Origin of the sequence: Rhizobium sp. CSW-27, from assembly GCF_018760785.1 — a bacterium.
Classification (GTDB): Bacteria; Pseudomonadota; Alphaproteobacteria; order Rhizobiales; family Rhizobiaceae; genus Neorhizobium.
Genome location: NZ_JAHHZO010000003.1, coordinates 1 through 57671 on the forward strand (window position 1 = coordinate 1; position 57671 = coordinate 57671).

General features: G+C 63.4%; 44 protein-coding genes (1 of these 44 running past the window's edge). 17 read left to right on the top strand and 27 right to left on the bottom strand.

The genetic code is table 11. From position 1 onward, the window contains the following. Positions 1-1085 precede the first annotated feature (1085 nt). The 6 genes from KLP42_RS06790 to KLP42_RS06815 form a co-directional block, all read right to left on the bottom strand. Positions 1086-2519 (bottom strand): NAD(P)(+) transhydrogenase (Re/Si-specific) subunit beta, encoded by a 1434-nt coding sequence (locus tag KLP42_RS06790; protein WP_215565462.1) that lies wholly within the window; start codon positions 2517-2519, stop codon positions 1086-1088. A gap of 16 nt (positions 2520-2535) precedes the next feature. Continuing rightward, complete coding sequence (locus tag KLP42_RS06795; RefSeq protein WP_215565463.1) at positions 2536-4107, bottom strand: Re/Si-specific NAD(P)(+) transhydrogenase subunit alpha; 1572 nt, start codon at positions 4105-4107, stop codon at positions 2536-2538. Positions 4108-4352: 245 nt separating this feature from the next. Further along, positions 4353-5567 (bottom strand): plasmid replication protein RepC, encoded by a 1215-nt coding sequence (gene repC, locus KLP42_RS06800; RefSeq protein ID WP_215565464.1) that lies wholly within the window; start codon positions 5565-5567, stop codon positions 4353-4355. Between the two features lie 205 nt (positions 5568-5772). Next, positions 5773-6831 carry a plasmid partitioning protein RepB gene (gene repB / locus KLP42_RS06805; RefSeq protein WP_215565465.1) on the bottom strand — a complete coding sequence of 353 codons (1059 nt, stop codon included), beginning with the start codon at positions 6829-6831 and terminating at the stop codon, positions 5773-5775. Then, a complete protein-coding gene (gene repA / locus KLP42_RS06810; RefSeq protein WP_215565466.1) occupies positions 6828-8114 on the bottom strand; it encodes a plasmid partitioning protein RepA in 1287 nt (428 codons plus the stop codon). Before repA ends, repB begins: the two co-directional genes overlap by 4 nt. Positions 8115-8382: 268 nt before the next feature. Beyond that, entirely contained in the window at positions 8383-10596 is a 2214-nt protein-coding gene (locus KLP42_RS06815; RefSeq protein WP_215565467.1) for a SulP family inorganic anion transporter, read from the bottom strand. A gap of 428 nt (positions 10597-11024) precedes the next feature. Here KLP42_RS06815 and KLP42_RS06820 point away from each other — a divergent pair, with 428 nt between their 5' ends. From KLP42_RS06820 to KLP42_RS06840, 5 genes are all read left to right on the top strand, one after another. Further along, the gene (locus KLP42_RS06820) at positions 11025-12413 is read left to right on the top strand and encodes a tetratricopeptide repeat protein (RefSeq protein WP_215565468.1); all 1389 of its coding nucleotides are present in this window, start codon (positions 11025-11027) and stop codon (positions 12411-12413) included. Position 12414: 1 nt separating this feature from the next. Further along, on the top strand, positions 12415-14985 hold the full coding sequence (locus tag KLP42_RS06825; RefSeq protein WP_215565469.1) for a FecR domain-containing protein: 2571 nt from the start codon (positions 12415-12417) through the stop codon (positions 14983-14985). 19 nt (positions 14986-15004) lie between these two features. Further along, positions 15005-17227: a CHASE2 domain-containing protein gene (locus KLP42_RS06830; protein WP_215565470.1), complete on the top strand. Its 2223-nt coding sequence runs from the start codon at positions 15005-15007 to the stop codon at positions 17225-17227. A 193-nt stretch (positions 17228-17420) separates the two neighbouring features. Continuing rightward, positions 17421-18455, top strand: coding sequence for a helix-turn-helix domain-containing protein (locus tag KLP42_RS06835; protein WP_215565471.1), 1035 nt, complete (start codon positions 17421-17423; stop codon positions 18453-18455). Between the two features lie 187 nt (positions 18456-18642). After that, positions 18643-18903, top strand: a complete 261-nt coding sequence (locus KLP42_RS06840) for a Nif11-like leader peptide family natural product precursor (RefSeq protein ID WP_215565472.1) — start codon at positions 18643-18645, stop codon at positions 18901-18903. A 40-nt stretch (positions 18904-18943) separates the two neighbouring features. On the opposite strand, the gene KLP42_RS06845 is transcribed toward KLP42_RS06840, so the two are convergent. From KLP42_RS06845 to KLP42_RS06870, 6 genes are all read right to left on the bottom strand, one after another. Next, on the bottom strand, positions 18944-19849 hold the full coding sequence (locus KLP42_RS06845) for a sugar phosphate isomerase/epimerase family protein (RefSeq protein WP_215565473.1): 906 nt from the start codon (positions 19847-19849) through the stop codon (positions 18944-18946). Continuing rightward, positions 19846-20988, bottom strand: coding sequence for a sn-glycerol-3-phosphate import ATP-binding protein UgpC (locus KLP42_RS06850; RefSeq protein WP_215565474.1), 1143 nt, complete (start codon positions 20986-20988; stop codon positions 19846-19848). Before KLP42_RS06850 ends, KLP42_RS06845 begins: the two co-directional genes overlap by 4 nt. A gap of 37 nt (positions 20989-21025) precedes the next feature. Continuing rightward, the gene (locus KLP42_RS06855) at positions 21026-21913 is read right to left on the bottom strand and encodes an ABC transporter permease subunit (RefSeq protein WP_215565475.1); all 888 of its coding nucleotides are present in this window, start codon (positions 21911-21913) and stop codon (positions 21026-21028) included. A 7-nt stretch (positions 21914-21920) separates the two neighbouring features. Beyond that, positions 21921-22811, bottom strand: a complete 891-nt coding sequence (locus KLP42_RS06860) for a carbohydrate ABC transporter permease (protein WP_215565476.1) — start codon at positions 22809-22811, stop codon at positions 21921-21923. 93 nt (positions 22812-22904) lie between these two features. After that, positions 22905-24248 carry an extracellular solute-binding protein gene (locus KLP42_RS06865; protein ID WP_215565477.1) on the bottom strand — a complete coding sequence of 448 codons (1344 nt, stop codon included), beginning with the start codon at positions 24246-24248 and terminating at the stop codon, positions 22905-22907. Between the two features lie 211 nt (positions 24249-24459). After that, positions 24460-25587: a glycosyltransferase family 4 protein gene (locus KLP42_RS06870; RefSeq protein ID WP_215565478.1), complete on the bottom strand. Its 1128-nt coding sequence runs from the start codon at positions 25585-25587 to the stop codon at positions 24460-24462. Between KLP42_RS06870 and KLP42_RS06875 the strand changes: the two genes are divergently transcribed. Both KLP42_RS06875 and KLP42_RS06880 read left to right on the top strand, forming a co-directional pair. After that, positions 25578-27185: a glycosyltransferase gene (locus KLP42_RS06875; RefSeq protein ID WP_215565479.1), complete on the top strand. Its 1608-nt coding sequence runs from the start codon at positions 25578-25580 to the stop codon at positions 27183-27185. The two genes, KLP42_RS06870 and KLP42_RS06875, sit on opposite strands and share 10 nt — an antisense overlap. Further along, positions 27175-28035 (top strand): glycosyltransferase family 25 protein, encoded by an 861-nt coding sequence (locus KLP42_RS06880; protein WP_215565480.1) that lies wholly within the window; start codon positions 27175-27177, stop codon positions 28033-28035. The genes KLP42_RS06875 and KLP42_RS06880 overlap by 11 nt, the downstream gene beginning before the upstream one ends. On the opposite strand, the gene KLP42_RS06885 is transcribed toward KLP42_RS06880, so the two are convergent. The 3 genes from KLP42_RS06885 to KLP42_RS06895 are packed head-to-tail and all read right to left on the bottom strand — an operon-like array spanning position 28003 to position 32969. After that, positions 28003-29115, bottom strand: coding sequence for an ABC transporter permease (locus KLP42_RS06885; RefSeq protein WP_215565481.1), 1113 nt, complete (start codon positions 29113-29115; stop codon positions 28003-28005). The two genes, KLP42_RS06880 and KLP42_RS06885, sit on opposite strands and share 33 nt — an antisense overlap. Positions 29116-29118: 3 nt before the next feature. Continuing rightward, positions 29119-31905: a ribosome-associated ATPase/putative transporter RbbA gene (gene rbbA, locus KLP42_RS06890; protein ID WP_215565482.1), complete on the bottom strand. Its 2787-nt coding sequence runs from the start codon at positions 31903-31905 to the stop codon at positions 29119-29121. Beyond that, positions 31902-32969 (bottom strand): HlyD family secretion protein, encoded by a 1068-nt coding sequence (locus KLP42_RS06895; RefSeq protein ID WP_215565483.1) that lies wholly within the window; start codon positions 32967-32969, stop codon positions 31902-31904. Before KLP42_RS06895 ends, rbbA begins: the two co-directional genes overlap by 4 nt. Before the next feature lie 307 nt (positions 32970-33276). On the opposite strand from KLP42_RS06895, the gene KLP42_RS06900 reads away from it, so the two are divergent. Together KLP42_RS06900 and KLP42_RS27245 are read left to right on the top strand one after the other, a co-directional pair. After that, positions 33277-33582, top strand: coding sequence for a hypothetical protein (locus tag KLP42_RS06900; RefSeq protein WP_215565484.1), 306 nt, complete (start codon positions 33277-33279; stop codon positions 33580-33582). Beyond that, positions 33579-34316: a helix-turn-helix transcriptional regulator gene (locus KLP42_RS27245; protein WP_215565485.1), complete on the top strand. Its 738-nt coding sequence runs from the start codon at positions 33579-33581 to the stop codon at positions 34314-34316. Before KLP42_RS06900 ends, KLP42_RS27245 begins: the two co-directional genes overlap by 4 nt. A 10-nt stretch (positions 34317-34326) precedes the next feature. On the opposite strand, the gene KLP42_RS06910 is transcribed toward KLP42_RS27245, so the two are convergent. From KLP42_RS06910 to ytfQ, 5 genes are all read right to left on the bottom strand, one after another. Next, entirely contained in the window at positions 34327-35049 is a 723-nt protein-coding gene (locus KLP42_RS06910) for a FadR/GntR family transcriptional regulator (protein ID WP_215565486.1), read from the bottom strand. Then, positions 35046-36026 carry a galactofuranose ABC transporter, permease protein YjfF gene (gene yjfF, locus KLP42_RS06915; protein ID WP_215565487.1) on the bottom strand — a complete coding sequence of 327 codons (981 nt, stop codon included), beginning with the start codon at positions 36024-36026 and terminating at the stop codon, positions 35046-35048. Before yjfF ends, KLP42_RS06910 begins: the two co-directional genes overlap by 4 nt. Beyond that, positions 36026-37030, bottom strand: a complete 1005-nt coding sequence (locus tag KLP42_RS06920) for an ABC transporter permease (RefSeq protein ID WP_215565488.1) — start codon at positions 37028-37030, stop codon at positions 36026-36028. Before KLP42_RS06920 ends, yjfF begins: the two co-directional genes overlap by 1 nt. Then, complete coding sequence (locus KLP42_RS06925; RefSeq protein WP_215565489.1) at positions 37027-38547, bottom strand: sugar ABC transporter ATP-binding protein; 1521 nt, start codon at positions 38545-38547, stop codon at positions 37027-37029. The genes KLP42_RS06920 and KLP42_RS06925 overlap by 4 nt, the downstream gene beginning before the upstream one ends. A gap of 104 nt (positions 38548-38651) precedes the next feature. Beyond that, entirely contained in the window at positions 38652-39614 is a 963-nt protein-coding gene (gene ytfQ, locus KLP42_RS06930; RefSeq protein WP_215565490.1) for a galactofuranose ABC transporter, galactofuranose-binding protein YtfQ, read from the bottom strand. A gap of 240 nt (positions 39615-39854) precedes the next feature. On the opposite strand from ytfQ, the gene KLP42_RS06935 reads away from it, so the two are divergent. Continuing rightward, positions 39855-40289, top strand: coding sequence for a MarR family winged helix-turn-helix transcriptional regulator (locus tag KLP42_RS06935; protein ID WP_252192822.1), 435 nt, complete (start codon positions 39855-39857; stop codon positions 40287-40289). Positions 40290-40342: 53 nt separating this feature from the next. On the opposite strand, the gene KLP42_RS06940 is transcribed toward KLP42_RS06935, so the two are convergent. Beyond that, positions 40343-41158, bottom strand: a complete 816-nt coding sequence (locus KLP42_RS06940) for a ferredoxin--NADP reductase (RefSeq protein ID WP_252192823.1) — start codon at positions 41156-41158, stop codon at positions 40343-40345. Positions 41159-41511: 353 nt separating this feature from the next. Here KLP42_RS06940 and KLP42_RS06945 point away from each other — a divergent pair, with 353 nt between their 5' ends. From KLP42_RS06945 to KLP42_RS06960, 4 genes are all read left to right on the top strand, one after another. Then, a complete protein-coding gene (locus KLP42_RS06945; RefSeq protein ID WP_215565493.1) occupies positions 41512-42699 on the top strand; it encodes an ABC transporter substrate-binding protein in 1188 nt (395 codons plus the stop codon). A gap of 215 nt (positions 42700-42914) precedes the next feature. Further along, positions 42915-44810: an ABC transporter permease gene (locus tag KLP42_RS06950; protein ID WP_215565494.1), complete on the top strand. Its 1896-nt coding sequence runs from the start codon at positions 42915-42917 to the stop codon at positions 44808-44810. Then, a complete protein-coding gene (locus KLP42_RS06955; RefSeq protein WP_215565495.1) occupies positions 44807-45580 on the top strand; it encodes an ABC transporter ATP-binding protein in 774 nt (257 codons plus the stop codon). Before KLP42_RS06950 ends, KLP42_RS06955 begins: the two co-directional genes overlap by 4 nt. Before the next feature lie 2 nt (positions 45581-45582). Continuing rightward, the gene (locus KLP42_RS06960; protein WP_215565496.1) at positions 45583-46284 is read left to right on the top strand and encodes an ABC transporter ATP-binding protein; all 702 of its coding nucleotides are present in this window, start codon (positions 45583-45585) and stop codon (positions 46282-46284) included. An 85-nt stretch (positions 46285-46369) separates the two neighbouring features. On the opposite strand, the gene KLP42_RS06965 is transcribed toward KLP42_RS06960, so the two are convergent. From KLP42_RS06965 to KLP42_RS06990, 6 genes are read right to left on the bottom strand one after another with little or no spacing between them, the layout of a single operon-like run. Continuing rightward, entirely contained in the window at positions 46370-48139 is a 1770-nt protein-coding gene (locus KLP42_RS06965) for a hydantoinase B/oxoprolinase family protein (protein ID WP_215565497.1), read from the bottom strand. A gap of 4 nt (positions 48140-48143) precedes the next feature. Further along, complete coding sequence (locus tag KLP42_RS06970; RefSeq protein WP_215565498.1) at positions 48144-50228, bottom strand: hydantoinase/oxoprolinase family protein; 2085 nt, start codon at positions 50226-50228, stop codon at positions 48144-48146. A gap of 58 nt (positions 50229-50286) precedes the next feature. After that, the gene (locus tag KLP42_RS06975; protein ID WP_215565499.1) at positions 50287-50871 is read right to left on the bottom strand and encodes an amino acid synthesis family protein; all 585 of its coding nucleotides are present in this window, start codon (positions 50869-50871) and stop codon (positions 50287-50289) included. Further along, a complete protein-coding gene (locus KLP42_RS06980) occupies positions 50868-51452 on the bottom strand; it encodes an amino acid synthesis family protein (protein WP_215565500.1) in 585 nt (194 codons plus the stop codon). The genes KLP42_RS06975 and KLP42_RS06980 overlap by 4 nt, the downstream gene beginning before the upstream one ends. Beyond that, positions 51445-52359, bottom strand: coding sequence for a UPF0280 family protein (locus tag KLP42_RS06985; protein ID WP_215565501.1), 915 nt, complete (start codon positions 52357-52359; stop codon positions 51445-51447). The genes KLP42_RS06980 and KLP42_RS06985 overlap by 8 nt, the downstream gene beginning before the upstream one ends. A 20-nt stretch (positions 52360-52379) precedes the next feature. Continuing rightward, on the bottom strand, positions 52380-53873 hold the full coding sequence (locus KLP42_RS06990) for a 6-hydroxynicotinate reductase (protein WP_215565502.1): 1494 nt from the start codon (positions 53871-53873) through the stop codon (positions 52380-52382). Positions 53874-54082: 209 nt separating this feature from the next. On the opposite strand from KLP42_RS06990, the gene KLP42_RS06995 reads away from it, so the two are divergent. The 3 genes from KLP42_RS06995 to KLP42_RS07005 all read left to right on the top strand — a co-directional run. Then, the gene (locus tag KLP42_RS06995; RefSeq protein WP_215565855.1) at positions 54083-54547 is read left to right on the top strand and encodes a MarR family winged helix-turn-helix transcriptional regulator; all 465 of its coding nucleotides are present in this window, start codon (positions 54083-54085) and stop codon (positions 54545-54547) included. 189 nt (positions 54548-54736) lie between these two features. Continuing rightward, positions 54737-55243, top strand: a complete 507-nt coding sequence (locus KLP42_RS07000) for a (2Fe-2S)-binding protein (protein WP_215565856.1) — start codon at positions 54737-54739, stop codon at positions 55241-55243. Continuing rightward, positions 55240-57671 carry the 5' portion of a molybdopterin cofactor-binding domain-containing protein gene (locus KLP42_RS07005; RefSeq protein ID WP_215565503.1) on the top strand. Its footprint extends 1102 nt past the window's final position, so 2432 of the gene's 3534 nt are visible here — the first part of the coding sequence; its start codon is at positions 55240-55242; the stop codon falls past the right edge of the window. The genes KLP42_RS07000 and KLP42_RS07005 overlap by 4 nt, the downstream gene beginning before the upstream one ends.

Genomic DNA, 57671 nt, shown 5'->3' on the forward strand with positions numbered 1-57671 from the left:
AGGGGAGGGGAAGGGAGGGGAGGGGAGGGGGAATGAGTCCGACCAGCGACCTGGTCAACGAGCCTGCACTGTGTTCACTACAGTCCGCGGCGTGATCGGTAGCGCAGCCAAGCTCTGTTACGCCTGTTGCGTCGGAACAGGAGAACCAAAAGCGGGGGGGATCCCGCACCCCACCGACACCAGCACAAAGCCATCCAAATTGCTGTCGCAGGCCTTCCGCCGTCTCCTGGCCGGCAAACCGACTGAGCGGCCACGCGCGACGCGCAACGCGTCTGCGCACGCCGACGGCAAGCCGCATGGCAAAATCGTCTCCAGAGGCCAAGCCTGCACTTCCGCAGCTGCGCCGGAGCCGAAACCATTGCGACCGCGGCGCTCACCGTACGGTCGCCTCCGAACCGCGGGGCCCGAAACCGCACGCAGCTGTGAGCCCGTTTCCGCACACCGCCGGTCGGCCGGGGCAATGTGGCGGGCCAGAATTCATGGCCTGGTCAGGTGCGCAGAAAGCACCGTCACGGAGAAATGAGAGACGGTCGAGATACGGCCGACAGCTGTCGGGATATGAAAACGTTACGGGCATGGCGAAAGAACCAGTGCGTGCCAGCACATCACTGCTGCTATCACGTCCCCGCACGACCGCCGGACGGATCCGTCATCATCTCTCAAACCTGTCTATCCCAGCGCTGCGAACGCCGGACGAGACAGTGAACGTCTTCATCAAGCATTAACCATGCCGGCATCGCCATCGAGAGCGGGGCGCGGAACACAGCTCTCCGGGCATTCCACCGACTGGAACTGATCATGACCCGCCCGAGCGCGCAAAACAGCAACCGTCACTCCCGCAAGCAACCATTTACAGGCCACGCTTCACCGCGCGCAGGCTCACTAGGCCCATGAGCAAAGAGAATCAAATACAACGCATAGTTGCCGTTACCTTTGTCCAGAACAACATTGAAGGAACAGAATCCGGGGACGGGGAGGTTCGGATGCTCACCGCAGCGACCGGCGACGAGATACGGAAAGGCCGGAGGCAATAGTGTGCCTGCGGCCCGTCGGGAACGTGTTCTGCCAACAGAACCGATTTCGGATCAGCGGATCAGCGGCAACAGTTCGTTCACCGATTTCTTCGCATCACCATAGAACATGCGCGTGTTGTCCTTGTAGAAAAGCGGATTTTCGATGCCGGAATAGCCGGTGCCCTGACCGCGCTTCGACACAAACACCTGCTTTGCCTTCCAGACCTGGAGAACCGGCATGCCGGCGATCGGGCTGTTCGGATCCTCTTCCGCTGCAGGGTTCACGATGTCGTTCGAGCCAATGACAATGACGACGTCCGTCTGCGGAAAGTCCTCGTTGATCTCGTCCATCTCGAGGACGATGTCATAGGGAACCTTGGCTTCCGCCAGCAGCACGTTCATATGCCCCGGCAGACGTCCGGCAACAGGATGGATGGCAAAGCGCACCGTCTTGCCGGCCGCCCGCAGCTTGCGGGTCAATTCGGAAACCGCCCCTTGCGCCTGGGCCACTGCCATGCCGTAGCCCGGAACGATGATGACACTGTCGGCCTCGTTCAGCGCGCTTGCCACGCCTTCGGCATCGATGGCAATCTGCTCGCCGGTCACTTCCATCTGCGGGCCGGTCGTCGTCCCAAATCCACCGAGGATGACGGAAACGAAGGAACGATTCATCGCCTTGCACATGATGTACGAAAGGATCGCGCCGGACGAACCGACCAAGGCGCCGACAACGATCAGCAGATCGTTGGACAGCGAGAAGCCGATGGCCGCCGCCGCCCAGCCGGAATAGCTGTTCAGCATCGACACCACCACCGGCATGTCGGCGCCGCCAATGCCCATGATGAGGTGATAGCCGATGAAGAAGGCAAGAAGCATCATCAGGATCAGCGTCCAGATGCCGGCGCCGCCGACATAGAGAAACAGCAGGATCAGCGAGAGGACCGCCGCTGCCGCATTCAGCGCATGGCCGCCGGGCAGTTTATTCGCCTTGCCATCCACCTTGCCGGCCAGTTTGCCGAACGCGATGACGGAACCGGTGAAGGTGACTGCCCCGATGAAGACGCCAAGAAACACCTCGACCTTCAGGATGACCTGCTCAACCGGGCTCTTGTGGGCGAGGATGGCGGCAAATCCCTCGAGCGCCGAACGACCGGCCTCATCCATCGCCAGAACGCGCCCCAGTTCGAGATGGGCGTTGAAGCCAATGAAGACCGCGGCCAGGCCGACCAGCGAATGCATGGCCGCAACCAGTTGCGGCATCTCGGTCATCTGCACGCGCTTGGCGACGAGCCAACCGATTGCACCGCCCGCAGCAATCAGCACAACCGATAGCAGCCAATGTCCTGCGCCCGGACCATAGAGCGTTGCAAGCACGGCCAGTCCCATACCGGCAATGCCATACCACACCGCGCGCTTTGCGCTTTCCTGTCCCGACAGACCGCCGAGCGAGAGAATGAAGAGAACCGCCGCAACGACATAGGCGGCCGTGGTGAAACCGTAATCCATCTGATCTTCTCCCGCCTCAGGACTTCTGGAACATGGCGAGCATGCGTCGCGTCACGAGAAAGCCGCCGAAGATATTGATCCCGGCCATGAACACCGAAAGCGCAGCCAGCAGAATGACCAGCGCACTGCCGGAGCCGATCTGCATCAGCGCACCCAGAATGATGATCGAGGAAATTGCATTGGTCACCGCCATCAACGGTGTATGCAGCGAATGCGAGACGTTCCAGATCACCTGGAAGCCGACGAAGCAGGCCAGCACGAAGACGATGAAATGGCTCATGAAACTCGCCGGCGCGAAAAGGCCGGCCAGCAGAATGAGCCCACCGCCGCCGGCAAGCAGCGCCACCTGGCTTCTCGTCTGCGCGCGGAAGGCCGCCGCCTCCTGTGCCCGCTTTTCCTCCGGCGAAAGCTCCTTCGCCCTTTCCTTCGGCCGCGCGGCCGCAATGGCCTGAACCTTCGGCGGGGGAGGGGGGAAGGTGATGCCACCCTCAAATGCCACCGTCGCACCGCGAATGACATCATCTTCCATGTTGTGAACGATCACGCCATTCTTGCCGGGGGTCAGGTCCGTCATCATATGGCGAATGTTCGTGGCATAAAGCGTCGAAGCCTGCGTCGCCATCCGGCTGGGGAAATCCGTATAGCCGATAACGGTCACGCCATTATCAGACACGATTTTCTGGTCGGCGACGGTAAGATCGCAGTTGCCGCCGCGTTCGGCGGCAAGGTCGATGATCACTGAGCCGGGCTTCATCGCGGCCACCATATCGGCGAGCCACAGCTTCGGCGCATCACGGCCCGGAATGAGAGCCGTGGTAATGACGATATCGATCTCGGGTGCCAGTTCGCGGAACTTTGCCAGTTGCTTCTCCCGGAATTCGGGAGAGGAGGGGGCAGCATAGCCGCCGGTCGCCGCGCCATCCTGGCTGGCTTCGAATTCAAGGAAGACGAACTCCGCCCCCATGCTCTCGATCTGTTCCGCCACTTCCGGGCGCACATCAAAGGCATAGGTTATGGCTCCCAGCGACACACTGGTACCGATGGCGGCAAGCCCTGCGACACCGGCGCCGATAACCAGAACCTTGGCCGGCGGAATCTTGCCGGCCGCCGTCACCTGCCCGGTGAAAAATCGACCGAAATTGTTACCGGCCTCGATCACCGCCCGGTAACCGGCAATATTGGCCATGGAGGACAGGGCGTCCATCTTCTGGGCGCGCGAAATGCGCGGCACCATGTCCATGGCAATCACATTGGTTCCCATATCCTTCGCCTGTTCCAGCAGAGCGGAGTTCTGGGCTGGATAAAAAAACGAAATCAGAGTCTTGCCGGTGGAAAGCCTATCCATCTCCTCCGGCAGTGGCGGCCGTACCTTGGCAATCACGTCGGCCTCGGCAAACAGCGAGGCCGTGTCTTCCACGACTTTCACACCGGCCCGACGATAGGCTTCGTCAGAAAATCCCGCCGCCTGTCCGGCGCCGGCCTCCACGAGGCATTCATAACCCAGTTTCTGCAGTTGAACCGCGCTGTCGGGCGTCAAAGCCACGCGCGCTTCGCCTGCATAAATCTCTTTTGGTGTCCCGATCTTCATCCACCTCTCCCAATTTACCGGCAGGAATGTTCCAGCCGACATGCATCTCTTGCGAACATGCAGCTACATTTGCTCCATTCCCTGCCATAACCTGCGAACCATGTTGGTTCATGCGAGCCTGCGCAAGGCATCTTCTCGGAGATTCCGTTCGCAGTGTACGCTGCTGCAACAGCATGGACCGCAAAACATCAGCGCGCGCGTAAGGGGAGGGGGCTGGCACCATCAATCCCCGTTTGCCAACCGCATCACACCACAAGCCTCAGATTTTCGCCGCGCGCCCGCAACAGGGCCATCAGCATGGGCCCGATCGAGAATTCGCCGCGGCGCGCCTTGTCCGTCAGATTGCGCAGGTAACCGCCCGGCGAATTGATATGACCCGACCGCTCAAGGATGCAGGCCAGCAGCGATGCAGCGTTTTCCGCCCCAAGGATCTCGCAGGCATCCTGATAGGCCGACGGACTGATGCCAAGCATCGAGCGCACCACGACGGCCGCAGCCATCAGGTCACGCCAGCTGCCAATGCTTCCATCGGGTCCGTAATTGATCACTTCGGGGCAGGCCTTCAGCACCAACCCAAGCGGAAAGACACGTTCGCCTCCAGCATTGGCGCTTCTGGAATCCGCCGGCTTGGCCTCATGCTTCTTTTCGAAGCGTGGTTCAAGTTCATTGATGGTTTGTGGTTTTGAATTATGTATATGCTGCTCATTTTGAGCAGCACTGCTGCCTGTATTTGATGAATTTTTCCAATTTTTCAGTGCGTTGAGGACCGACGCGCGCAGCGCCTCCATTTCCGCCAGCAGGCCGGTCAGATCGGAAAGCTTCGGCGCACGCGGCAACCTGGCCACCAGCCCCACATAGGCATCCTCCATTGCGATCCAGTCGCCTGGAGCCCCCTCCTCCATCGCGGCGGAAATCAACTTGCGAATATCGCGGCGGCAGATGGTAAGGCTTTCCTTCGCCTGACGAAAAGCGGCGCGCGTGGCTGCGACCTGCTGCGCAAGCGAAGCCAGTTCCTCGGCCCGCATCAGCAGCGGAGAAAGATCGAAACCGAACGCCGTCTCGATGTCGCCGCTTCTGTCCTTGCGCGCATAGCGCTTGCCATTGGCGCTGTCGCGGCGAACGATCAGACCCGCATCGACGAGGAAGGCAAGATGACGCCGAAGCGTCGCCCCCGCCATACCATGCGCACGCAAGGCCAACTGTGCGTTGGAGGGAAAGACGATCAACTGGCCATCCTGGCGCAGTTCGTTTTCCGGATGGAAGGTCAAGAGAGCGTCCAGAACCGCAACACCGCGATCCTGCAGGCCAAGCAGTTCCCGCGCCTCCGCCACATCGCGAAAGACCTTCCATTTTTCAACGGCTTTACCCGGCCGGATCTCCCCCATGTCCAGCTGTCGCTGCACAAGGGCAAGGGTCATCGGCCGCCGCCCGAAGGGCGTCGTCACATGTCCACCTGGCATATCTTTTCACCTATCAAGAGGCAAAAGAAGACCGTCCACCCGAAAAGGTGCCAAAGCGACTTGACTATGATTCGTGGAAATGCGAGTCTTGAGGTGCTAAATCAGAGAGGCTTCCACGACGGCAACGTTTTGGGGGCCTTTTTTCTTTTGCTGCGCTTCCTTTCCTGTTGTCTGTTGATGAACCTGCTCGCGCTCGAAGGCGCGATCAGGGTTTGTGCGCGTTTCGCGCCTCGGTGAACCGCGCCACGAGTGACGGCAGTTCCTGTTCGACGAAACGAATGAAATCCTTGCCCAATCGACCTTCCGCAGACAGGCGCATTTCCTTCGGCGACACAAGGCACGCCGCCAGCCGTTGTCCCTCGGCATCATCGATCGGCATGATCTGTTGCGCGCGGCCATCCGCTGCCGGCTTGACCGCTGCCAGAACCCGTTGGAAGCGTTGATCGGAAGCCTGAACTTCGCCTGCCATGCGAGACAACGCCGCGCGCGCCGCATCCAGCGCGCCCGGCTCCGCCTGCAATGTCTTGGCAAGATCCAGCCAGCGCGGCCGGCCGATCTTCGGCGCCCGGCCGATCGCCTCGATCATGTCGAGCGGCACCGAGCGGTAGACACTGCGCATGCGCGCCAGTTCCGCATCCTCGATGGAAAGTGCGGCATAGATGTCGCGCGGGCGAACGCCGGCCTCATCCATGCGCAGCGCAAAAAGCGCGCGCTCGATCCAGGTCAGGTCCTGGCGGCTGGCATTCTCGATGCCCTGTGCCACGACCAGATCGACATCGGAGAGCTCCACTTCCAGCGCGCGCACGGGGCGCTGCAACTCCAGTGCAGCTCGCCAGCGCCGATGACCATAAACGATCTGATAGCGCCCCGGAGCCGAAGGATGGCGGCGAACCTGAATCGGGACCTTCTGGCCCTCGCTCTGGATCGACCGCTTGAAGAGATCAAAATCGCCGCCATCGTCATCCGGAAGGCGATCAGGATAGGGAGACGGATCGATGATCTTCGGGTCGAGTTCGAGGATGGCACCGCCGCCAGCTTCGACGATGGCACGCAGACGATCCCGCTCGGCGCGAATGTCGTCAATGGCACGATGCGCAGCGCCGATCACGCCTGCGCCAACTCGTGGCGCAGGCGCAGGCGCGGGTGCGGCGGCCTGCGCGGGCGCCGGCGTTGCCGCCGGGCTCGCGGCCGATGGCTCGCTTTCGAGTTCTGCCGACAGAAGGCCAAAGCTCGCGACGATCGATTTCCGGGGCGACTTCGTCATCCTCTCCCCCAACTTGCATTGATGAGGCGCTCGATCGCCTCGTTGACCGCATCCACGGCCTCGCGGGCACGGCGATGGGTATCGCGGCCGATCTGTCCCACTTCCAGTTCGTAGACGGAGCATTTCGCAAGACCTGCGGCCTCGACTGCCGTGCTTTCGATGGCTGTCGGCAGCAGGACGTCAGTGCCGAACAGGTGACGCAGCATCGCCACCACCTGCGACTGCGGCGCATCATTGGGATCGTGGCGCGTCACCAGATAGCGGATGAAATCCTGGTCCAGCTGTGCGCCGCTCTCGTTGAGCACGCTGATGAGGTCGCTCATCATCAGCAGGAACTGGCTCATGGAAGCCACATCCAGCATGGCGGGATGAACCGTGATGATCAGACTGGTGGCCGCATAGATGGCACTCAGCGTCAGGAAGCCGAGCGACGGCGGCGTGTCGAGGATCACCACGTCATAGTCGGCTTCCACCTCCGCCAGAGCAAGCTTCAGCCGCTCGAAGAAGATCGCGCCGAAGCTTTCCTTGTTGGCCAGCACGCGCGGCGTTTCATGCTCGTATTCCATCACCTCGAGATTGCCGGGTATGAGATCCACGCCCTCGAAATAGGTCTTGCGAATGATGTCACGGATCGGCCGACGTTCCGCATCGTCATAACGAAGCGTCGCATAGATTGTCTCGTTCGCTCCGACATCCACCTCCGGCTGTGCGCCGAACATGGCCGAAAGCGATGCCTGCGGATCCAGATCCAGCGCCAGAACGCGATATCCCTGCAGCGCCAGATAATGCGCCAGATGCACGCAGGTGGTGGTCTTGGCGCTGCCGCCCTTGAAGTTGGCGATGGCGATGACCTGCATGTGCTCGCCGGGCCTGCGACGCGGCAGGAAGCGAAGCGCCTCAGCCGGCTTCTGGCGGGCGAAAAGCTCGCGCAACTCGTTGATCTGCGCCAGCGTATAGACCCGGTGGTTGTTCTCCAGACGACTCGGCACCGGGCCGCGTCCTTCGCTGGACATCAGCTTCAGGGTGGAATCCGGTATGGAGGTCAGCTTCGAAACCTCGTTCGTCAGAAATTGACGCAGCGATTTTTCCGACTTCGGCGGATACATACGTGTGCGTAACTGCTGCAACTGGCTGGACAAGAGCCCGGCATGGCGGGCAATCTTGCTCCCGGCATCTTCTCTGGAAGGTGCAACGACCATGTCTGCCTGATTTGCTATCGCCATGTTTCCCTCTTGGCGGCCTGCCGCCGGTTTGCCGGCCATAACCCGCCAAACATAGAACATGATTCTGCCAAGTCGTCCACAAGTTAAGGGTTAACGCGACATAAACGTTGCGAATCACTTCGTTCGCACCGCAACTAACACTTTGAAATATTGAACATTTTTATTGATATCCGGGCGTAACGATCAGTCACGCCCACCATCCCGGGCGACAGGTAAGGTCCCGCAGAGGCAGCGCACAGGAATTTTCGAAGCCCGGGAAGACAGAATCAGAGGCGCCCCGAAGCGACCATCGCTTCCGCGTTTGACGGCCCAAGTCGCTGCCGCCCGCTCAGGCGTTTGCCAGTTGCACCATGCGATTGGCCAGCGCCAGCCGCTCGGCCAGCGATGCCGCCAAAAGGCGGTGCACCAGCGTTGCCAGAACCGGATCATCGGCTTCCAGACGACGGACGGTCCTGCCGGTCAGGCGGAAAAGCGTGGCCCTTTCCTCGACGATCACATCCGCGGTGCGACGGCCACCGAGATAAAATGCAACCTCTCCCAGCACGGCGCCTGCCGTCATGCTGCGCAGGCGCAGCGTCCGGCCGCCGGCGAGCCTGATCTGCACCGTGACGCGACCTTGCCCCAGCAGAAACACATCGTCAGCCGCCTCACCGGCCGCCATCAGCCGCGCACCTGCCTCGCATTCCTGCCGTTCCATCGCCCGGATCAGATCCGGAAGACGCGGATGCGCACCCAGCCGCTCGACCAGTTGCGCCGCGATGTCGCCCGGCTCCCCGATGCACCGGAACTCGGCCAGCAGCCGGTTTTCCGCCTCCTCCAGCGCGTGATCGAGGTCAACCGCCAACAATGCTGCGGGCCGGTGTGATACAGCGTTCTCCATCCGCTGCAGAACCGCCTCCGAAAGGTCAGACAGGGGAGACAGCAGGAGTGCGGCCTCGTGTTGCCGCACCATGTTGGCGATCTTCACGAAGCCGGCAAAGGCGGCGGAATCCATTCCGCTCACGTTTCGCAGATCGAGCAGCAGAAGGCGCGGCGGGCAATCGGCGGAGAAACGGCGCTGTACCGCACGCACCACCTGCTCCACCGTTCCGAAGAACAGATAGCCCTGCAACTCGATGACGTGAATGAGGTCGCCCTTGTCCTCGAGAAGATGATTGGCCGCAGGAAAACGGTCTGTGCTGCTGCGCCGGTCCCGGCCGCTGGCCGACAGACGTATCACCGGCAGCCGGGCATAGTTGTAGACAAAGGTGACGATCGAGAAGCCCAGCCCCACCGCCATTCCGCTCATGAAGCCGTAGAGGATGATGGACAGCACGATCAGCAGGATGATCGCCCATTCGAGACGAGGCAGCTTGTGGCGCGTCGCAACCGCCCAGTCGTGCAGAAGTTCGCCGCCGAGCATAAGCATCAGGCCGGCCGCCAGAAACAGCGGCACACCGGCTGCAAGCTGCGTGGCGAAGGGCAGGGCAAGCATCAGCACCAGCCCGGTCGCGACCCCGGCGGCGCGACCGCCGGCCCTCAGCCGGTCGGAGAGGAGGGTCATGCCGAGCCCGGTAAAGCCGGAGGCGCCGCCCAGCAGTCCGACGACCATGTTCGCTTCGCCGGCAATCTTCAGTTCCCGGTTGGCATCTATCTCCCTGCCCGCGGCAACTTCCAGACCGCTGATGTTCAGAAGCAGGCCGGCCATCGCGATCATTGGAACGGAAGCGAGGATCGGCAGCACCGAAAACACTGCGTGCCAGTCGGCACGCGTGATCACCTCGATCGGCGAGGGCAGCTGGAAGCTTCCTCCCGCAGCCGCCTGCGGCAGCCACCCCCAATGGCGGATGGTCTCGACCGGCACCCCGGCAGCACCGACAGCGAGATAGAAGAGGCACACCGAGGCGAGCATCACCGCCGGAGCGGCGAAGGCGCTGCTTGACAGCCGCAGGGCCGCCGACATCGCCGCTGCGAACACCAGCGACGGCAGAAGAATGCCGACAATCTGCGGCTCGGCCAGCGCGCGCGCCATGTCCCCGAAGCCGCTGCGGCCGGTGATCATCATCAGGGCACCGTTCAGCAGCAGCCATCCGGAGCCGGCCAGAAACCCGGCGATGACCGAATAGGGCATGAACCGCACGAGCACGCCAAGACGCAGGCGTCCCAGCACGTGAAACAGCAGGCCTGTGGCGACGGTGCTGAGGCCGAGAACGGCAAAGGTCGTTGCCACCGCGCGCCCCGGATCCTGATCCGGCATCACTCCGATGGCGGCGGTTACGGCGGTGGCAAGGATGGCAATGGGTGTTTCCTGCACCTGCGCGATGCTGGAGGGATGGCAGGAGCGCCATGCGACGTGAAGGGCGAGGACCACGCAGCTGAGCAGCATGACGCTGACGCCGGCGGCAAGGCCTGCGGCCTGTGGACCTGAGAAAAGGAGGGCAGCAAAGGCGACACTGGTGCCAAGGCCGTCGATGCCGGCCAGCAGGCCGAACATCAGAGAGGAAAAATGCCTGCGCGCCGTCACGATCATCCAGGGCCACCACTGCTCCGCCAGGCTTCGCACTCGTCACCGGCAAGCCCCGCCAGCCTCCTTATAGGTCGAGCGGCAGAGGGCCGTGACGCGGGCAACCCGCGATTTCGTCCCCGAATGCATTCATTCCGTTTCACGTGGACGTTCTCCACAAACGAACGCCAAGACATGCAGGAGCAGACACGACCCCACCGCATGCATTGCCACAGGCCCGGCAATCCGGCGCACAATCTGAAGAAATGTGTTGCTTCACCGGACGCTTGCTTCTTCTGCGCGCCGCAGACGCATCACCATCCCCCAGGCAGGATATTGTCGACGACCCGGCCGTTGCGGACTGCGCGGGACGAAAAGCGACTAGTTGGGGACGAAATTGTGCCTTGGCTAAACTGCTGATTCCTCCTCATGTCTTCAACGCCTGTGTTAAATGCGGAACAGGACATGGGGATTCTTCGGTCAGTACAATGAGTTCATTCCGTACGCTATCCAGATGGGTTTGCGGCGCCAGCATCTGCGCCGCCCTTGGCATGGGCACTCTGCCGGCCACATCCGAAGCAGCCTCGTCGGGCTTCAACCGTCCGCCGCGCGCCGAACCCGCGGACGTGGCGAAGATCGAGGCCCGCCGCAAACTGCTGTTTGAACAGATGATGCACAATCCGGGCAATCTGGACATTGCCTTCGAATATGCCGCCCTGTCCTCGCAGGTCGGTGATCTTGAGGGAGCCATCGCCACGCTTGAGCGCATGCTGATCTTTGCGCCCGGCCTTCCGCGCCTGCAACTGGAGCTTGGCGTCCTCTATTTCCGCCTCGGCGCCTATGCGACAGCGCAGACCTACTTCCAGGCCGCAGCATCCGGCACCGACGTTCCGCCGCAAGTGCGTGAAAAGGTCGATGAATACCTGCTGGCGATCGAACGCAACAGCGACGGCACCGCCCTTGCCGGTTCGGTCACCGCCGGATTGCGCTACCAGAGCAATGCCAACAACGGACCGGGCTCGCAATTCGTCACGTTGAACGGGCTCGATTACGTACTGTCCGACAGCGCCCGCAAGACGGGGGATGTCAACGCCTTCATGACCGGGGATTTCACCGGCCTCTTCGATCTTCCCGGACAGGGCGAACAGTTCAAGGTGAACCTGCGCAGCTATGTCGAAGCCTATCGTGACCGGCATGACCTCAACCTGGCCTATGCCGAACTGGCCGCCGGCCCTTCCTACGACCTCAACCGCTTCGGCCTCGAGGGCCACGCGCTGGATCTCTACGGCATCGCAGGCGGCGGCATCCTGTCCGGCGATCCGCTGAATTCTGTTTTCGGCGCCGGCGCCCTGCTCGGCGTGCGGGCAAGCGCGGACGTCTTTTTTGGCCTGCGTGGCGAATATCGCCATGAAACCTATTATAATTCAGCGGACCATCCCCGCCTTGACGAGAAATCCGGCGATCGCTTTCAGGCACAGTTCCTCAGCACCTATCGCCTATCGAGCGCGCTCAGCATCGGCCTGTCGGCAATCGTCGATCGCTTCGATGCGGAGGTCGCAAGCAATGCCTACTGGCAGTATGGCGGCGTCATCGGCACCTCCATCGACTTCGAAAGCCCTCTCTCCGCCCTACCCGGAACCTGGAACTTTGGCCTTTCGACCCAGGTGACGGCGCGCAATTATGACGAACCGGACCCGATGATCAGCAACGAGGCCCAGTCCACCACCAGATGGTCGGTCAACCTCACGCAGACCATCCCCCTCGACAGGGACTGGGCCGCGCTGATCCAGGCGAGCTACCAGACGTCCTGGTCCAATTACGACACCAGCGAATTTGACAATGCCACGATCAGCCTCGGCCTCAGGAAGGTATTCTGACATGCACAATGCCCGTCATCGCCTGCTTGCAGCCTCCTGCCTCGCCGTTTCCGTTCTGATGTGTGCACCTGTTGCGGATGCAAGCACACGCGTCGGCGTAACGAGCGCCGTCAACCAGGATGCCCGGGCACTGCTTCAGGGAGGCATCACCCGGACCATCGCCATCGGTGACGAGGTGATCCACAACCAGGTGATCAATACCAGCGATGTCGGGCTGGTGCAGATCCTGCTCGCGGACGGCACGGCCTTCACCGTCGGCCCGAACTCCAGCCTGACGATCGACAGCTTCGTCTACGATCCGGCGGCCGGCACGGCGAAGGTTTCCGCAAGTCTTTCCAAGGGTTTCATGCGCTTCATCGGCGGGCGCACCTCGAAGACCGAGGACGGCGCGACGATCAATACGCCGATCGGCACCGCCGGCATCCGCGGCGCAGTTGTCGATATCGATCTCGGCAATATCGGCCAGCCGCCACGCAACGAACGCGGCCGCAACGGCCGCAGGGACGAGCGCAAGAACCCGCCGCATGTGTCGATGATCTTCGGCCGCGACGTGGTGCTGACCGCCAATGGCATCTCCAGCCGCATCTTCCGGGCGGGCTACTCGATCGTCGTCGATGGCGAGCGTCGCACCGTCATCCGCACGCCGGAAACCTTCCTGCAGGACATGCAGGACCGCTTGGCGGGCCAACCGGGAACCCATGGCGGCGTCGCCGTGCCGCCGTCGGACCGGCAGGTGCGCGAAAGCGGCGTGGAACGGCACAATTCGGCAAGTCCCGTTCCCTACAACGTGCCCGTTCCAGTGACGCGGCCCGACAGCCTTCCGGGCGCCATGGCCGCATCGGAGGCGAAGACTTCAGCCGTTGAAACAGCGGCGACCGGTGCCGTGGACGACACCCCCTCCAGCCGAAGCGACAGCATCCGCGTGCTGACACTGCGTTCCGGCAGCAGCGACGGCATCGTCGGTGGCGATGCAGGCAGCGAACGCACCGGCACGCTTGCCGGCGATGAGGGCGGACAGGGAACGGCAACGCTGGGTGACGGCACCGTCATTACCCTTCCGGTGTTTGCCGACAGCGCCTTTGCAAGCCATGCCGTCTCCGGCGTTGCCTATGCCGGCGGAACCTATTCGGGAACGGTCTATGTCGGGCAGGAAGGCTTCCGCGCCTATCTGTTGTCACAAGGCAGCGATCCGCTCTATATTCTGTCCGGCACGGCCACCGGCAATGTCGCAAGCGTCTTCTCCACCTCCGGGACGCGGCATTATGCGCTGACGGCAGATTCCCTCGGCGGGCTGGTTACCGGTTCGGGCGTCGCCATTCCGTTTGCCGATGCCTCCCGCCTGTCCGGCCTCGATCTCTCCGGCGCCGTGTCCAGCGACCTCCTGATCGTCGGCACGCCGAACGACAGCAGCTATCCGACGCCGGTGACGGCCCGGGGGCTGCAGGCCTGGCTCGTGATCGACGGCACCGGCGCCAGTCAGAAAAGCGCGGTCGGCATCATGACCGGCGAGATCAGCGGATCCGGCACGACCTACGGCTTCACGGGAGAACGCGGCGGCAGCGAAAGGCTGAGCGCTGCAAACGGTTCCACATCCTATACAGGCACGGTCGCAAGCGCAGCCGTAGCCGACAATGGCACGGCGATCTTCGGCACGAACGGGGATTACATGATCCTCAGCAATGCCATCGGCAGCAATGCGTCTTCCTATACGGATCAGGGCAATCACAACGCATGGCCGCCGGTCAGCGAAACATTCTCCACCACGCACGTCGCCAGCCTGACGACGGTGGACACCACGGCGACCCGCGCCCTGGCCGGCAAGACGCTCGAAGGCTATTCCGCCGTCGGCTTCACGCGCAACGGCGTCACCACCGCGCTTGCCGGCACCGCGCGCTTCACCTTCAATGGCGACGACGGCACATTCAGAGCCACCTTCAATAGGTTCGATACTGACAGCAACCCGTATAACGACGAGATCGGCTTCACCGACGACTATGGCGGCGCCGTCTATGTCGACGACCAGCATTTTGCCTCTGCCGGCACCAACAACCGCAGTTACGCCGTCAGCGCCAGCACCGTGCCGGCCAGGATCTTCGAGGGAGGCACGTCCTCGGCGCTTTGCCAGTGTGCCTATCTCAGCTGGGGCTGGTGGGGCAGCGCAGACACCAGCGACGGCTATGTCCAGAACGCCCACATGGGCAACTGGGTGATAGGCGACATCACGGACAATGTCGAAATGCCCGCCAATGGCCAGGCAACCTATAGCGGCAACGCCGTCGGCACTGTCGTTGCCGGCTCCGATCAGTATATCGCCACCGGCAGCATGTCCGCGACCATGGACTTCGCCGCACGCACGGGCAATGTCGCGATCAGCGATTTCGACGGCCGCAACTTCGGCAGCCATGTCAGCTTCGCTTCGTCCTCCACGTTCAGCGGCAGCAATGCCGGCACCGACCTGACCGGCTCCTTCGTCAACAGCGGTGCGACCGCCGCACAGGGCATCATGGGTTCCTTCACCAGCACCGATGGCGGCTGGTCCGCCTCCGGCATATTCGGAGGCAACCGCAACTGATGGCCGCACGGTATTGCTGATGGCTCTGCCGCTCGACCTTCGCCGCCGAACGAGGTTGCCGCTCCCGGTTCTGACGGCACTGGCGGGCGCCGTGGTTCTGCTTCTGTGTCTCGGCGTGCTGCGCGCCTGGCCGACGGCAACGACCGTTCTGAGCAATCCGCTGTTCGATACCTACCAGCGCCTTCATCCAAGACCGGCCACGGAGCCGCCGGTGCTGGTGGTCGATATCGACGAAGCCTCCATCACAACGCTCGGGCAGTGGCCCTGGTCGCGTTCGGTCATCGCCCGCATGGTCGAACGCCTGCAGGCCATGGGTGCAGCCGCGATCGGCTTCGACGTGGTCTTTTCCGAACCGGACCGTCTCTCTCTTGCCCGAGCGGTCGAAGCGTTGCGCGCACAAGGTGTGGCAATCGCGCTGCCGCCAACGGCCGATCAGCTCGACAGCGATCAGGTGCTGGCGGGAGCCCTTGCTGCCGGCAACACGGTGCTCGGCTTTGCGCTGACTGACGAAAGCACCGCAAGGCCGCCTCCCGCCAGAGCCGGTTTTGCCTATGGCGGAACGGATCCGCGCCGCTATCTACCGCATTTTTCCGGGGCCGTCAGCAATCTCGATCTGCTGCAGACTGCCGCCCAGGGCGCCGGCTTCTTCTCCTTCACCACCACCGATGACAATATCATCCGCACCATGCCACTTGCCGCCGTTGCCGGAACCGCAATCTATCCGGCGCTGGCCATCGAAAGCCTGCGGGCAGCGCTCGGCGCGAAGGGCTTCATGCTGCGTGGCAATGATGCAAGCGGGGAGGGCGGCGGCGGAGCACCCGGCATGACAGGGCTGCGGGTCGGCGATCTCGACGTGCCGACCGAACCGGATGGCCGAATGCGACTTTACTATTCCGGCATGCCGAACATGACGGTGATCTCAGCCGCGCGCCTTCTGGAAGCGGATGCCGTGGATCGGCTGCAACCCGTCGTGGAGGGTCGCATCGCTCTGGTCGGCACCAGCGCCATAGGACTGCGCGATATCGTTGCCACCCCGCTCGCCTCCGCCACTCCGGGCGTTACGGTTCATGCCGAAATCATCGACCAGATCGTGGCGGGGGTTTTCCTGCACGAACCGGACTGGAGCCATGGCGTGCTGCTTCTCGCCACGCTGCTGTGCGGCGTGATGCTGATCGCCGTCACCACCCGCAGCGGCGCGCTTGCCAGCGCCCTGCTCCTCGCAGGGCTCACATCGGGCTTCGTCGCGGTTTCCTGGCATGCCTTCTCGGCGTTCAGGGTGATCATCGACCCGGTCGGTGCAGTCGCGACGCTGGTCCTTCTGTTCCTGGTGTTGACCCCGCTCAGACTGGCACTCGAAAATCGGGAGAAGCGGCTGGTGAAGGGCGCATTCGGCCGCTATCTCGCGCCGGCGCTGGTGGAACGGCTGGCGCGCGAGCCTTCCGCGCTCAGGCTGGGTGGCGAGACACGGCGACTGACCGTGATGTTCTCCGACATTCGCGGGTTCACCACGCTGTCCGAGGGCATGGATCCACAGTCGCTGACAAGCCTGATCAACTCCTTTCTCACGCCGCTGACGGATGTCCTGCTGCGCCGCGAGGCAACGATCGACAAATATATCGGCGATGCGATCATGGCCTTCTGGAATGCACCGCTCGATATCGACCGCCATGAGGAAAAGGCATGCCGCGCCGCCCTCGACATGGCAAAGGCGGTCGAGGTTCTCAATGAAAGCCGCAACGAGCCGATCCGCATCGGCATCGGCCTCAACAGCGGCGATGCCTGTGTCGGCAATCTCGGCTCGGCGCAGCGCTTCAGCTATTCGGCGCTCGGCGACAGCATCAATCTGGCTTCCCGCATCGAGGGCCTGACCAAGCTCTACGGCGTGACGATTGCCGTCAGCGACTTCACGCGGCAGGCCGTGCCCGCGCTGGCCTTTCTCGAGATCGACAATGTCCGGGTGAAGGGCCGCACGGCGCCGGTGCGGCTGCATGCGCTGATGGGCGACGAAACGCTTGCCGGGAGCCATGCATTTCACGATCTCGCTGCCCGGCATGAGGCCTTCCTCTCCCTCTACCGGCATGGGGCTTTTGCGGATGCCTCTGCGGCCCTTCAAGGCCTTCGCCAGACCGCGCCTCCGCAACTGGTCGGGCTTTACAGCCTTTACGCCGAACGGCTGAGCGCGCTTCTGGCAGATCCGCCCGGCGACGGCTGGGACGGGGTCTATGTCGCAAAGACAAAGTAGCGCTGCCGGTACTCGGCCGTGCATCACAGCCAGAGGTCCCTTGTGATCCCTGCTGGATAGCCATATTTCTCACAAGATATTTTGCGGTTTCTTAGTCGTCGCCTTGTACAGCGTCATCCTCACCGTTGCCGCGCTGCGCCGGCCGGTTTCCGGCCGAAACCAGGGGCCGGGAAGCCGATCTTGGGGGATCGTTTTGACGACAGAGAGCATCGAGCACCAGATCATACGCTCGCAGGAACTGAGCCGCGATGAGAATTTCGAATACTGGCGGGCAGGGGTGGCCAGCCTGTTCGAGGCCCGTCCGACCAGGGACGAATTGTCGAGCTTCAAGGCGGATCTTGCCAGCTACAATCTCGGGCATTTTCTGATCGGCAAATCCTCCGCCAGCGCCCAGTCCTTCCACCGCTCCCGCGAACTTGTCGCTGCAACCGGTGTCGATCATCTGTTGATCCAGCTCTATGTGAAGGGCGAATGCGCCTACGATGCCGATGGCGGGCTTGCCACCGGCGTCGCGGGCGATATCGTCTGCTTCGATCTCAGCCGTCCGATGCAGAGCCAGACGACGGACATGGACATCATCAGCCTGATCCTGCCGCGCTCCATGCTGCGACTGACGCCGCGGGTGATCGATGACCTGCACGGCTCTCGCGTCCAGGGCTCGTCAACGCTCGGAATCCTCCTCGGCGAACACATGCTGTCTATGGCCAAGGTCGCGCCACGGCTGACCGGCGCGGAAGGGCGTCTCGCTGCGGAAGTGGCGTCCGTGCTGGTATCCAGCGGCTTCTCCGCCGCCGTCGCCGCCGAACGGGAAACGCTGGTGGACATCAATCTGCAGACCATCCAGCTGTTCATAGAACGCAACCTGACGAATCCGTCCCTCTCGACGGAGATGATCATGCGCCACTTCGCCCTGTCGCGTTCAGCGCTCTATCGGCTGTTCGAGCCCATGGGCGGCATTGCCAACTATATCCGCGACCGGCGCCTGCGTCTGGCCTATCTGAAGCTGACGTCCGTCGGAACCTCGCGCGGTTCCGTCGCGAAGCTTGCCTATTCCACCGGCTTCCCAAGCGAAAACGCCTTTTCGCGCGCCTTCCAGCAATATTATGGCGTCCGCCCGAGCGAAGCGATCCGCAATGCCGAGGCCGGCATCCGGCTCAAGATCGACCTGCAGGCCGCCAGCGACAACTGGATGCAGGCCTGGCTGGAAAGCCTCAGGACCGCCCCCTGACCACGCGGGGCCCGGGCAAGGCGTCAGAGCGTCCCAGAACGAGGCGAATTCGTCCCAGCCGTCGCAGCAGGCCTTTCCTTCCGCACCCGCAACGTTACACTTCCGGACGCAACAATTTTTAGCCGTCAGTTTCACCTGCCGCGGCAGGAATAGACAGTATTTTGATGTCCTGCCTTGAGGATGCCCAATGAGCTTCAGCGATCTGCAACGTTTCTGCGTCCGTCTGCGTGCCGACCGCATCCTCGAAGCAAGAATAGCCGCCGCGATGCAGCAGGGGACAGCTGCCGTCGTGGCGGTCGGCAAGCGTGCCGGCTATTCCTTCTCGGAGGAGGAACTTTCGGTCACGCTTGCCGCCCATGAGGCCCTGCGGCGGCTTACCGACACGACGCAAGGCGCCAGCATCCTCACCGGCGGTCTGGTTCCGGCATTGCCGCTCTCTCGCAGCTGAAGATATGTGGGCGGGGCTGTAGCCCCGCCGGTTGGCGGCATCAGCCGGCGGAGACCAGCGAAGCCAGCTGTCGTGCCCGTTCCAGGCAGCCCGGCTGCTGGTCCCTGAAGCGATGCGCATCGATTTCCATGATCAGGGTGGTATCCGGCAGGAAGGTCAGCTCGGCAAAGATCTCGTCCCATGCGATATCGCCCCAGCCGATCGGCAGGTGCAGGTCGCCGATGCCGAGTGCCGTGGCTTCGGCCGCGTGGAAGAACTTCTCCATCGTGTAGGGAAGGCCGAAGCTGTCATGCACATGCAGATGGCCGGTGACCGGTGCCATGGCGCGCAGCTGTTCGCGGAAATCCAGCTGCCTGAAGGTCGATTCGATATAGGCATGGCTGAAATCGATCAGCGCCACCAGATTGTCGTGGCCCACGGCGCGCACCGTCTCTGCCACCTGGCTCGGTGTCTGGCGGTATTGGCCGCTTTCGGTGGTGAAGATGTTTTCCAGCGCAATGCGCACGCCATAGCCCTTGGCGACTTCGGCCATTTCGAAAAGCGCCTCGCGTTCCATCAGGTCCAGATCTGCGCCGCTTTCGCCCTCGGCGAGCTGCGCTGCACCGGAGTGATGCACGAGAATGCCGGCGCCGAGACGGTTGCAGAGTTCGAGCATGGCACGCACCACCTTCTTCTGCAGCGCCAGATGCTGGCGATCCATGAAGTTGGACGAGATCTGCCCGTGCAGCGACAGCTTCTTGAAGCCATAGCCGCGAACGATCTCCTCGACCCGGCGGGAGCGGTCCTCGATGATGCGGCCGCCGGCGATGATCTCCTCGCCATAGATGCCGATCTCGCAGGCATCGGCACCCGTATCGGCGATTTCGCGCAGCGATGCATCGAGGATCGACAGATCGCCATGCCCGACGCGATTGCAAAAGCCGATGGCGGAAATGATCTCGTTCATGAAAGAACTCCCATGGTTTGTACGGAATGATGGGCGGCGGCGGGCGCCGCATCCGGCACAGGCGCATCCATCTCGATGCGGCGGCCGGTGTCGGTGTCAAAGAAATGCAGATGCTCGCTCGGCAGGAGCAGGGACAGCATATCCCCTGCCGTAACCACCGTATGATCATCGAGCGTGATGGCAAAGGGCTCGCCCTCGACCTCGCAATAGGCGACGCGGCCAACGCCGAGTTCCTCGACGAAATCGACGCGCGCCTGGACGCCCTCCTCCGCCGTCGCGGACAGGCGGCAATGCTCGGGCCGGATGCCGAACGTCACGTCCTGCCCGCGCTGCCTGGCGGCAAAGGCCGGGTCGATCGCCACCGTTGCACCGCCGAAACGGATGCTGGCGCTTTCCACCTCGACGCGGGTGCGCACGAGGTTCATGGCCGGCGCTCCGATGAAGGAGGCAACGAAGGTGCTGGCCGGCCGATGATAGATCTCCAGCGGACGCCCCACCTGCTCCACATAGCCGCGGTTCATCACCACCAGCCGGTCGGCAAGTGTCATGGCCTCGACCTGGTCATGCGTGACGAATACCGACGTGGCCGACAGACGCTGGTGCAGCTTGCGGATCTCGGCGCGCATGGAGATGCGCAGCTTCGCATCGAGGTTCGACAGCGGCTCGTCGAACAGGAAGACCTTGGGCTCGCGGATGATGGCGCGCGCCATGGCCACGCGCTGGCGCTGACCGCCGGACAGGGCTGCCGGCCGGCGTGCCAGATAATCCTGCAGGCCGACGATCTTTGCCGTTTCGGCGATGCGTCGCTCGCGCTCGGCCTTCGGCACGCCCGAAACCTTGAGCGCATAGCCGATATTGTTCGCCACCGACATGTGCGGATAGAGCGCATAATTCTGGAACACCATGGCGCAACCGCGCTCGCGCGGCTCCAGCCGATTGACCACGCGCCCGTCGATGGCGATCTCGCCACCGGTGATATCCTCCAGACCGGCGATCATGCGCAGCAGCGTGGACTTGCCGCAGCCGGATGGACCGAGGATGACGACGAATTCGCCGGATGCAAAGAAGAGATCGACGCCATGCAGGGCAGGGGTCTTGCCGTAGTTCTTGCGCACGGCGCGAATATCGATGTCTGCCATAGTTTCAAACCTTGTTTTCAGGGGCCGGGGCGCGGCGTCACTTGTCGGTGGCGACGAGGCCGCGGACGAACCAGCGCTGCAGCACGCCGACCACGACGAGCGGCGGAAGCATGATGAGCAGCGAGCCGGCAAGCGTGACATTCCAGTCCGGCGTGCCGTTATCGGCGGGAAGCAGGGAGCGCAGCGACATCATCACCGTCTTGTAGGACGGATCCGTCACCATCAGCAGCGGCCAGAGATACTGGTTCCAGCCATAGACGAACATGATGGTGGTCAGCGCCAGCATGTTGGTACGCGAGAGCGGCAGCAACATGTCGAAGAAGAAGCGCACGGGGCCGGAACCGTCCATGCGCGCCGCTTCCGCCAGTTCGTCCGGCAACGTCATGAAGAACTGCCGGTAGAGGAACGTGCCGGTTGCCGTGGCAATCAGCGGCAGCGTGAGGCCCGTATAGGAGTTCAGCAGGTTCCAGTCGACGCCGATCTGGATGCCGCCGAACAGAGACAGGATGAATTTCACCGGCTGCAGAAGGTCTGCCGCCACCGCATAGGTCGGCACGACGCGCACTTCGAGCGGCAGCATCAGCGTGATGAAGACGCTCCAGAAGAAGAGATGCTTCAAGGGCGAGCGGAAGAACACGATCGCGAAGGCGGTCAATGACGACAGGGCCACCTTGCCGGCCGTGACAAGCACCGCCATGATCAGGCTGTTGGTCATTGCGGTGCCGAGATCGGCCCGCTGCCAGGCCTGGGTGGCGTTGGCCAGGAACTGGTTCTCCGGCAGGAAGCTGAAGGGAATGGCATTGACCTGCTGCATGGTCTGGCTGGCGCCGGCGATGATCACCAGGAAGGGGCCGATAAGCAGGATGAAGCCGAGCACCATGATCGCATAGGTCACGGCATCGGCAATGGGGGTGCGTTGAATCATGTCGCCCTCACTTGTAGTGCACGCGCTTCTCGACGAAGCGGAACTGGATGAAGGTGAAGATCATGATGAGGCCGATCAGGATGATGCTCTGCGCCGAAGCGCCGGAATAGTTCAACCCCTTGAAGGCCTCGTCGACGATCCGGTAGACCATGACTTCCGTGCCATGGTTCGGTCCGCCTTCGGTCACGGCATGCACGATGCCGAACGTGTCCGCACCGACGAAACCTTCCGTCATCATGGTGACCAGCAGGAAGAACAGGGTGGGGGCAAGCAGCGGCACCTGCACGTCGATGGCACGGCGGAACGGCCCGGCGCCATCCATGGCCGCGGCTTCCCCGAGTGCACGCGGCACCGATTGCAGGCCGGCGAGCAGGAAGATGAAGGTATAGCCCGACCACTTCCAGATGAAGATGATGATGACCAGCGCCAGGGCATGTTCGCCATACTTCGCCGGGTTCCAGATGTCCGGCCACGCCGCGTTCAGCGTGGCGGCAAGCCCGCGTTCCGGCGACAGGATGAAGCGGAAGGCCATGCCTGCTGCCGGGCCGGCAATGGCATAGGGCAGGATGTAGAGGAACCGGAAGAAGCCGGAGCCCGGCAGCTGCCGATCCACCGCAATGGCCAGCACGAGTCCGATGGAGATGGCAAACAGGGGACCGACCGTGGCGAAGATCAGGCTGACCATCACCGAATTCCAGTAGAATGGATCGGAAAAGGCTTCCTGAAAATTGGCAAGGCCGACGAATTCGGCCGGTCCGCCAAACGGCGGCTCCAGGGTGAAGGCCCAGTTCACCACGGCGGCGACCGGCCAGTAGAAGAAGAAGAGGATCAGCAGAAGCTGCGGTAGGGCGAAGACGACCGGCAGCCACCAGCTCTTGAAAACGGCACGTTTTTCCATGAATTGACCAGAGCGCTCACAGGGAGACGGAATGCCCCGCCGCCATCAGGTCTAAAACCTTGCGGCCACGGGGCATTCGGCGATCGCGATCGATCAGTTCAGCTTCTGACCGGCATAGGTCTTTTCGAAGCGGCGCAGGATGGCATTGCTGCGGTCGGCCGCCTGGTCCAGTTCCTTCTGCACGTCGGCGTTCTGCATGAAGATCGCCTCAAGCGAGGTCGACACTTCCTTGCGGATCTGCGTGAAGCTGCCGAGGCGGATGCCGCGGGTGTTTTCTGAGGTCGGCGTGTAGGTCAGGCTGGCGATGGCCAGTTCGCGACCCTTGTAGGGCGCCTTGTCGTAGAAGCCGTTGGCCTTCATCGAGTCAAAGCCGGTCTTGGTCACCGGGATGTAGCCGGTTACCGTGGACCACCACTGCACCATGTCCGGCTGGCCAAGGAAGTTGAGGAAGGCTGCCGCGCCCTTGTATTCCGCTTCCGGACGGCCGGCCATCACCCAGAGCGAGGCACCGCCGACGAGCGAGTTCTTGCGCTCGGTGCCCTTCCAGACGGGAAGCATCGCAACATCCCACTTGACGCCTTCCGGCAGGGTCTTGCCGACGGTGCCGTGGTCGGCGATCGAGGTCTGGATCATCTGGCAGGTCTGCGAGGTGAAGGCCGGAACGATGTCCATGCCGAGCTGCTTGGTCTTGACGACGAACAGCTTTTCATCCTGCATCTTCTTGAAGAACTTCACGTGGTCGACGAACTTCGTCTTGTTGAAGACGACTTCGGCATCAAGGCCTTCATAGCCGTTGGCCTTGGTGGCGATCGGCTGGTTGTGGATGGCGGAGAACTGCTCCAGCAGGGGCCAGGTGTCGAAATTGAAGCCGAGCGGGCACTCGTAACCGGCAGCCTTCAGCTTGCGGGCGGCTTCCTCGACATGCTCCCAGGTGTCCGGCTTGAAATCGATGCCGGCCTTCTCGAAGGCGCTGACATTGTAGTAGAACATCGCGGTCGAGGAGTTGAACGGGAAGGACTGAAGTTCGCCCGAAGCGGTGGCATAATAGTTGGCGATGCCGCCGAAATAGTTGTTCCAGTCGATCTTGTAGCCGTTGTCGGCCATCAGCTTCTTGGCCGGAATGAAGGCCTTGGAGAGCATCAGGTCCAGCGTGCCGGCATCATAGATCTGGGTGATGGCCGGATGCTTCTTGGCGCGATAGGCAGCAATCGTGTTCTGCAGCGTGGCGTCGTAACCGTTCTGCGAGGTGCAGACGATCTCGAAGTCGTTCTGGCTGGCGTTGAACTTCGAGCATGCTTCCTGCACGCGGTCGCCCAGATCGCCGCTGAGGCCGTACCAGAATTCGAACTTGGTCTTTTCGGCAAAGGCCGGGGCAACGCCCAGAGTGGTTGCGGCCATCAGGCCGGCAAGCGCGGTCTTCAGAACAAACAGTTTCATCGCAAAGTGCCTCGTTTCGGGAAATGAGTTTCCGGCCGGTATCCCCCCGGAAATCAGGGGGCTGTGTAACGGGCATTTGTGATGGCTCAGCCACGGATCGGTGACGCAACCGTGAAGTTTTTCTTCCGTTTCGATGACAGCGCCGCCTGCGGCGGCACCCTGCCCGGCGCCATGCTCCCGGGGCGGACTGCGGTTGCGGGCCGGCAGGAGGTCATGTTGGCTCTTCAATCCCGGCAAGCGCCATGCGCACGGCCTCTCGTCTGGCCTCATCGCCGAAGTTGGTCAGCACGAACGTCCTGCCGGCTTCCCGCAATCGCATCCTCAGCGGCGCGTCGGACAACACCTTCGCCAGCACCGCTGAAAACTGTTCCGGCGTTTCAGCTCTGAGGTAATGGCGCCCAGGTACAAGATCCAGACCTTCCACTGCCTTTGCAGTGGCCACAACAGGGCAACCGACCGCCAGAGCCTCCAGCACCTTCAGGCGCGTACCGCCGCCCTGACGCAGCGGGATGGCTGTCACCGAAGCCGTTGCATAGGCCTGCGCCAGATCAGGGGGATCGGACGTCAGTCTGGCGCCACAGGCGGCAACCAGGCGCTGCAGCTTGCGACCCGGCCCACGTCCACACACATGAAGGCGGGCGCCCGGCATGATCCGTCGCAGCCGTGGCATGATCTCCAAGGCAAGCTCCCGCACCGCCAGCTTGTTCGGGCCGTACCCCAGATGGCCGACGAACAGGACATCGCCGCCCTCAGCGCAACATTCAGCGGAAGCGGCGAGGCTCCAGGCTGGGATCGGATTGGCTACAACGAAGACCGGGCGGTCGATACCGATGGACTGCACAAGACGACGGTCAGCGTCGGAGCACACCCACAGTGATGTTGCGCACTGCGCCACTCGCCGATCCGCCTCGACCGCCTGCCTCACCCGCTTTTGCAGTACCAGAGCGGCAACCGGCCGCATCATGCGAGGCCAGCGTGCCAACCGCATCTCCCGATAAAGACGGGATTCCACATTGTGAAAATCAACGATCAGCGGAAGGGTAGGCTCGACACGGCGAACAGCTTCGACGGCCTGAAGCAATGTAACGCTTTCGAACAGCACGGCGCGCGGCTTCACATCACGTATGATATACAAAAGCTGTTCAATACCCTCCTTTTCAAGAGGGGCGACTGTTGCGGCGCGGCCACTTTTCTTGTCCGTCGTTACTTTTCTCTTGAGAAAGATTCGACTTACGCTAGAAAAATTCGACATGTTCAAGTAGTTGGCCCCGTCGCGCAATTCGCGACCGGACGCCTGATTTTCATCCTGTTCCAGACTTACCTGCAGATATGTCATCATATTTTCCGAGGTCTATTCCGCGCATCATCCACCAAACCTGGAAGACGCATCCCGTACCTCCGGATAAAGGCGACACCGGGAGCTGGCAACGCCTCAATCCGGATTGGGATTACCGTTTCTGGGATGATGCAGCCCTTAGGCAATTCATGGCGGCCGAATTTCCGGATCTGCTGCCGCTTTTCGACGGCTACTCCCGGCCTGTCCAGCGCGCGGACCTTGCACGTTACTGCCTGCTCAAGCGCTTCGGTGGCGTCTACACGGATATCGACACCCGCTGTCTCGCGCCGCTCGCGCCGCTCGCAGAAGACACGCGGATCATCCTGTGCGAGGAACCGCCGGAACGGCACCACCACGCCCAAAGGCGCGGGCTGCCGACACTGTTTTTCAATGGGGTCATGGCAAGTCCGGCCGGACATCCATTCTGGGATAAGGTCATCGATCTTTGCGTGCGGATGTATCCGCGCAAGAATGGCGACGTGCTGGAAACAACCGGACCATTGCTGCTGACAGCGGCGGTTCTGCAATGGCCGGATCAGGATGCGTTCAGGCTCCACTCATCACACCTCTTTGCCGAACGCGAGGGCACTCCGACCGGCAACAGGCATGGCCATTGGCAGAATACCGCGTTCTGCGAACACTTCTGGAACGGCAGCTGGTTTCGTGAAAAGCGCCCGAATGCGATGCGGCGCAGCGTGACGGCACTTCGCAAGCTGCGTCACGCCATGTCCGGACGCAAGCTGTTGCTTTCCGACGCCCGGCAGCGGATCGATGCACCATTGCTTCTTCGCCCTCTGGCCGATGGGCAGGAACTGCCGGAAACGACAATCCTGGTGCCCGTGCGAAACGGGGCCGCGACACTTCAACGAAACATCGAGCAGATCCTGAACCTCGATTATCCGAAACAGCGGCTTCACCTCGTCTATGGCCAGGGCGACAGCACCGACAATACCTCCTCCATCATCGCGGACCTTACGGCACGATATGCCGAAACATTCGCCAGCCTCACCAGCGTTAGAACCGACCGTAACGCGCCGCACCTCGCCCATTCCCGGCGCTGGCGGCAGGCCTATCAGTTCCGCAGGCGCGCAGGGCTTGCGCGGGCGCGCAACGATCTGTTGCAGCAAGCCATGGGCCTGACCTCGGCAAGCAGCTGGTTCCTGTGGCTGGACTCCGACGTCATCGGGCTGCCGTCCAACCTCTTGCAGTCCCTTCTGGCTGCCCGTTCCAAGATCGTAACGCCGGATTGCGTGCTTGCGATGGATGGGCCCAGTTACGATCTCAATGCCTTTCTCGATGTCGGTGAGCCGAACGACTGCGAATATTATCGACACCTTCACGGCGGCATTCTTCAGCCTCCGCCGCACTACTGGGTTCGCCGTCATCTCCATGATCTGCGCTATCTGGAACAGGTTCCACTGAACGGTGTCGGCGGCACGGTTCTGCTTGTCCATTCCGATGTGCACCGGTCCGGCCTCATCTTCCCCGAAATTCCCTATCGCGACCTCCTTGAGACGGAGGGGTTCGGCCAGCTCGCGCGCGATCTCGGCGTGACCCCGGTCGGTCTGCCGCAACTAAAGGCAATCCACGATGCGTCCTGATCAACCAGAACCGACAGAAACCGGCATCATCATCCTGACCTGCAGCCGATCGCCGGCGGCGCGGGTGAATGGTGCACTCGCGGAAGCCGCAACATTGTTTCATCCGCATCAGATCCATCTTGCCCACGGCTTCATCAGCACGGACGAAGAGGTGGATCGGCTTTTCGACATCGGCAAGGCAAGGCGCTGGAGCAAACACATGCCGACCCGCAGCGAGATGGCAGCCTATGCCACGCATCGGCTTGGCTGGCAGACATTGCTGGCACGGGACTGGCAATATGCCTTGCTGCTCGAGGATGATTTCCGGTTTCATACCCCCGAGATCGTTCACCAGGCCGTGCAGCGGGCGCCAGCGCTGCTGGCAGATGGGCGTCACATGATCAAGCTGTTCGATTTCCCGCGCGACCGCTCGCGCCATGTCGGCATCGAAACCGAGATTGCCGGCCTGCCGCTGGTCAAGTGGAAACGGACCAGGGCCGGGCTGGTCGGCTACCTCATTTCGCGCGAAGGCGCAGCGCGCTTGCTGGCGCGGGAGCGGGTTTTTCGCGTCGTGGATGAGGATATCAAGTTCTTCTGGGAAATCGGCCTCGACATCTGGTCACTGCCCGGCAACCCCATTCGTGAAGCGGCGTCCGATCTTGGCGGAAGCTTATTAGAGAGCGACCGCAAGGGCGCACGCCGCCGCAATCTCCTGCGATCGATCAAGGGCATGGCCCTGACCCTGCACCGGGATTGGCACACACGCCGCCACTATGCCCGCTATCGGAAGGCCTTCCTGCAGCGTCAGGCGGCGGCTCTGACATCGGCTCCGCCGCCCCTATCTCAGGAATTTGCGGAAGCGGCGGAGTGAGAAGATGAACAGCACGGTGCCGATCAGCACCAGGGCGAGAAGCTGCGGCCAGACGACCGAGAGCCCGGCGCCCCGGAAAAGGACGGATTGGGCGAGGATGACGAAATGGGTGTTGGGCGCCGCCAGCATGATGTCCTGAATGATCTGCGGCATGCTTTCGCGCGGCGTCATGCCGCCTGAAAGCACCTGGAGCGGCAGAAGGATCAGCATCATCAGCAGGCCGAACTGCGGCATGGAGCCGGCCACCGTGGCAAGGAAGATGCCCATGCAGGTGGTGGCGAAGAGCTGCAGCACCGCGGCCAGAAGGAACAGCGTCAGAGAGCCCTGGATCGGGATTGCCAGCCAGCCCTGCACCACGACAATCAGCGAGAAGATCGTCGCCAGCAGCACCACCAGTCCCATGGACCAGACCTTGCCGAGCATGATCTCTGTCGGCGTCACCGGCATGGCGAGCAGATGCTCGATCGTGCCGTGCTCGCGCTCGCGAATCAGCGCTGCCCCGGTCAGGATGATCGACAGCATGGTCACCGCCTGGATCACTTCGTTCACGCCACCGAACCATCCCTTGTCCAGCTGCTGGTTGAAGCGGGCGCGCAGAACAAGATCCACCTGGTTCGAGCTTGCACCGCGATAGCCGTCGAGGAACTCGCTCACTTCGCCGGAGACGATCGACTGCACGTAGCTGCCGCCGGTAAAGGCCTGCGTCATGCGGGTCGCGTCGATGTTCAGCTGGATGGTCGGAGAGCGGCCGGCCAGCAGGTCTCGCTGGAAGTCGGGCGGAATGTCGAGAACGAAGGTATCGAGCCCGGCATCCATGCGCCGGTCCATTTCCTGCTGCGTGACGAGCTTCGGCACGACGAAATAGGGCGGCGAGAAGGCCGTGATAATGCGTGAGGACACCGGAGACTGGTCCTCGTCCACCACGGCGATGGCTGCATGATTGAGACTTTCCGGCGTCGCCGTCGAGGCCGTGTAGATCGACAGCGTGAAGGAATAGACGATGAGGATCAGCATCACCGGGTCCCGCAGCAGGCCGCGCAGTTCCTTGATGCCGAGGTGGAGGACGTTGGCCAGTCGCATGGGTCAGCCCGCCTGCTTTTTCAGGAACAGGGTGCCGAGCCCCAGAAGCACCGGCACGGCACATAGAAGCGGCACGAAGGAGCCGATGAGATCGCCGAAGGCCAGTCCCTTGGAAAAGGTGCCGCGGGAAATGGTGACGAAATAGCTGGTCGGATAGATCTGCCCGATCACGGCACCGGCCCCCTGCAGGGAGGACACCGGATCGATCATGCCGGAATACTGCACGGCCGGAATGAGCGTGATCAGCGTGGTGGCGAAGATCGCGGCAATCTGCGAGCGGATGAAGCTGGAAATCAGCAGGCCCATGCCGGTCGCCGCGATGACATAGATCAGCGCCGCAAGGCCCAGCGTCGGGAAGCTGCCGGTCAGCGGCACCTGGAAGATGAAGACGGCGAAGGCAACCAGCATGGCGAAGTTGGCCATGGCCAGCACGACATAGGGTATCTGCTTGCCGAGCAGGAATTCCAGCCGCGTCACCGGCGTCGCATAGAAATTGATGATTGAACCCAGTTCCTTCTCGCGCACCACGCTGAGCGCCGCCAGCATGGCGGGGATCATCATCAACAGCAGCGGGATCACCGCCGGCACCATCGCCACCAGGCTTTCCACGCCCGGATTGTAGCGATAGCGCAGGGCGAGCTGGAAACTGCCCTGCGTTGCGGCATCGCCGTAGAGCAGCCGCGCCTTCTGCTGCAGCCAGGCCGCGTGAATGCCCTCCACATAACCCTGAACCGTTTCGGCCCGCGTCGGCATCGCGGCGTCGATCCACGCCGCCACCTGCGCCGCGCCGCGCCCGCGCTCCACATCGCGCCCGAAGCCGGGCGGGATTTCGATTGCAAGGCTCAGTTCGCCGCTGCGCATGCGCCGGTCCAGATCCTCATAGTCGCGGATCGGCGCCATCTCGATGAAATAGCGCGATCCGGCGATCTGCAGGGCGTAATCGCGGCTGAGCGTCGTGTCGTCGCGGTCAAGCACCGCAAAGGTCAGGTTGTTGACGTCAAGATTGATGCCATAGCCGATGACGAACATCAGGATGACGCTGCCGAGGATGGCAAGCGTGGCGCGGATCGGGTCGCGGCGCAGTTCCAGCGTTTCCCGCTGGGTATAGGCAAACATCCGCCGCAGATCGAAGGGGGCCGCACGTCCGGCGGGCGGCGGTTCCGCACGAGGCTGCGGATCCGGTGCCCCGGTCACCGCAGGCGCCGTCGCGGCCGTTCCCGTCGCCTCTTCAAGATAGGCGATGAAGGCCTCTTCCAGCGTCTGCGCCGAGCGCGCCTTGACGATCGCGGCAGGCGTATCACTGACCAGAACCTTGCCGGCATGCATCAGGGAAATCCGGTCACACAGTTCCGCCTCGTTCATGAAATGGGTCGAGACAAAGATCGTGACACCATCCTTGCGCGACAGATCCGCGAGGATCTGCCAGAAGCTGTCGCGCGCCACCGGATCGACGCCGGAGGTCGGCTCGTCCAGGATCAGGATGTCCGGCGCATGGATCATGGCCACGGCCAGCGACAGGCGCTGGCGGATGCCGAGCGGCAACGCATCCGGCAGGCTGTCGACCACCTCGACGAGACCGAAGCGGGCGAGCATCTGGTCGATCCGGGCTGGAATGGCATCCGGTGCCATACGAAACAGACGGGCATGCAGGTCGAGGTTCTGGCGCACCGTCAGTTCCGAATAGAGCGAGAAGGCCTGGCTCATGTAGCCGATGCGACGGCGCACATCGATATCCTTCGGATCGACCGGACTGCCGAACAGGCTCGCGGTTCCCTCGCTTGCGGCGAGCAGACCCGTCAGCATCTTCATCGTGGTTGTCTTGCCGCAGCCATTCGAGCCGAGAAATCCGAAGATCTCGCCCTTGCGGATGCGAAAGCTGACATTGTCGACGGCGGTGAACCCGCCGAAGCGCATCGTCAGGTTTTCCGCCTCGATCGCCACATCCTCGCCAGATCCCCGGGCGTCGCGCGGCGGAATGACGAGCTGCGCATGCCCCTTGCGCCTCGCCTCCGGCAGAAGCGCGATGAAGGCGGCATCCAGATTGTCGGTGCCGGTGCGCGCCAGTAGTTCGGCGGGGGTCCCGGTCGCCAATATGCGTCCGCCATCCATCGCCACAAGCCAGTCGAAACGTTCGGCCTCCTCCATGTAGGCGGTGGCGACGACGACGCTCATGCCGGGCCGGTCGCGGCGAATGTCATCGATCAACTCCCAGAACTGCCGGCGCGACAGCGGATCGACGCCGGTGGTCGGCTCGTCGAGGATCAGCAGGTCGGGATCGTGCACCAGAGCGCAGCAGAGACCGAGTTTCTGCTTCATGCCGCCGGAAAGCTTGCCGGCCGGCCGGTCGGGAAAGGGCGCAAGCCCGGTACGCTGCAGAAGATCGGCAATGCGGGCCTGCCGTTCTTCCCGGTTCTGGCCGAACAGCCGGGCAAAGAAATCGACATTCTCCGTCACCGACAGGGTGGAATAGAGGTTCTTGCCGAGACCCTGCGGCATGTAGGCGATCCGCGGGCAAATCCTGTCGCGATGCGGGCGCGAGGCGATATCGCCGCCCAGAACCTCGATCCGCCCCGCCTGCATCACCTGCACGCCGGAGATCAGCGACAGCAGGGTGGATTTCCCGACGCCGTCCGGCCCAATCAGGCCCACCATGCAGCCGGCGGGAAGATCAAGGCTGACATCAAGCAGGGCCTGTGTCTTGCCGTGATGAAAGCCCACCTGCTGCAGCCGCACGACGGGTGCCGCCTCCACCTGCGCACTTGGCGCATTCTGGTGTGCCGTCGACCTCATTGCACGACACCCGGCAGCTTGGCGGGCCATGCCGCATTGGCATCAAGCTTGACATAGGCCATGCCGGGAAGCCCCGTCTTGACCTGATGGATGTATTTTTCCAGCAGAGCCTGCGGAATGCGCGCCTTGATGCGGAACATCAGCTTCTCGCGCTCCTCCTCTGTCTCCACGGTCTTCGGGGTGAACTGCGCGACATCGGCAACGAAGGTCACCGTGGCGGGAATGGAAAACTGCGGCGCGGCGTCGAGAACGATGCGAACCTCGGTGCCGATCGCCACCCGTCCGGCCTCGGCTGTCGGCAGGAAGAAAGTCATGTAGACGTCGCTCAGATCAACCAGATTGAGTACGCGGCCGCCGGCGGCCAGCACTTCCCCGGGTTCAGCCACCCGATACTGAACGCGGCCCGGCCGAACGGCCTTCAGCGTGCTGTCGTTGATGTCGGCCTCGATGCTGGCAACCGATGCCCTTGCCGCCTCAACCGCCGCCTCCTGATGCACCACCTGTGCCTTCGCAGCACTGATTGCCGCTTCGGAAGCCGCCAGTTCCGCCTTGGCGGCGGCCACGGCCGCGCGGGCCGATTCCGCATCGGATCGATCGTCGTCCAGCACCTGCTGGGTGGTGACATTGGATGATGCCAGCTGCTCGGAACGGGCGAGCTTGCGTTGCGCGCCATCCAGAACCGCCTCGCGCTGGGCAACGGTCGCGGCGGCGGATTCGCGCTCTGCCACACGCTGCGTCACGGTGCTGTTGGCCGTATCGATGCCGATGACTGCCTGTTTCAGCGTCGCTTCGGCCTGCCGCCGCTGCGCCTCCAGCTGGACGGTGTCCATGCGCGCAAGCACATCGCCCGGCTGGACGAAATCCCCTTCCTGAACAAGGATTTCGCTGATGCGGCCCGCCGTCTTGGCGGAAACATCGATCTCGGTCGCCTCAATGCGGCCGTTACCCGATGCGATGCCGACCGGCAGTCCGGCTTCGCTATACTGCGTCCAGGCATAGTAGCCGCCGGCTATGCCTGCCGCGACGATGGCGAGGGGAATCCATCCCGTGATCTTCTTCATCATATCGCTCTCCGGCGCAGCCTCGCGCCCCAAAACCAGACTTTCTGAAATGAACGCCGCAGCAGGCCACCCCCCCGGAGGACCACATCCGCGCCTCGACCGGCGGCAACTCTGGCGCATCTTCCGATGCTGGATGGGCCAGAGTGGCCGCGCGGGTATGACAACAGATCTAGTGGAGCCGACAGGACGACAGATTGATCGGAATCAAAACGAGGCAACAGAAACGTGACTGAATGTCCGTGAGCAACGGAGGGCAACCGATGGGCGAGGCGAGGTAGAGGCGGTCTTCCACCATCACAATGGATGCCCGTTGCGCCATGTCATGGCCGGCACGCTGACGACGATCCTGAGACTGAGCGGGAAATATCCAGAATGGCGAAGATTAGCTCTAGCAGAGACCATTAAATTAGCATTACATACATTCATCTCCATCACTGGTTTATCGTGCATGACGCCGCAGCCTGACTTGCCGTTCAGCCCCCTCTTCGCCGCCACCGGTTGGCCAACCTCCGGCAACTCCCGTGCGGACCGCGCACTGGCGGCAGCGCACGGCAAGACGCGGGCAGTGGCCTTTCCTGTGTGGCTGTCCGCATCGCTGCAGGGAGACGTGCCGTGACGCTCAATGTGTCGCCATCAGGCATCCGGGTTACGGCCGAACGGCATGCGGCCGTCAGCGAATTGCTTGTCAACGCCACATGCATGGCGGATGTCACCGCGGCTTTCGGCTATCTCGCGCTGCATTTCGGCTTTCGGTACTTCATCCTATCGAAGCGTCCGTCCGACACCGACCGCCAGCTGCTGCCTCTGGTCGTCGCCACGAACACGCCGCTGGAATTGCTGGAGGAATTCGATGCCGACCGGCTTCTCAACACGGCCTCCTTTTCACGCATGCTGAACGCCGCGCGGCTGCCGGTGTGCCTGAACATACCGGGGCCGCATCTGTGTCCGCCCACCATGATCGAGCTGATGGTCCGGCACAGTGCGTCCACACTTGCAGCCATTCCTCTGCGATCGGCGGATGGAGGGCATTACATGATGGCGCTGTCCGGCGACCGTCCGTTGCTGACCCTGTCGGAACTCAACGAACTCGGAATGCTGACCCTCAGGGCCTTCAGCCTCTATGAGTGGACGAAACACAGCGGCGAGGGCGGCGTGACAACCCTCACCAGCCGCGAGACCGAAGTCTTGCGCTGGGCCTCTCTCGGCAAGACATCCGTCGAGATCGGGCAGATCCTGACCTTGTCGGACCACACGGTTACCTCTCACCTCAACAGCACGATCCGCAAGCTCGACTGCGTGAATCGCGCGCAGGCGGTGGCCAAGGGGCTGCGTCTCGGCCTGATCGAGTAGTTTCCGGCGCTCAAAGAACCTGTTCGAACGCCACCACCTTCAGCATGGCCTCGCCGGCATCTGCCTCCTGTCCCCGCTCGATCGCCAGGACGAGGTCCCGGTGCAGGGTCAGAAACGGCACGAGGTCTGCCGCATCGGGATCGTTGACCGGTTTCAGATAGGCAAAGGCGTGGGACAGTTCGATGACACCGTTGAGGCCCCGGATGAAGGGATTGCGGGAGGCCTCGGCGATGATCCGGTGCAGTTCGAAATCCGCCACGCAGAAATTGCTCGCCTGATCGAGCGAGGTTTCCATCTGCTGGATCCAGTAGCGCATCAGGCGCACCTGCTCGGAGCTGCGACGGCTTGCGGCATGGGCAGCGCCCAGCGGCTCCAGCGAGCGGCGCACCTCGCCGAGGCCGGCGAGAAAGTCGCGGTCGGGCGGCGCCGTCAGATGCCAGGCGAGCACCTGCGGGTCATAGATGTTCCAGCGGCTTTTCTTGGCCACCTTGGTGCCCACCTTCGGCCGTGCCTCGAGCAGCCCCTTGGCCTCCAGCGTCTTCAGCGCCTCGCGCAGCACGGTCCGGGAAACGCCGAATTCATCCATCAGCGCGGCATCATTGGGCAGGGTGCTGCCGATAGGAAAGCGGCCGGAGATCACTCCGGCCCCGATGTCATGGATGACGCGGGATTGGAAATTGCGTGCGGCCGTTCGCTCGGTCAGGGAGCGAAGCAGGCTCCCCGGCTCGATCATGCGGGCGCCTTCTGCATCCGCGGTCGTCGCCCCTGCGCCGAAAATACCAGCTTCTGCAGCAGGATGAACATGAAGAGCAGCAAGCCGATGGCGATCTTCGTCCACCAGCTGGACAAGGTACCGTCAAAGACGATGTAGGTCTGGACGAGGCCTTGCAGCATCACGCCGATGAGTGTCCCGAATATGAATCCATAGCCGCCGGTCAGCAGCGTTCCACCGATCACCACGGCCGCGATCGCATCAAGCTCCATGCCGACCGCCGCCAGGGGATAACCGGAGGAGGTGTAGAGCGAATAGACGATGCCGGCAAGGCCACCGAGGAAGGAACCGAGCGCATAGATGCCGATGGTTGTCAGCCCGACGGGAACCCCCATCAGCGCCGCCGAGGTCTGGTTGCCGCCGATCGCATAGACATAGGAGCCGAAGCGGGTCTTGTGGGCAATCAGGCCGCCGACCAGGAAGACGAGAAGCATCAGCAGGCCGATGGCGCTGAGGCGCCCGCCGCCCGGAAGCCGGTAGTAGAGGCCGGAAATCGTCCGATAGAATTCATGGTCGATCGGGATCGAATCCTGCGTCAGGATCGAGGCCACGCCGCGCGCCATGAACATGCCGGCCAGCGTGACGATGAAAGGGGGAACCCGCAGGAAGTGGATCGCCGCGCCCATGCCCGCCCCAAAGGAGGCCGCGACGACCAGGACGATCGCGAAGGCAGCCAACGGGTGCAGGCCGAGCGTGGTGATCAGCACCGCGGAAAGCACGCCGGCAAGGCCGACCACGGCGCCGACGGAAAGGTCGATGCCACCGGAGATGATGACGAAGGTGGCGCCCACGGCGGCAATGCCGAGAAAGGCGTTGTCGGTGAGAAAATTGCCGAGGACACGGGTGGACCACATGGCCGGATACTGCGCAATGCACAGGCCATAGGCCACGATGAAGATGAGCGTGGTGGCGGCCAGCGGCCGGTAACGCGGATTCATCAGCTTTTCCCCCGCAGCTTGAGGCGTGCGAACCGGCGCGAGACGAGCTCTCCGATCCGGTCTGACTGCATGACAAGGATCAGGATGATGACGCTTGCCTTGACGATGAGGTTGAATTCAGGCGGCAGCCCCGACACCAGGATGCCGGTATTCATGGCCTGGATGATGACGGCGCCGAGAACCGACATCGGAATGGAGAAGCGTCCACCCATCAGCGAAGTTCCGCCGATCACCACGGCCAGGATCGCATCGAGCTCCAGCCAGAGGCCGGCATTGTTGGCATCGGCGCCGCGAATGTCGGCAGCGGCGATCACCCCGGCCAGGGCGGCGCAGAGCCCGCCGAAGGCATAGAGCGTCAGAATGACGGTGCGCGTGCGCAACCCCGTATAGCTCGCCGCCGACCGGTTGGTGCCGATCGCCTCGACGAACAGTCCCATGGCCGTGCGGCGCATCACGAGATGGGCGGCAATCATCAGCACAAGCGCGATCACCGCCGGCATCGGAAGGCCGAGCAGCGAGCCGGTGCCGACAAAGATCAGGGCCGGATCCGAGAAGGTGACGATCGACCCCTCGGTGATCAGCTGGGCAAGGCCGCGTCCCGCCACCATCAGCACCAGCGTGGCGACGAAGGGCTGCATGCCAAGAAAGGCCACCAGCGCTCCGTTCCACAGGCCGCAGGCCAGACCGACCAGCAGCGCGCCAAGCAGGGTGACGATCAGAGGCTGACCGACGACTGCCGCGGTTGCGGCCACGGCACCGGCCACCGCCATGACCGCGCCGACCGAAAGGTCCACGCCACGCGTTGCGATGATGGCCGTCATGCCGACCGCAAGGATCGCCACCGGTGCGCCGCGGTTGATGACATCGATCAGGCTGCCGAACAGCCGGCCGTCCTGCCAGGTAACGGTAAAGAAGCCGGGAAAAACCAGCCAGTTCAGAAGAAGAATGCAGGCGAGGGCCAGAAGTTGCGGCCGGGCGATATCCGAAAGGTGCAGGCGTTTCATGCCGCGCCCTCCACACCCTGGCCGGCAATCGCCTGCACGATCCGTGCCGGCGTGATGTCGGCACCGTGCAGTTCCGCCACCAGCGCCCTGTCGCGCATCACGACGACCCGCGAGGAATAGCTGACGATTTCGTCCAGTTCGGACGAGATGACCACCAGCGCCAGGCCGTCTTCCCTCAGGCGGCTGATCATGCGCACGATTTCCGCATGGGCCCCGACGTCGATGCCGCGGGTCGGCTCGTCCAGGATCAGAAAACGCGGATCCGTGGCAAGCCAGCGCGCCAGGATGACCTTCTGCTGGTTGCCGCCGGACAGCAGCTTGACGGGCAGTTCCGCCGATGCGGTGCGGATATCCAGCGCCTCGATGAAATTGCCGGCGATCTCCAGCTGTTCGTCGCGGTTCAGCGCCCGGAACCAGCCGAGCCGTGCCTGCATGGCGATGACGATGTTTTCGCGCACCGACAGGTCACCGAAAATGCCGTCGGCCTTGCGATCCTCGGGGCAGAAGCCAAAGCCGAGCGACACCGCCTCGCGCGCCGAGCGCACCACACGGCTTTCGCCGTCGATATGAAGGGCGCCGCTATCGGCAACGTCGATGCCGAACATCAGGCGGGCCATTTCGGTGCGCCCGGAGCCCAGCAGGCCGGCAACCCCCACCACTTCGCCCTTGCGGATATCGAGATCCAGCGGCTGGACGCTGCCGGTCAGTCCCAGCTGTCGCACCGACATCAAAAGGTCGCCGCCATCCGGCTCGCCCTCGACCGGACCGTTATGATGGTGAACCAGATCCTTGCCCAGCATCATGCGCACCAGGCCCGTCCGGTCGAGCGCGGCAACCGGCTCCGAACCGATCCGGAAACCATTGCGCAGGACCGTCACACGGTCGGAAAGCTCGAAGACCTGATCGAGGAAATGTGTAATGAAGACAATGGCAAGGCCACGGGACTTCAGGGTGCGGATGATCTCGAACAGCTTGTCGACCTCATGGCGGTCAAGGCTGGCGGTCGGTTCATCCAGAATGAGAACCTTGCCCGACAGTTCAACGGCGCGCGCAATCGCCACGATCTGCTGGATGGCCACCGAATAGGTGGAAAGTTCCGCGCGCACATCGATGTCGAGACCGTATTGCGACAGAACCTTGCGCGCCAGGTCGTCCGTCGCCGACCGGTTCACCAGACCGAATGCACTCGGCTGGCGGCCGATGAACAGATTGTCGCTGACCGTCATGTTCGGCAGAAGATTGACTTCCTGGTAGACGGTGCCGATGCCGAGCGCCTGCGCCTGTTGCGGCGTCGCGAAGGAAACCGGTTGGCCGTCCAGAGAGATCACGCCTGCATCCGGGGTATAGGCGCCGGTGAGGATCTTGATCAGCGTGGATTTGCCCGCGCCGTTCTCGCCGAGCAGCGCATGCACCTCGCCCCGACGCAAGCTGATATCAACGCCCTTCAGAGCCGTGTGATTGCCGAATGTCTTGGTGATGCCCCTGGCTTCAAGCACCACCCCCTCTGCTGTCGCCATGTTTCTTCTGATCCACCCGTCGCGCGATTGCCGCCCGGCCGGTCATCCCGACCCGTCAAGGAAAGGCGGCCCGCCCGCAAGAGCGGGCCGCAGGTGTGTTCGCCTCAGTAACCAAGGCCCTTGCGGCGCTCGTATTCACCCTTCGGATCATCGGCCGGCGTGTAGAGCTTGGACTGGGTGATGATGAACTTCTCCGGCTGCTTGCCGCTCTTCAGATAGGCATCCAGCGCATCGAAGGCCGGGCCGGCCATGTTCGGCGTCAGCTCCACGGTAGCATTGGCCTCACCGGCGGCCATGGCCTGGAAAATGTCCGGCACCGCGTCGATCGACACGACCAGAATGTCCTTGCCCGGCTTGAGGCCCGCATCCTTGATGGCCTGGATTCCGCCGACGGCCATATCGTCGTTATGCGCATACATGGCGCAGACATCCTTGCCGCCGTTTTCCGCCTTGAGGAAGCCTTCCATCACTTCCTTACCCTTGGAACGGGTGAAGTCACCGGTCTGGCTGCGAACGATGCTGATGTTCTTGTGGCCGGCAATGGCTTCCTCGAAGCCCTTCTTGCGGTTGATCGCCGGCGTCGAACCCACCGTGCCCTGCAGTTCCACCACGCGGCACGGCTTGTCGCCGACCGTCTTGACCAACCACTCGCCGGCAACACGGCCTTCCTTCACCTGGTCGGACGCAACCGAGGTGAGATAAAGATCCTGCGGCGCATCGATGCCGCGATCAAGCAGGATCACCGGAATCTTGGCATCCTTGGCTTCACCCAGAACCTGCTCCCAACCGGTTGCCACGACCGGGGCCACCAGGATTGCATCGACGCCCTGGGCGATGAAGCCGCGGATCGCCTTGATCTGGTTTTCCTGCTTCTGCTGCGCATCCGCGAACTTCAGGGTGATGCCGCGCTTTTCCGCTTCCTGCTTGGTCACCGAGGTTTCGGCGGCGCGCCAGCCGGACTCCGAGCCGATCTGCGAGAAGCCGACAGTCCGGTCGGCAGCGTTTGCTGCAGTGCAGCACAGGGCGATCATGCTCGCGCCCAGCGCAAGCTTGCGAAGAATAGTCATTGATGTCCTCCCGAAAAAAGACGCCGCCTCCACGACGTCACGGTCATTGATACTGATCGCAACTCGGGTTGTAAAGATAAAAAGTATGATTATAGATTGTGCGTTGCAGCATAACCGCAGTGCCGGAGGAAAGATGCGCGCGGCGAGAAAACCGCTTGTTCCGGCCGCCGGCGGTTTCTAGGCTGGTTGCGCGACAGCGAAGGGATGGCAGGCAAGATGGACACGCACGGCGGATCAGGCATGGACGGATACGATGTCTTCCAGCAGATCGGCCATCTCCTGCGCCGCGCCTATCAGCGCCATCTGGCGATTTTCCAGGAAGCCATCACGGACGAGACGGGGGTGACCTCGGTGCAGTTCGTCACACTCTGCGCATTGCGCGACGTCGGCCCCTGTTCGCAGACCGCGCTCGTGCGCCTCACCGCCATCGATCAGGCAACGATCCGCGGCATCATCGAAAGGCTGCACGCCCGCGACCTGATCGGCCTCAGCAAGGACAGCCAGGACGCACGCAAGGTAATCCTCTCGCTGACAGCAAAGGGCGAGGCGATCATCCGCGACATCGTTCCGCGCGCACGCGAGGTCAGCCAGCGGACGATGGGCGATCTCAATGCCGCAGAGCAGCTTGCCATCACCGTCGCCTTGAAGCGCATGATCGGGGATCTTGGCGGCTGACCGCGCGACCGGGGCTCTGCGCGCGCCGGGCGGGAAGGGTGCCCGCCGCCCTGTCATCCGACGAAGGCGCGCTCCACGACAAAGGTCGCCGGCGCATTGTTGGCGCCCTCCACAAGGCCGAAAGCCTCGAGAATGTCCTTGGTCTCGTTCAGCATGGCCATCGATCCGCAGATCATGGCGCGGTCGGTATCCGCAGAAATCGGCGGCAGCCCGAGTTCGTCGAACAGCCTGCCGCTGCGCATCAGGTCCGTCACCCGCCCCATGCGTTGCGACTGTTCGCGCGTCGTCGTCGTGTAGAGGCTGAGCTTTCCGGCGGACAATTCGCCGATCAGCGGATCATCTGCAAGCCCTGCCACCAGTTCGCTGATGTAATCCAGTTCGGCGCGGAGCCGGCAGGTTTGCACCAGAACCACCTCCTCGAATTTCTCGTAGGTCTCCGGATCGCGGATGAGGCTTGCGAAGGGGGCAACGCCGGTTCCGGTAGACAGAAGATAGAGCCGCCGGCCAGGCAGCAACGCGTCAAGCACCAGTGTCCCGGTCGGCTTCTTGCGCATCAGTACCCTGTCGCCGGGAGCGATCTTCTGCAGATGCTGCGTCAGCGGCCCATTCTCCACCTTGATGGAAAAGAACTCGATCTCCTCGTCCCAGGCAGGGCTGGCGATCGAATAGGCCCTGAAGACCGGCTTTTCCGCATTGGGCAGGCCGATCATCACGAACTCGCCGGAGCGGAAGCGGAAGCTTGCCGGCCGGGTGATGCGGAAGCTGAACAGCCGGTCGGTATAATGGCGTACCGAGACGACGCGTTCAGCAAAGAGATTGTCGGCGATCGGATAGTCTCGACCGATGGCGACCATGGCGCTCTCACTCATTGCGAAGCTCCCCATTTTTGTTCGTATACAAACAATAATGCTGCAAAAACGCCGGGAGGCAAGAGGCGAATTCGCCCGAAACCTCGTCTGGATCAAAATTTTTCGACCATCGATTAGAAGCGTACACGCTTATTATGGATGGGAATCCACCTTGCTCGGCTACCGCCGGCCGGGCTCTATCCGGCCGAATGCCTCAAAATTCTGCAGATCAGCCACTTGCATTTTTAGTGTTCACGCCAAATGATGCGACAAAGGCGGGAAGCGGGGCAGTCTTTGCGTTGACAGAGCCCCCCGACTTGGCGCCGATACAAAAATAACCGGACTTCAATCGGTAAACCCCAGAGGGAATTGCAATGACGAGCCTATTGAGAATTGCAGGATTATTCCTCGGCCTGTCCTGTGCCGGACAAGCCCTTGCCGCAGACATCAAGATCGGGGAGATCAACAGCTACTCCGGTTTGCCGGCCTTCACCGAACCCTACAGAAAGGGTTGGGAAATGGCGGTGGACGAGATCAATGCCGCCGGCGGCATCAACGGCAACAAGCTGGTGGTGATTTCCAAGGATGACGGCGGCAAGCCGGGCGATGCGATCACCGCCGCCAACGAGCTCGTCTCTCGTGAGGGCGTGGTGATGCTGTCGGGCTCCTTCTTCTCGAATGTCGGCCTGGCCGTTGCGGATTTCGCGAAGCAGAAGAAGGTCTTCTACCTGGCCGGCGAACCGCTGACGGATGCCATCGTCTGGTCCAAGGGCAATGATTACACCTTCCGCCTGCGCCCCTCGAACTATGTGCAGGCCGCCATGCTGGCACAGGAAGCGGCGAAGCTGCCGGCCAAGCGCTGGGCAACCATCGCGCCGAATTACGAATACGGCCAGAGCGCCGTCGCCGTGTTCAAGGAACTGCTGCTGAAGGCCCGGCCGGATGTCGAATTCGTCACCGAACAGTGGCCGCCACAGGGCAAGATCGATGCCGGCTCCGTCGCGCAGGCGGTGGAGGCCGCCAAGCCCGAGGCCATCCTGAACGTCACCTTCGGCGCAGATCTGGTGAAGCTGGTGCGCGAAGGCACGACACGGGGCCTGTTCAAGGACCGTTCCGTCGTCTCCTTCCTGACCGGCGAGCCGGAATATCTCGACCCGCTGCAGGCTGACGCGCCGCAAGGCTGGATCGTGACCGGCTACCCCTGGTATGGCATCGACACGCCGGAACACAAGGCCTTCCTCGACGCCTACCAGAAGCGCTACAACGACTATCCGCGCCTCGGCTCCGTCGTCGGCTACTCGCTGATAAAGTCGGCCGCCGCCATCCTGTCCAGGGCAAAGTCCACGGACACGGCGGATCTGATCGAAGCCGCCAAGGGCATTCCTGTCGATACCCCCTTCGGCAAGATCACCTTCCGCGCCGCCGATCACCAGTCCACCCTCGGCGCCTTCGTCGGCAAGACCGCCGTCAAGGATGGCAAGGGCGTCATGGTCGATTTCAAGTACATGAGCGGCAGCGACTTCCTGCCGAGCGAAGCGGACGCCGCCAAGCTGCGCCCCTGAGCAACGTCGGCAAAGGCCGCGCGGCGCCCGCCCGGCCAGCCCAACTCGCGGCAAGTCCGGCGGTCTGCGATCCGGCCGCCGGCAAGGCCCCAGGCAGTGTCCGTATGCACCCGACCGGTTTCTGACGGGAAGCAACAGCGGACGATGCCTGCGCGCCACCACCTGTCTGCCATCACCTTCCGCACCCGGGAAGAGCAGCGCACGAGGGATTGCCTGTGGAACTCTATGTCGTTCAATTCCTGACGGGGCTGGCGAATGCAGCCTCGCTGTTTCTGGTCGCGTCCGGACTGTCGCTGATCTTCGGCGTCACCCGCATCGTCAACTTCGCGCATGGCGCCTTCTACATGCTGGGCGCCTACATCGCCTACAGCCTGACGATCCGCTGGCAGACGCCGCTCGGCTTCTGGCTGGCCCTGCTCGTGGCAGCGACGGCGGTGGCGGTCGTCGGCGCGCTTCTGGAGATCCTGCTGCTCAGACGCATCTATCATGCACCGGAACTGCTGCAGCTTCTTGCCACCTTCGGTGTCACCCTGATCGTCGAGGATGCCGTGCGCCTTCTCTGGGGGCCGGAGGATCTGGTTGGGCCCCGCGCTGCAGGTCTCTCCGGCGCGGTCTCTGTGCTTGGCCGCCCGATGCCGGTCTATGATTTCGTGCTGATCCTGCTTGGACCCGCAGTGCTGGGCCTGCTGTGGCTGCTGCTGCACCGCTCCCGCTGGGGATTGCTGGTGCGCGCTGCGACCCAGGATCGCGACATGGTGAGCGCGCTCGGCGTGAACCAGAAGTGGCTGTTTACCGGTGTCTTTGCGCTCGGCGTCTTTCTTGCTGCCTTCGGCGGCGGATTGCAGATACCCCGCGATGCCGTCAGCCATTTCATGGATCTGTCGATCATCACCGAAGTCTTCGTTGTCGTGGTCATCGGTGGTCTCGGCAGCATCGGCGGCGCCTTTCTCGCCGCCGTCATCGTCTCGGAGTTGAATGCCTTCGGCATCCTGATCCTGCCCAGCATCTCGCTGGTGCTGATGTTCCTCATCATGGCCGCCGTTCTGGTGCTGAGGCCCTGGGGCCTGCTTGGCAAACCACTGTCGCGCGCCCGCAGCATGGCAACGCGCGAGGCCGCCGCCTGGAAGCCGCTGTCGCCTGCCGGCCGAAGCGCCGCACTCGCCGCAACGATCGGCGCTCTCTGTCTGCCCTTCATGCTCGGCGATTACGGCGTCGGTGTCGCAAGCGAGGTGATGATCGCCATCATCTTTGCCATCAGCCTGCAGTTTCTGATGTCGGTCGGCGGTCTCGATTCCTTCGGCCATGCCGCCGCCCTCGGTCTCGGCGCCTATGGTGCAGCCCTGTCGGTGCAGCATTTCGGTGTTTCCATGGAAGCGGCAATCGTGATCGGCCCACTGGTCTCTGCGGCAATGGCCGTGGTTGCCGGCTGGTTCTGCGTCCGCCTGAGCAACATCTATTTCGCCATGCTGACGCTCGCCTATGCCCAGATCGTCTGGTCCGTCGCCTTCCAATGGGTGGATGTCACCGGCGGCGACAATGGCATCGTCGGTGTCTGGCCTTCCGACTGGGCGTCCAGCCCGGCGGCCTTCTACTGGCTGACGCTCGCCGCTGCGGTGGCCGTCGTGGCGCTTGTGCGCCATCTTACTTTCTCTCCGTTCGGCTATGCCCTGCGGGCCTTGCGCGATTCCCCCACGCGCTCCGCAACCATCGGCATTTCCCGCCAGACGATCCAGCATATCGCCTTCGTCATCAGCGCCTTCCTGGCGGGACTCGCCGGCGTGCTGTTCGCCTTCCTGAAGGGCAGCGTGTTTCCGGATACGCTCAGCATCGCAAGCTCGGTGGATGGACTGATCATGGTGTTGCTCGGCGGCTTCGGCACCGTCTCCGGCAGCGTGATCGGCGCGATCGTCTACAAGGTGTCGTCCATCTGGCTGATGAGCAATACCGACTTTCCGCGCCTCATCCTCGGAAGCCTCATCGCGCTGCTGGTGGTGGCCTTCCCGCAGGGAATCGTCGGCACGCTGCAGATCTGGATGATGCGTAGCCGCCTGTTCGCAGGCCGGCCGCAGGAGGGCACAGCCAGGCTTGCCGAGACGGGAGGCCTATCATGACCGCACTTCTCGAGGTCCGCAACCTCAGCAAGAGCTATCAGGGCGTCAAGGCCGTGCAGGGCGTTTCCCTGCAGGTGGCGCCGGGCGAACTGCTGGCGATGATCGGCCCGAACGGGGCCGGCAAGAGCAGCTGCTTCAACATGCTGAGCGGGCAGATCCGGCCCGATTCCGGCCGGATCCACATCAACGGCAGCGAAACCACCGGTCTTTCACCGGAGCGGATCTTCCGCCTTGGCGTCGGGCGTACCTTTCAGGTGGCGGAAACCTGCCTCTCCATGACGGTGCGGGAGAACGTGCAGCTGGCTCTGCAGAGCTGGAGCACCGGGCTGCTGACGCTGCGCGCCTTCACCGGCCGGCTGGACCGCAATTTCCGCCCGCAAGCCGATGCGCTTCTTGCACTCATCGGCCTTGACGATGAGGCCGACCGCTCCTGCCGCGAGCTTCCCTATGGCGACATCAAGCGGCTGGAGCTTGCCATCGCGCTTGCCGGCGACCCGAAGCTGCTGCTGATGGACGAACCGGCCGCAGGCATGGCGATGAAGGAACGCATCCTCTTGATGCAGCTCACCTCGCGCATTGCCCGCGAACGGCAGCTGGCGGTGCTGTTCACGGAACACGACATGGATATCGTGTTCGAACATGCAGACCGGGTGATCGTACTCAATCGCGGCCAGCTGATCGCCGAGGGATCGCCGCAGTCCGTGCGCGCCGATCCGGCCGTGCAGGCGGTCTATCTCGGCTCCGGCGCTCTTTACGCTCAGGGACATTGAGAATGCTCACACTTGCCAAACTCAACAGCTGGTATGGCCCCGCACACATCCTGTTCGATGTCGGCCTCGAGGTGAAGGCGGGCGAGGTGGTGGCGCTTCTCGGTCGCAATGGTGCCGGCAAATCGACGACCATGAAGTCGATCATGGGACTGGTCGACCGGCATCAGGGCAGCCTGATCTTCCGCGACACAGACATCTCCCGCCTGCCGCCCTTCGAGATCGCCCGGCTTGGCCTCGGCTACGTGCCGGAGGACCGACGCATCTTCACCGATCTCACCGTCGAGGAAAACCTTGAGGTCGGCAGGCAGGCAGGAAGATCCGGCAATGCGGCCTGGAGCCCGGAGCGCATCTACGAGATCTTCCCGAACCTCGCCGAGATGCGCCGACGCCCGGCCGGCCGCATGAGCGGCGGCGAGCAGCAGATGCTGACCATCGGCCGCACGCTGATGGGCAATCCCTATCTGGTTCTCCTCGATGAGCCGTCGGAAGGCATTGCGCCGAAGATCGTCGAGCAGATGGCGGATGCGGTGACGCTGATGAAGCGGGAGGGGGTATCCATCCTGCTGTCGGAACAGAACCTGCCCTTTGCCCGCCTGATCAGCGATCGCTGCTACATTCTCGAAAAGGGCGAGATCCAGTTTTCCGGCAGCATGGAGGAACTGGAAGCAAGGCCCGATCTGCGCGAGGCCTATCTGGCTCTCTAGCGTTTCCCGAATCAACCGGACAGGCAGTCGCAGGTGCTGCGTCGAAATCGGCGGCGAGGAGATGCCCCGCAGCCGATCACCGTCGTCAGAGGGCTGCCTGCCGCGCCGGCTGCTGCCTGATCACGTGCCGCAACTGTTCGGTGGCGGCCCGGTCCACCGACCCGTCCGCCGCAAGCGCCACACCGAACAGGCGCTCGGCCTCCGGGCGCGAATAGCGGCCAAGGCGGACATCCTCGGCCACGGCATCAGGCGCCCGTTCGAAGGGATGGCCATAGCCGCCGCCGCCCGGCGTTTCCACACGCACCCGGTCACCGGGCTTCAGGGGAATGTCCTGCGCCTTGGAGAGATGTTCGGGGATCATCGGCATTCCGTCGCGCGTCACCGTCACCCGGTTCGGCGCGCCTTCGCTGCCGCCAAGCGCGCCCGGCGGCCCAAACCGGCCATGATCCATCACGAAGCTCGCCGTTGCCTGGCCGCGCCGCAGCTCGATCTCGTAATCCAGACCGAAACCACCGCGATGGCGACCGGCGCCGCCGGACCCTTCGCGCAGCGCGTAGCGGTGGTAGAGCACCGGATATTGCTGCTCCATGATCTCGACTGGCGGCGCCTTGGAAATGCCGATGGTCGAGCAGCCGTTGGAAAGCCCGTCATGGTCGCAGTTGCCGCCATAGCCGCCGCCGGAGATCTGGTACATCACATAGCCCTGACCGCGCTCGGGATCGTGGCCGCCCAGCGCGAAATTGCCGGAGCTGCCGGCCGGCGACGCGGTCACCCGGTCGGGCAGCGCCTCGACCAGCGCGGCAAACACGGCTTCGGCAATGCGCTGGCTCACTTCCGCAGCGCAACCGGAAACCGGACGCGGATACTGCGCATCGAGGAAGGTGCCGACCGGCCGGATGACCTCCAACGGTTCGAAGGCGCCGGCGGAAATCGGCACTTCGGGAAAGATGTGGCGCATGGCCAGATAGACAGAAGAAAGGGTGGTTGCCAGCACCGAGTTCATCGGCCCGGCGCAGGGGGCGGACGAGCCGGTGAAGTCGAAGCTCAGGCGGCCGTCGCGGGCGGTGATGGCCAGACGGATTTCCAGGGGTTCGTTCACCACGCCGTCACTGTCGACATAGGCGACGGAGCGATAGGTGCCCTCGGGGATCAGCCGGATACTGGCGCGCATCTGTTTGCTGGCGCGGTGCCGCAACTCGTCGATGGCCTGCGCCACCGTGTCGTCGCCATAGCGATCCAGCAGACGGATCAGCCGTTTCTCGCCAACGAGCAAGGCCGCCGCCTGCGCCTTCACATCACCGATCCGTTGCTCCGCGACCCGGATGTTCGAGCAGATGATGGCGTAGATTTCCGCGTCGAGCACGCCCTGCTTGAACAGGCGCACCGGGGGCAGGCGCAGGCCTTCCTGCTCCACGGAGGTTGCCGATGCGGAAAAACCGCCCGGCACCGCACCACCGGTATCCGGCCAGTGGCCGGTATTGGAGAGCCAGCAGAAGATCCGGCCGTTACGATAGACCGGCATGGCGAAGCGCACGTCCATGAGATGCGTGCCGCCGAGATAGGGATCGTTGACGATATAGATGTCGCCGGGCTTCGGTGCGGCAGCCTTGCCGTCGGCGATCATCTCGATCAGCACCCGCGTTGAATACTGCATGGTGCCGACGAAAACCGGCAGGCCGCTCGACCCTTGCGCGATCAGCGAACCGTCCACCGCCGAATAGATGCCGTCGGAACGATCGTTCGCCTCGGCAATGACCGGTGAAAAGGCCGCGCGCGAAAAGGAAAGATCCATTTCGTCGCAGACCTGTTGCAGGCCCGACTGGATGACCGAGAGGGTAATGGGATCGACATGCATGCCGTCAGCCTCCGATGGAAATGATGATGTTGCCGTCCGCATCCTGATGCGCCACGTCGCCCGGTTCGATCACGATGGTCGTGTCCATCTGTTCGATGATGGCAGGGCCGGCGATCACGGCATCGGCCGGCAGATGATCGCGCCAGTAGACCGGCGTCTCGACGAAGCCCGAGAACCACACCGGCCGGCTGCCCGTCTGCGCCTCGGAGAGCCTGGCCTTGCGGCCGTTCCGGTCGATCAGCGCGGACAGATCGATCTCTTCCCGTCGTCCGATCACCGAGGTGTTGACGTTGACGAGGTTGGCGCGGATTTCCGGAAGCTCCACATGGAAGCGCGCGAGATAGGCCTCCTCGAAACGCCGCTGCAGTTCCTCCCGCGAGGGCGTTGCGTCGGGCAAGGGTACTCGCAGCAGATGCGTCTGGCCGATGAACTGCATGTCGACCGAGCGCAGTTCGCGGATCTCGCGGATCGAAACGGCCTCCTTGCCGATCAGCCGGCGCCCCTCCTCGCCCTGGCGGGCAAACAGGGCATGGACGGCCTCCATGTCGACGCCGGCCAGCGGACGGTTGACCGTCTGGACGAAATCATGGCGCAGGTCCGCGACGACGCAGCCGAGCGCATTGGTGATGCCGGGACGCGATGGCGCCAGCACCTTCGGAATATTCAGTTCGCGGGCAATCGCCGAGGCATGCAGCGGGCCGGCGCCACCGAAGGCGAACAGCGCAAAGTCGCGCGGATCCTCGCCGAGACTGACCGACACCATCCGCACGGCATCCGACATGCGCGCATTGGCGATGCGGATCACGGCATCCGCCGCGCCAATGGCATCGAGCCCGAGGCGCTCGCCGAGTTCGCGCGCGAAGCTCGCCTTGACATCCTCGAGCGAAGGACCACCCGGCACCTTGCTCAGGCGGGCGGGATTGAGCCGGCCAAGAAGCAGATTGGCGTCTGAGATCGTCGGCTTCGTGCCGCCCCGGCCGTAGCAAATGGGGCCGGGCGTCGCGCCGGCACTTTCCGGCCCGACCTGCAGAAGGCCCGCCGCGGTGATGCGCGCAATCGAGCCGCCGCCGGCACCAACCGTGCGAACGTCCACCATCGGCACATGGATCGGCATGGCATATTCCACCTCGATCTCGTTCGACACCGTCGGCTCGGCGTCGCGGATGAGTGCGACGTCCGTCGACGTGCCGCCCATGTCGTAGGTGATCAGGTTCACCATGCCGGCGCGCCGTCCCGTATAGGCGGCCGCCATCACGCCGGATGCCGGTCCCGACATCACCGTCTTTGCCGCCTCATCGGCAACACGGCGGGCAGAGACCATGCCGCCATTTCCGTTCATCACCAGCATGTCATGCCGATAGCCGCGTCCGGCAAGCGTGTCCGCCAGCCGTTCGACGTAGCGGCGCAGCAGCGGCTGGACGGAGGCATTGACGGCGGCGGTAACGCCGCGCTCGTATTCGCGGCTCTCCGACAGAAGCGCATGGCCGAGCGTGATATTGCCGTTCGGCCAGAGCGAACGCGCAATGTCGCCGGCCCGCTTCTCATGCGCCGGGTTGGCATAGGAATGCAGGAAATGGATGACCAGCGCCTCGCAGCCCTTCGCCAGAAGGTCCCGGATGGCTGACCGCAAGGCATCCTCATCCAGCGGGGTGACCACGGCACCGCGCGCATCCATCCGCTCCGGCACTTCAAGCCGCAGGTCGCGCGGAATGATCGGCCGGAAATCGCCCTTCATGCCGTAGGCCTGCGGGCGCGTGCGCCGGCCAAGCTCCAGCACATCGCGAAAGCCCATCGTCGTAATGATGCCGGTCCGGCACAGCTGGCGCTCCAGAACCGCATTGGTCGTCGTCGTCGTGCCATGTACGATGAGATCGAGCGCCGCGATGTCAGCCTCTGCCGCATCGAGTGCGTTGAGAACGCCGAATGCCTGGTTGTCCAGCGTCGTCGGGGTTTTCGCAAGCCGCACGGTGCCGCGCTTGGCGTCGAACAGGACGAGATCGGTGAAGGTTCCGCCGACGTCGATGCCGGCAACGACCGACTGACGCGGCTCCTCGTCTCGTTCCGCTGCCGGGGGGAGGGACTGTGTCACGGCTGTTCCTCTTCTGCTTGTCTTTGAAAAGCGGCGGCGGGGCGAGGGCGTCCGGCCCTCAGCGCAGCCCGTCCCTGCCTTCGATTTCGCTTGCCTTCAGGCCGCCTACGCGCGGCAGCGGACGCCCGCTGTCGGTGATTGCAACGGCCACCATGATCTCGTCTGCCCGCGGGCTGTCGTTCAGCCACACCTGCACGCCGTCGAAATGCGAGCGCACATAGGCGGCGTCCTTGTGGCCGAGCGGAACATCCAGCATCACACCCGGCCCGCCCCGGGCCTTGGAGGAGGGAACGAGCGCCGCACCGCCGCCCAACACGTCGCGCAACGGCTTGCCGAGTGCCGGATGCAGGATGGCGGCGGCATGTTCGAGTTCACCGTTCTCCCCGACCATCGCCGCCTTGCCGTAGCTTTCGACCTGCTCCGGCGTGATGCCGAGCGCCGACAGACACCTTGCGCCAAGGTAGCCGCCCAGTTCAGCGCCGATCTCGATCAGTTGCGACAGATCCTCGACATAGGTGCCCGCATGCGGATTGCGCAGCACGGCCACCGCGACAGCCTTGCGAGTTGCCGGTACGACCGGACGGTCCATCTCGCGATGCACTTCCTCGACAAGAACGGAAAGCCGGCGGATCTCGGCCTTCATCGAAGACCGTCCTCGCCCTTGATGTCCGCTGCTCGCAGGCCGCCGACCCGGGCATGGACGCGCGAACCCGTGGTCATCACCAGTGCCAGAACGATCTCGCTGGCACGCGGCGCATCCGCGACGCCGACTTCCATTGCGTCGAAATGACTGCGGACATAGGAGGCGTTGATATGCGTCACCGGCACGTCAAGGCGCGCGCCCGGTCCACCGACCTTCTTGGTGGACGGCACGATGGCCTTTGCATCGCCCAGTGCCTCGCGCATCGCATAGCCGCCGGGTACATGCCACAGCGCCCCATGTTCCAGTTCGCCTGCCTGACCGACGATCGCCCCCTTGCCATAGCCTTCGATCCGGGAGCGGTCGCCCCCCAGCGCCTCGATGAGGCGCCGGGCCATGTCGAGGCCCAGCGGCTCGAGATCCTTCATGAAGCCGGCGATCTCCTCGTGATAGCGGCCCGCGAAGGGGTTTTCGATCACCGCCAGCACGGCCGCCCGCTTCAGTGGTTCGGCAGCCACGGGCCCGCCTTCGTGAAAGATTTCTTCGACCAGGGTGACGAATTTTCGCAACTTCGGTTCAGGCATGATGTCGGGTCTCCGGTAGCAGGGCAGAGGGAAGGGGTAAGGCATCGACGATGCACGACGCCCGGTCGAGAAAGAGGGCAGCGCTATGCAGAAGGTCGCGCTCCTGCAGGCGTCGCGCCATGCGGGCACCATCTTCCAGCGCTTGTGCCGCATCGCCCACGCTCAGGCAGCCGACCGCGGTCACGACAAGCTGCTCGCCCAGGTCGCTGTCGTCAACGACGCACCGGGCCGGTCTTCGCTGGACGGCCGGATGTCCCGGAAGGTCGACGGCATTGGCGACGATGGTTGCCGCGGCATCGGCTTGCGCTGCCGTGCGGGCCAGGATCGTGACGGAGTCGGCAATGCCCATCGACAGGCTGCGTCCGCCGCGACCGGAGGTGGCAATGCCACGCACCGGATCTGCCGCGCCGATCGACAGATCGCCGAGCGCCGGTCCTGCCTCATGCGCCATGCCGACGCGAAACGGTCGATCTCCGGCCAGATGCAGGGCAATGTCACCGCCATTGTTGACATAGATCCGCAGCGGCAGGTCATTGGCGGGCAGCTCGCCGAGCATTGCCGCCAGAACCTCGTCGGCCACGGCACCGGCCACCGCCGCCATCGGCGTGATGAAATGGTCCGCCGCGAAGGGGCGCACAGCCGCCATCATGCGCCGGGCAACCGCGCCCTGTGGCGCGGTCGAGCCAGGCTGGACCGGCGATTTGAGAAGCGGCAGTTCGCAGACAAGTTCGGTCAGGATCGTCCTGAAGCGCCGATGTGCCGCCGCAAAGGCCTTCGCCCGGACCGACCGTTCGATCTCCGGCGAACTGCCGCCATCGACGCCGATCACCAGGTCGATCGGACCGTGCTGCAGGTGCAGGCGCCCGTCGGCATGACCATCGAGATATGCGGCATGTGCGGGCGCCATGGTTACCGTCTCCCCAAAGATCAGGCTCCCCATTTGAAATGATGTTCCGCCATCGGCCAGCCGGATTGCGCAGGCACCGGAATGCGGCGTTCGGCCTGCTCGACCGCCTGCGCCACCGGAATGACCGCCTCCATGTGGCCACCAAGCGCGCGGTAATCCTCAAGCCGCATGGTGAATTCGATGGGCGCGACGATGGCCGGCGTCGGCACATAGCCGAAACTGTTGCTGGGCATCTGCATGACATCGACCATGACGGTGATGCCGCCGCCCGGCCAGACATAGGCAGGCGCGCCACCGCAGGAAACATGCGTCAGCGCCTCCTTCACCGAGCGCGTCAGGCGCACCGGATTGCTGGTGACGCCCGCCCGCAGGCTGCCGCCGGCGCCGCCGACAAACAGCACGGAGACCAGCGCCGGCTCGCAGTTTTCCGCCACGACCTCCACCGTCTCGCGGATTGCCGGCGGCAGCTCGGTCTGAAGCCTCGGGACCAGTTGCTCATCAAGGATGTAGTAGCCGTATTGCTCGCCGGTGGTGGAGATCATCAGCATGCGCAGGCCGGGATAGGCGACCTTCGCATCGAAATCGCCAAGGATGGCGAGGGGGTCGGAGATCGTCGTGCCGCCCCAGCCGGTGCCGGGTTCCGCCACCTGAAAATAGCGGCCGGGCGTCGAGCGACGTCCCTTGATGCGGATCCCGGTCGGCGCGATGTCGAGCAGTTTGCCGGCCTGATGCTCGGACAGGACGCCGGTGATGTGATCATCGACCACCACCACTTCATCCACCATGCTCTTCCACTGCCGGGCGAACATGCCGATGGTGGCCGAACCGCAGCCGACACGCATGCGGCTTTCCTCGACACCGTTTATGACGGGGGGACAGCCCGCCTCGATTGACAGCGCGGCTCCACCATCGACCTGCATATCGACGCGTTCGCGGTTGCACAACCGCATCAGCGCGTCGCAGGTGACACGGCCTTCCTTCTTGGAACCGCCCGTCAGGTGATGAACGCCGCCGATCGACAGCATCTGCGAACCGTATTCTCCGGTCGTAACGTGCCCCACCGGCTCGCCATCCACCCGCACGAGCGCCGTTTCGGGACCGATGAACCGGTCGGTGTCGATCTTCACCTTTGCGCCGCAATAGGAAAAGATGCCCTCGGTCACCACGGTCACCATGTCGATGCCGTTCTGTTTCTGCGAGACGATGAAAGGTGCCGGCTTGTAATCGGGATAGGTCGTGCCGGCTCCGACGGCCGTGACGAAGGGGGTGCCGGCGTGCACGAGATCGCCGCTCCATTCCTCCTGGCCTTCGTCCGTCAGGAAAGCCACGACGGCGCCGCCGGTATCGGCGCGCTGTTCGAGAATGGTCAGCGGATCGACCCGGATCAGTTCGCCGCCGAGATTGGCATAGCGGTCGCATGCACCCGACTTGCCGTCCGAGATGTAGCACATCACCGGACAGGCATCGCAACGGATCTTGCCGTTGACGGCACTTTCAACCTGCTGCTTGACCATGGTCGGCCCTCGTTCTGTTCCCGCTACGACTTGTGCCGTTTATTTGTATACGAACGATTATGAGCCGTTTGCCGGGACTGTCAAGCGGATGGATCGCGCCGCGGTCTCATTGTCCGTAACATCGGGCACCGCTGCCTCGTTGTTGACAATACCGCCACTGGGGCTAAACGAAACCGCAGCAGAGACGAGTTTCTCGACGGAAAATCATGATGACGCGTGCACCGGACGACGCCAGATGCCCCGACGACGCGGAGCCAGCCGAAGGCGACTACCGCGTCGACCGCCAGATCGGGTTCTTCCTGCGCCAGGCCAACCAGCGACACGTGGCGCTGTTTGCCAGCATCATGGGCGACCGGCTGACCACGACGCAATGGGCGGCGCTGACCAAGCTGCGCGAGGTGCAGCCGATTTCCCAGAACCATCTCGGCCGCGAGACGGCCATGGATGCCGCAACGATCAAGGGCGTGGTGGACCGCCTCGTCGCACGCGGCTTTGTCCGCACCGCACCCGATCCCGAGGATGGGCGCCGGCTCGTCCTTTCAATCACCCCGGAAGGCGAAGAGGCGGTGGCACGCAATCTCTCCGCCGCGCTGGCCGTCACGGAAGAGACGCTTGCGCCCCTGACCGCCGGCGAACGCCGGATGCTCATCGAACTGATCCGCAAGATCTGCTGAGCAGGCCTCTGCCGCACCCGGTCGCGACCGCAAGAATTCGTTTGCATGCCAATGAATCATTGCTATCCTTCCCGGGATGGATGCGACCAATGAAAACCAAAAGGGGAACGCCGCAATCCTGACCTTCCTCCCGCAAGGGAACCAAGGCCAGAGCTGTGCGCGATGTCCCGCCGCAAGGGCGTGCACACCATGTCGTCACGCTCCATAACCCTGTCTGTCAACGGCGAATGCCGCTCGTTTGAAGCATCGGCCGAGACGCCGCTGTTATACGCGCTGCGCAATGACTGCGGCCTCAACGGACCCAAATTCGGCTGCGGACTGGGCGAGTGCGGTGCCTGCGCCGTTCTGGTCGACGGCCGCGCCGTCCGCTCCTGCACGGTGAAGCTCGGCGCGATTGCGGGCCGTACGGTCACCACACTCGAAGGGTTAGCCTCGGGCACGGACCTGCATCCCGTGCAGCAGGCCTTCATCGACATGCAGGCCGCCCAGTGCGGCTATTGCCTGAACGGCATGGTGATCGCCACCGTCGCGCTGCTCCGGCACAAGGCCAATCCCACGGAAGCGGACATCCGCGCCGCGCTTCGCCGCCATCTCTGTCGCTGCGGCACGCATTTAGAAATCCTTGCCGCCGTTCGCCGCGCCCGCGAACTTCTTGCCGAAACCGGTCACCAACAGGAAGCGAGTTCTGCGTCATGACGGCCCCACGCGAAAGGAACCGCAGGGACTATCTCAATCTCGACAGCATCCTTCTCGTCATCCGGCCGGGCAGCTCCAACGACCCGGACATTTTCCTCGCCGTCCATCCCGACGGCCGGGTAACGGGCTTCAACGGTCACGTCGATCTGGGAACCGGCATTCGCACCGCACTTGCACAGATCGTCGCGGAAGAGATGGATATCGCCTTTGCCGATGTCGACATGGTGCTGGGTACCACGGGCGCCGTGCCGGATCAGGGGCCGACCATTGCCAGCGAAACCATCCAGATCACCGCCAATCCGCTGCGCAAGGCCGCAGCGACCGCCCGGCGCCATCTTCTCGCACGTGCCGCCGAACGCTGGGGCGCCGCCCTCGAGACGCTGACCGTCGAGAATGGCGTCATATCGGATGGCAGCCGGAAGATCGGTTACGGCGATCTCGTCGCCGGCAGCAGCGATGCTGTCGAAATCGACGAGGCCGCACCGACCAAATCCGTCGGGACCTATCGGATCGTCGGGCAGCCGCAGCCGCGCAACGATATTCCCGCCAAGGTTCAGGGCGGCTGGACCTATGTGCACGATGTCCGGGTGCCGGGCATGCTGCATGGCCGCGTGGTACGCCCGCCACACGTCGGCTACGACCACGGGGACGCAGTCGGCAGAAGCCTGATTGCCATCGACGAGGCCTCGGTTGCCGGCATCGACGGACTTGCCGCCGTGGTGCGGGAAGGCGATTTCGTCGGCGTGGTGGCCGAGCGGGAGGAGCAGGCGGCGCTTGCGGCCCGCCTGCTGAAGGTGATGTGGCGACCACCCGACCGGCGGCCGGATCTCAACAGCCCGGAAGAGGCGCTGCGCAGCAACCCGTCCACCCGGCGGCTGCTCAGGGAGGAGGGCGATGTCGAGCGCGCACTGGCCGGCGCATCGCCGTTCATGCAGCGGACCTATGTCTGGCCCTACCAGATGCACGGCTCCATCGGCCCCTCCTGCGCCGTAGCAGATTGGCAACCGGACCGATTGATCGTCTGGTCCGGCACGCAGAACCCCTATTTCATGCGGCGCGATCTGGCGCTTCTCATGGACATGCCGGAAGAAAGCATCACGGTGGAACGGCATGAGGCGGCCGGCTGCTATGGCCGCAACTGCGCTGATGACGTGACCGCCGATGCCGCTCTGCTGTCACGTGCCGTGGGACGGCCCGTGCGCGTGCAACTGACGCGTGAACAGGAGCATGGCTGGGAACCCAAAGGAGCCGCGCAGGTCATCGATGTGCGTGGCGGACTGGATCTCGAAGGCGGCCCGATCGCCTATGATTTCGAGACGCGCTATCCTTCCAATCTATCGCCGACACTGGCTCTGGTGCTGACCGGCAAGCTGCACGGCAATGCGACAACCGAGATGGGGGATCGCACCGCCATTCCGCCCTATGCGGTCAGCAACATGCGCATTGCCGTCGAGGACATGCCGCCCATTGCCCGTGCCTCTTGGTTTCGCGGCGTATCCGCCATGCCGAACACCTTCGCGCATGAGAGCTTCTTCGATGAACTGGCCAATGCCGCCGGCGTCGACCCCATTGAATACCGCCTGCGCTATCTGACGGATGCGCGCGCGGCAGATCTGGTGCGTGCCGTGGCCGCCCGAGCCGGCTGGAAGCCCCGCACGCGCTGGGGGACAGAAGGAGGCGAGGGCGATCTGATGTATGGCCGCGGCTTTGCCTATGCCCTTTACGTTCATGGCAAGTTTCCCGGAACGCCGGCCGCCTGGTCGGCCTGGGTAGCGGATGTCGCCGTCAACCGTCGCACCGGCGAGGTGATGGTGACGCGCGTGACGGTGGGGCAGGATTCCGGCCTGATGATCAACCCGGAGGGCGTGCGCCACCAGATCCACGGCAATGTCATCCAGTCGATCAGCCGCGTGCTCAAGGAAAAGGTCCGTTTTTCGCAGACCGCCGTGGAAAGCCTCGAATGGGGCGGCTATCCGATCCTCACCTTCGAGGAGGTGCCCGATATCGACGTCCTGATGCTGCCGCGTCCGGACGAGGAGCCGCGCGGTGTCGGAGAATCCGCCTCCGTGCCCAGCGCGGCGGCAATCGTCAATGCCGTCTATGACGCGACGGGCCTTCGATTCCGCGAACTGCCGTTGACACCGGAACGCATCCTCGCGGGCCTTGAGGGACAGCAGACGCTGATCGGCGAAAGGAGAAGAGACGAAAAACGCCGGCAGCGGCGGCGCTTCGGCCTCGGCCTGCTCGGCTTTGCCGGCCTTGCCGCCGCAGGTCTGGCGGTGCTCTCGCCCTGGCGACCGGCCATCAGCGCAATCCAGCGGCCGGATCCAGCCCTGTTCAGCCCGGCAAGCGTGGAGCGCGGCCGCATCCTCGCCGCTGCAGGCGGCTGCAATGTCTGCCACATCGGCCGCGATGGCCGCGATCTGGC

Coding starts and splice junctions, on each gene's coding strand:
- KLP42_RS06795 (WP_215565463.1), bottom strand. CDS start 4,107: ATGAAGATCGGGACACCAAAAGAGATTTATGCAGGCGAAGCGCGCGTG.
- repB (WP_215565465.1), bottom strand. CDS start 6,831: ATGACGAAGTCGCCCCGGAAATCGATCGTCGCGAGCTTTGGCCTTCTG.
- KLP42_RS06830 (WP_215565470.1), top strand. CDS start 15,005: ATGGCTCTGCCGCTCGACCTTCGCCGCCGAACGAGGTTGCCGCTCCCG.
- KLP42_RS06945 (WP_215565493.1), top strand. CDS start 41,512: ATGACGAGCCTATTGAGAATTGCAGGATTATTCCTCGGCCTGTCCTGT.
- KLP42_RS06860 (WP_215565476.1), bottom strand. CDS start 22,811: ATGGAAAAACGTGCCGTTTTCAAGAGCTGGTGGCTGCCGGTCGTCTTC.
- KLP42_RS06975 (WP_215565499.1), bottom strand. CDS start 50,871: ATGAAGGCCGAGATCCGCCGGCTTTCCGTTCTTGTCGAGGAAGTGCAT.
- KLP42_RS06855 (WP_215565475.1), bottom strand. CDS start 21,913: ATGATTCAACGCACCCCCATTGCCGATGCCGTGACCTATGCGATCATG.
- KLP42_RS06965 (WP_215565497.1), bottom strand. CDS start 48,139: ATGCATGTCGATCCCATTACCCTCTCGGTCATCCAGTCGGGCCTGCAA.
- KLP42_RS06935 (WP_252192822.1), top strand. CDS start 39,855: ATGGACGGATACGATGTCTTCCAGCAGATCGGCCATCTCCTGCGCCGC.
- KLP42_RS06940 (WP_252192823.1), bottom strand. CDS start 41,158: ATGAGTGAGAGCGCCATGGTCGCCATCGGTCGAGACTATCCGATCGCC.
- KLP42_RS06875 (WP_215565479.1), top strand. CDS start 25,578: ATGTCATCATATTTTCCGAGGTCTATTCCGCGCATCATCCACCAAACC.
- KLP42_RS06990 (WP_215565502.1), bottom strand. CDS start 53,873: ATGGTCAAGCAGCAGGTTGAAAGTGCCGTCAACGGCAAGATCCGTTGC.
- KLP42_RS06880 (WP_215565480.1), top strand. CDS start 27,175: ATGCGTCCTGATCAACCAGAACCGACAGAAACCGGCATCATCATCCTG.
- KLP42_RS06820 (WP_215565468.1), top strand. CDS start 11,025: ATGAGTTCATTCCGTACGCTATCCAGATGGGTTTGCGGCGCCAGCATC.
- KLP42_RS06865 (WP_215565477.1), bottom strand. CDS start 24,248: ATGAAACTGTTTGTTCTGAAGACCGCGCTTGCCGGCCTGATGGCCGCA.
- repA (WP_215565466.1), bottom strand. CDS start 8,114: ATGTTCTATGTTTGGCGGGTTATGGCCGGCAAACCGGCGGCAGGCCGC.
- KLP42_RS06960 (WP_215565496.1), top strand. CDS start 45,583: ATGCTCACACTTGCCAAACTCAACAGCTGGTATGGCCCCGCACACATC.
- KLP42_RS06845 (WP_215565473.1), bottom strand. CDS start 19,849: ATGAACGAGATCATTTCCGCCATCGGCTTTTGCAATCGCGTCGGGCAT.
- KLP42_RS06920 (WP_215565488.1), bottom strand. CDS start 37,030: ATGAAACGCCTGCACCTTTCGGATATCGCCCGGCCGCAACTTCTGGCC.
- repC (WP_215565464.1), bottom strand. CDS start 5,567: ATGCCAGGTGGACATGTGACGACGCCCTTCGGGCGGCGGCCGATGACC.
- KLP42_RS06980 (WP_215565500.1), bottom strand. CDS start 51,452: ATGCCTGAACCGAAGTTGCGAAAATTCGTCACCCTGGTCGAAGAAATC.
- KLP42_RS06885 (WP_215565481.1), bottom strand. CDS start 29,115: ATGCGACTGGCCAACGTCCTCCACCTCGGCATCAAGGAACTGCGCGGC.
- KLP42_RS06790 (WP_215565462.1), bottom strand. CDS start 2,519: ATGGATTACGGTTTCACCACGGCCGCCTATGTCGTTGCGGCGGTTCTC.
- KLP42_RS06850 (WP_215565474.1), bottom strand. CDS start 20,988: ATGGCAGACATCGATATTCGCGCCGTGCGCAAGAACTACGGCAAGACC.
- KLP42_RS07000 (WP_215565856.1), top strand. CDS start 54,737: ATGTCGTCACGCTCCATAACCCTGTCTGTCAACGGCGAATGCCGCTCG.
- KLP42_RS06895 (WP_215565483.1), bottom strand. CDS start 32,969: ATGATGAAGAAGATCACGGGATGGATTCCCCTCGCCATCGTCGCGGCA.
- KLP42_RS06925 (WP_215565489.1), bottom strand. CDS start 38,547: ATGGCGACAGCAGAGGGGGTGGTGCTTGAAGCCAGGGGCATCACCAAG.
- ytfQ (WP_215565490.1), bottom strand. CDS start 39,614: ATGACTATTCTTCGCAAGCTTGCGCTGGGCGCGAGCATGATCGCCCTG.
- KLP42_RS06870 (WP_215565478.1), bottom strand. CDS start 25,587: ATGATGACATATCTGCAGGTAAGTCTGGAACAGGATGAAAATCAGGCG.
- KLP42_RS06985 (WP_215565501.1), bottom strand. CDS start 52,359: ATGGCGCCCGCACATGCCGCATATCTCGATGGTCATGCCGACGGGCGC.
- KLP42_RS06995 (WP_215565855.1), top strand. CDS start 54,083: ATGACGCGTGCACCGGACGACGCCAGATGCCCCGACGACGCGGAGCCA.
- rbbA (WP_215565482.1), bottom strand. CDS start 31,905: ATGAGGTCGACGGCACACCAGAATGCGCCAAGTGCGCAGGTGGAGGCG.
- yjfF (WP_215565487.1), bottom strand. CDS start 36,026: ATGAATCCGCGTTACCGGCCGCTGGCCGCCACCACGCTCATCTTCATC.
- KLP42_RS06955 (WP_215565495.1), top strand. CDS start 44,807: ATGACCGCACTTCTCGAGGTCCGCAACCTCAGCAAGAGCTATCAGGGC.
- KLP42_RS06825 (WP_215565469.1), top strand. CDS start 12,415: ATGCACAATGCCCGTCATCGCCTGCTTGCAGCCTCCTGCCTCGCCGTT.
- KLP42_RS06910 (WP_215565486.1), bottom strand. CDS start 35,049: ATGATCGAGCCGGGGAGCCTGCTTCGCTCCCTGACCGAGCGAACGGCC.
- KLP42_RS06840 (WP_215565472.1), top strand. CDS start 18,643: ATGAGCTTCAGCGATCTGCAACGTTTCTGCGTCCGTCTGCGTGCCGAC.